Origin of the sequence: Enterobacter cloacae complex sp. OE43NF (assembly GCF_023544405.1) — a bacterium.
GTDB lineage: Bacteria > Pseudomonadota > Gammaproteobacteria > Enterobacterales > Enterobacteriaceae > Enterobacter > Enterobacter cloacae.
Genome location: NZ_JAMJFW010000007.1, coordinates 55,830 through 112,257, shown reverse-complemented (window position 1 = coordinate 112,257; position 56,428 = coordinate 55,830). Strand labels below are relative to the sequence as shown.

General features: G+C 55.7%; 59 protein-coding genes and 5 tRNA genes (2 of these 64 only partly in view). 25 read left to right on the top strand and 39 right to left on the bottom strand.

The genetic code is table 11. The annotated features are described in order from the left end of the window. The 4 genes from M8370_RS05465 to M8370_RS05450 form a co-directional block, all read right to left on the bottom strand. Window positions 1-315: the 5' portion of an Hcp family type VI secretion system effector gene (locus M8370_RS05465; RefSeq protein ID WP_029882108.1), read on the bottom strand. 171 nt of this gene lie to the left of the window's left edge; only the first 315 of its 486 coding nucleotides appear in the window; it begins with the start codon at window positions 313-315; the stop codon falls past the left edge of the window. Between the two features lie 14 nt (window positions 316-329). After that, window positions 330-656: a DUF1493 family protein gene (locus M8370_RS05460; protein WP_040023494.1), complete on the bottom strand. Its 327-nt coding sequence runs from the start codon at window positions 654-656 to the stop codon at window positions 330-332. Beyond that, window positions 650-1,099, bottom strand: a complete 450-nt coding sequence (locus M8370_RS05455; RefSeq protein ID WP_040023496.1) for an STM2901 family protein — start codon at window positions 1,097-1,099, stop codon at window positions 650-652. The genes M8370_RS05460 and M8370_RS05455 overlap by 7 nt, the downstream gene beginning before the upstream one ends. An 859-nt stretch (window positions 1,100-1,958) precedes the next feature. Next, a complete protein-coding gene (locus tag M8370_RS05450; RefSeq protein ID WP_023620861.1) occupies window positions 1,959-2,690 on the bottom strand; it encodes a helix-turn-helix domain-containing protein in 732 nt (243 codons plus the stop codon). Between the two features lie 98 nt (window positions 2,691-2,788). Here M8370_RS05450 and M8370_RS05445 point away from each other — a divergent pair, with 98 nt between their 5' ends. Next, window positions 2,789-3,208, top strand: coding sequence for a nuclear transport factor 2 family protein (locus tag M8370_RS05445; RefSeq protein WP_013098393.1), 420 nt, complete (start codon window positions 2,789-2,791; stop codon window positions 3,206-3,208). A 2-nt stretch (window positions 3,209-3,210) separates the two neighbouring features. On the opposite strand, the gene M8370_RS05440 is transcribed toward M8370_RS05445, so the two are convergent. The 3 genes from M8370_RS05440 to M8370_RS05430 form a co-directional block, all read right to left on the bottom strand. Then, window positions 3,211-3,729 carry a DUF6622 family protein gene (locus M8370_RS05440; RefSeq protein WP_038420950.1) on the bottom strand — a complete coding sequence of 173 codons (519 nt, stop codon included), beginning with the start codon at window positions 3,727-3,729 and terminating at the stop codon, window positions 3,211-3,213. An 85-nt stretch (window positions 3,730-3,814) separates the two neighbouring features. Beyond that, a complete protein-coding gene (locus M8370_RS05435) occupies window positions 3,815-4,996 on the bottom strand; it encodes an aminotransferase-like domain-containing protein (protein ID WP_038420464.1) in 1,182 nt (393 codons plus the stop codon). A 19-nt stretch (window positions 4,997-5,015) separates the two neighbouring features. Beyond that, complete coding sequence (locus M8370_RS05430) at window positions 5,016-5,903, bottom strand: LysR substrate-binding domain-containing protein (RefSeq protein ID WP_020690740.1); 888 nt, start codon at window positions 5,901-5,903, stop codon at window positions 5,016-5,018. A gap of 97 nt (window positions 5,904-6,000) precedes the next feature. Here M8370_RS05430 and M8370_RS05425 point away from each other — a divergent pair, with 97 nt between their 5' ends. Continuing rightward, on the top strand, window positions 6,001-6,603 hold the full coding sequence (locus M8370_RS05425; protein WP_013098397.1) for a short chain dehydrogenase: 603 nt from the start codon (window positions 6,001-6,003) through the stop codon (window positions 6,601-6,603). Window positions 6,604-6,640: 37 nt separating this feature from the next. Here M8370_RS05425 and M8370_RS05420 read toward each other — a convergent pair whose 3' ends face one another. Genes M8370_RS05420 through M8370_RS05405 form a run of 4 tightly spaced genes read right to left on the bottom strand, consistent with a single transcriptional unit; the run spans window position 6,641 to window position 10,613 of the window. Next, window positions 6,641-7,639 carry a transketolase family protein gene (locus tag M8370_RS05420; protein ID WP_013098398.1) on the bottom strand — a complete coding sequence of 333 codons (999 nt, stop codon included), beginning with the start codon at window positions 7,637-7,639 and terminating at the stop codon, window positions 6,641-6,643. After that, a complete protein-coding gene (locus M8370_RS05415) occupies window positions 7,639-8,484 on the bottom strand; it encodes a transketolase (RefSeq protein WP_013098399.1) in 846 nt (281 codons plus the stop codon). Before M8370_RS05415 ends, M8370_RS05420 begins: the two co-directional genes overlap by 1 nt. Before the next feature lie 12 nt (window positions 8,485-8,496). Continuing rightward, complete coding sequence (locus M8370_RS05410; RefSeq protein WP_023620857.1) at window positions 8,497-9,246, bottom strand: SDR family NAD(P)-dependent oxidoreductase; 750 nt, start codon at window positions 9,244-9,246, stop codon at window positions 8,497-8,499. A gap of 35 nt (window positions 9,247-9,281) precedes the next feature. Continuing rightward, the gene (locus tag M8370_RS05405) at window positions 9,282-10,613 is read right to left on the bottom strand and encodes an MFS transporter (RefSeq protein WP_013098401.1); all 1,332 of its coding nucleotides are present in this window, start codon (window positions 10,611-10,613) and stop codon (window positions 9,282-9,284) included. A gap of 215 nt (window positions 10,614-10,828) precedes the next feature. Between M8370_RS05405 and M8370_RS05400 the strand changes: the two genes are divergently transcribed. Next, window positions 10,829-11,749, top strand: coding sequence for a LysR substrate-binding domain-containing protein (locus M8370_RS05400; RefSeq protein ID WP_048970758.1), 921 nt, complete (start codon window positions 10,829-10,831; stop codon window positions 11,747-11,749). A 94-nt stretch (window positions 11,750-11,843) separates the two neighbouring features. Here M8370_RS05400 and M8370_RS05395 read toward each other — a convergent pair whose 3' ends face one another. The 6 genes from M8370_RS05395 to M8370_RS05370 all read right to left on the bottom strand — a co-directional run bounded on the left by M8370_RS05395 (window position 11,844) and on the right by M8370_RS05370 (window position 19,438). Continuing rightward, window positions 11,844-13,223, bottom strand: coding sequence for an amidohydrolase family protein (locus M8370_RS05395; RefSeq protein WP_040023523.1), 1,380 nt, complete (start codon window positions 13,221-13,223; stop codon window positions 11,844-11,846). Window position 13,224: 1 nt separating this feature from the next. Continuing rightward, window positions 13,225-14,181, bottom strand: coding sequence for a carbamate kinase family protein (locus M8370_RS05390; RefSeq protein WP_013098404.1), 957 nt, complete (start codon window positions 14,179-14,181; stop codon window positions 13,225-13,227). Then, window positions 14,178-15,758: a xanthine permease gene (locus M8370_RS05385; protein ID WP_040023525.1), complete on the bottom strand. Its 1,581-nt coding sequence runs from the start codon at window positions 15,756-15,758 to the stop codon at window positions 14,178-14,180. The genes M8370_RS05390 and M8370_RS05385 overlap by 4 nt, the downstream gene beginning before the upstream one ends. A gap of 11 nt (window positions 15,759-15,769) precedes the next feature. Next, entirely contained in the window at window positions 15,770-17,185 is a 1,416-nt protein-coding gene (locus tag M8370_RS05380; RefSeq protein WP_013098406.1) for a YlbE family protein, read from the bottom strand. Further along, window positions 17,185-18,726 (bottom strand): acyl-CoA synthetase FdrA, encoded by a 1,542-nt coding sequence (gene fdrA / locus M8370_RS05375; RefSeq protein ID WP_029883714.1) that lies wholly within the window; start codon window positions 18,724-18,726, stop codon window positions 17,185-17,187. Before fdrA ends, M8370_RS05380 begins: the two co-directional genes overlap by 1 nt. 106 nt (window positions 18,727-18,832) lie before the next feature. Next, entirely contained in the window at window positions 18,833-19,438 is a 606-nt protein-coding gene (locus M8370_RS05370; RefSeq protein WP_014832999.1) for an ankyrin repeat domain-containing protein, read from the bottom strand. A 318-nt stretch (window positions 19,439-19,756) separates the two neighbouring features. On the opposite strand from M8370_RS05370, the gene M8370_RS05365 reads away from it, so the two are divergent. Next, window positions 19,757-20,686 carry a LysR substrate-binding domain-containing protein gene (locus M8370_RS05365; RefSeq protein ID WP_020684930.1) on the top strand — a complete coding sequence of 310 codons (930 nt, stop codon included), beginning with the start codon at window positions 19,757-19,759 and terminating at the stop codon, window positions 20,684-20,686. Here the strand turns inward: M8370_RS05365 and M8370_RS05360 are convergent. Continuing rightward, window positions 20,683-20,841, bottom strand: coding sequence for a YqaE/Pmp3 family membrane protein (locus M8370_RS05360; RefSeq protein ID WP_013098410.1), 159 nt, complete (start codon window positions 20,839-20,841; stop codon window positions 20,683-20,685). The genes M8370_RS05365 and M8370_RS05360 overlap by 4 nt on opposite strands. A gap of 178 nt (window positions 20,842-21,019) precedes the next feature. Between M8370_RS05360 and M8370_RS05355 the strand changes: the two genes are divergently transcribed. After that, on the top strand, window positions 21,020-21,541 hold the full coding sequence (locus M8370_RS05355) for a rhodanese family protein (protein WP_045901503.1): 522 nt from the start codon (window positions 21,020-21,022) through the stop codon (window positions 21,539-21,541). A gap of 79 nt (window positions 21,542-21,620) precedes the next feature. After that, the gene (locus M8370_RS05350) at window positions 21,621-21,800 is read left to right on the top strand and encodes a GDFGVC terminal motif YodC-like protein (protein WP_013098412.1); all 180 of its coding nucleotides are present in this window, start codon (window positions 21,621-21,623) and stop codon (window positions 21,798-21,800) included. 38 nt (window positions 21,801-21,838) lie between these two features. Here the strand turns inward: M8370_RS05350 and stpA are convergent, their stop codons facing one another. Next, window positions 21,839-22,243, bottom strand: coding sequence for a DNA-binding protein StpA (gene stpA, locus M8370_RS05345; RefSeq protein ID WP_013098413.1), 405 nt, complete (start codon window positions 22,241-22,243; stop codon window positions 21,839-21,841). A gap of 479 nt (window positions 22,244-22,722) precedes the next feature. Here stpA and alaE point away from each other — a divergent pair, with 479 nt between their 5' ends. After that, complete coding sequence (gene alaE / locus M8370_RS05340) at window positions 22,723-23,172, top strand: L-alanine exporter AlaE (RefSeq protein ID WP_013098416.1); 450 nt, start codon at window positions 22,723-22,725, stop codon at window positions 23,170-23,172. Window positions 23,173-23,204: 32 nt separating this feature from the next. On the opposite strand, the gene M8370_RS05335 is transcribed toward alaE, so the two are convergent. Next, window positions 23,205-23,549, bottom strand: a complete 345-nt coding sequence (locus M8370_RS05335; RefSeq protein ID WP_013098417.1) for a DUF2002 family protein — start codon at window positions 23,547-23,549, stop codon at window positions 23,205-23,207. A 160-nt stretch (window positions 23,550-23,709) separates the two neighbouring features. Here M8370_RS05335 and M8370_RS05330 point away from each other — a divergent pair, with 160 nt between their 5' ends. The 13 genes from M8370_RS05330 to leuA all read left to right on the top strand — a co-directional run bounded on the left by M8370_RS05330 (window position 23,710) and on the right by leuA (window position 38,949). Continuing rightward, window positions 23,710-24,036, top strand: a complete 327-nt coding sequence (locus M8370_RS05330; protein ID WP_045901506.1) for an ElaB/YgaM/YqjD family protein — start codon at window positions 23,710-23,712, stop codon at window positions 24,034-24,036. Between the two features lie 243 nt (window positions 24,037-24,279). Next, window positions 24,280-24,519, top strand: a complete 240-nt coding sequence (gene nrdH / locus M8370_RS05325) for a glutaredoxin-like protein NrdH (RefSeq protein ID WP_045901508.1) — start codon at window positions 24,280-24,282, stop codon at window positions 24,517-24,519. Beyond that, window positions 24,516-24,926 (top strand): class Ib ribonucleoside-diphosphate reductase assembly flavoprotein NrdI, encoded by a 411-nt coding sequence (gene nrdI, locus M8370_RS05320; RefSeq protein WP_038986138.1) that lies wholly within the window; start codon window positions 24,516-24,518, stop codon window positions 24,924-24,926. The genes nrdH and nrdI overlap by 4 nt, the downstream gene beginning before the upstream one ends. Beyond that, complete coding sequence (gene nrdE / locus M8370_RS05315) at window positions 24,899-27,043, top strand: class 1b ribonucleoside-diphosphate reductase subunit alpha (RefSeq protein ID WP_250020604.1); 2,145 nt, start codon at window positions 24,899-24,901, stop codon at window positions 27,041-27,043. Before nrdI ends, nrdE begins: the two co-directional genes overlap by 28 nt. Window positions 27,044-27,052: 9 nt before the next feature. Continuing rightward, entirely contained in the window at window positions 27,053-28,012 is a 960-nt protein-coding gene (nrdF, locus tag M8370_RS05310; RefSeq protein ID WP_013098422.1) for a class 1b ribonucleoside-diphosphate reductase subunit beta, read from the top strand. A 333-nt stretch (window positions 28,013-28,345) separates the two neighbouring features. Then, entirely contained in the window at window positions 28,346-29,548 is a 1,203-nt protein-coding gene (gene proV, locus M8370_RS05305; protein ID WP_013098423.1) for a glycine betaine/L-proline ABC transporter ATP-binding protein ProV, read from the top strand. Next, a complete protein-coding gene (gene proW / locus M8370_RS05300) occupies window positions 29,541-30,605 on the top strand; it encodes a glycine betaine/L-proline ABC transporter permease ProW (RefSeq protein WP_013098424.1) in 1,065 nt (354 codons plus the stop codon). The genes proV and proW overlap by 8 nt, the downstream gene beginning before the upstream one ends. Before the next feature lie 9 nt (window positions 30,606-30,614). Next, window positions 30,615-31,610 carry a glycine betaine/L-proline ABC transporter substrate-binding protein ProX gene (proX, locus tag M8370_RS05295; protein WP_013098425.1) on the top strand — a complete coding sequence of 332 codons (996 nt, stop codon included), beginning with the start codon at window positions 30,615-30,617 and terminating at the stop codon, window positions 31,608-31,610. 621 nt (window positions 31,611-32,231) lie between these two features. After that, a complete protein-coding gene (locus M8370_RS05290; protein ID WP_102752895.1) occupies window positions 32,232-33,416 on the top strand; it encodes an MFS transporter in 1,185 nt (394 codons plus the stop codon). Window positions 33,417-33,730: 314 nt separating this feature from the next. After that, window positions 33,731-34,261 carry a transcriptional repressor MprA gene (gene mprA, locus M8370_RS05285; RefSeq protein ID WP_013098427.1) on the top strand — a complete coding sequence of 177 codons (531 nt, stop codon included), beginning with the start codon at window positions 33,731-33,733 and terminating at the stop codon, window positions 34,259-34,261. A gap of 129 nt (window positions 34,262-34,390) precedes the next feature. After that, on the top strand, window positions 34,391-35,563 hold the full coding sequence (gene emrA, locus M8370_RS05280; protein ID WP_045901515.1) for a multidrug efflux MFS transporter periplasmic adaptor subunit EmrA: 1,173 nt from the start codon (window positions 34,391-34,393) through the stop codon (window positions 35,561-35,563). 16 nt (window positions 35,564-35,579) lie between these two features. Next, complete coding sequence (emrB, locus tag M8370_RS05275; protein ID WP_013098429.1) at window positions 35,580-37,127, top strand: multidrug efflux MFS transporter permease subunit EmrB; 1,548 nt, start codon at window positions 35,580-35,582, stop codon at window positions 37,125-37,127. Between the two features lie 166 nt (window positions 37,128-37,293). Continuing rightward, window positions 37,294-38,949, top strand: a complete 1,656-nt coding sequence (gene leuA / locus M8370_RS05270; protein ID WP_250020603.1) for a 2-isopropylmalate synthase — start codon at window positions 37,294-37,296, stop codon at window positions 38,947-38,949. Here leuA and M8370_RS05265 read toward each other — a convergent pair. The 19 genes from M8370_RS05265 to mltB form a co-directional block, all read right to left on the bottom strand. Further along, window positions 38,927-39,700: an AraC family transcriptional regulator gene (locus M8370_RS05265; RefSeq protein WP_013098431.1), complete on the bottom strand. Its 774-nt coding sequence runs from the start codon at window positions 39,698-39,700 to the stop codon at window positions 38,927-38,929. The two genes, leuA and M8370_RS05265, sit on opposite strands and share 23 nt — an antisense overlap. Window positions 39,701-39,753: 53 nt before the next feature. After that, window positions 39,754-40,269: an S-ribosylhomocysteine lyase gene (gene luxS / locus M8370_RS05260; RefSeq protein ID WP_013098432.1), complete on the bottom strand. Its 516-nt coding sequence runs from the start codon at window positions 40,267-40,269 to the stop codon at window positions 39,754-39,756. 153 nt (window positions 40,270-40,422) lie between these two features. Next, window positions 40,423-41,967 (bottom strand): glutamate--cysteine ligase, encoded by a 1,545-nt coding sequence (gshA, locus tag M8370_RS05255; protein WP_250020602.1) that lies wholly within the window; start codon window positions 41,965-41,967, stop codon window positions 40,423-40,425. An 83-nt stretch (window positions 41,968-42,050) separates the two neighbouring features. After that, window positions 42,051-42,479: a YqaA family protein gene (locus M8370_RS05250; protein WP_048970502.1), complete on the bottom strand. Its 429-nt coding sequence runs from the start codon at window positions 42,477-42,479 to the stop codon at window positions 42,051-42,053. Further along, complete coding sequence (gene yqaB, locus M8370_RS05245) at window positions 42,476-43,042, bottom strand: fructose-1-phosphate/6-phosphogluconate phosphatase (protein WP_020686219.1); 567 nt, start codon at window positions 43,040-43,042, stop codon at window positions 42,476-42,478. The genes M8370_RS05250 and yqaB overlap by 4 nt, the downstream gene beginning before the upstream one ends. 117 nt (window positions 43,043-43,159) lie before the next feature. After that, window positions 43,160-43,236 (bottom strand) — tRNA-Arg (locus M8370_RS05240). A gap of 65 nt (window positions 43,237-43,301) precedes the next feature. Next, a tRNA-Arg gene (locus tag M8370_RS05235) sits at window positions 43,302-43,378 on the bottom strand. Window positions 43,379-43,407: 29 nt separating this feature from the next. Then, window positions 43,408-43,484, bottom strand: a tRNA-Arg gene (locus tag M8370_RS05230). Between the two features lie 64 nt (window positions 43,485-43,548). After that, a tRNA-Arg gene (locus M8370_RS05225) sits at window positions 43,549-43,625 on the bottom strand. A 4-nt stretch (window positions 43,626-43,629) separates the two neighbouring features. Further along, window positions 43,630-43,722: transfer RNA gene (locus M8370_RS05220), tRNA-Ser, on the bottom strand. 343 nt (window positions 43,723-44,065) lie between these two features. Then, window positions 44,066-44,251 carry a carbon storage regulator CsrA gene (gene csrA / locus M8370_RS05215; protein WP_000906486.1) on the bottom strand — a complete coding sequence of 62 codons (186 nt, stop codon included), beginning with the start codon at window positions 44,249-44,251 and terminating at the stop codon, window positions 44,066-44,068. Window positions 44,252-44,492: 241 nt separating this feature from the next. After that, on the bottom strand, window positions 44,493-47,120 hold the full coding sequence (alaS, locus tag M8370_RS05210) for an alanine--tRNA ligase (protein WP_095428019.1): 2,628 nt from the start codon (window positions 47,118-47,120) through the stop codon (window positions 44,493-44,495). 131 nt (window positions 47,121-47,251) lie between these two features. Beyond that, complete coding sequence (gene recX / locus M8370_RS05205; protein ID WP_045294916.1) at window positions 47,252-47,752, bottom strand: recombination regulator RecX; 501 nt, start codon at window positions 47,750-47,752, stop codon at window positions 47,252-47,254. 68 nt (window positions 47,753-47,820) lie between these two features. Next, on the bottom strand, window positions 47,821-48,879 hold the full coding sequence (gene recA / locus M8370_RS05200) for a recombinase RecA (RefSeq protein ID WP_013098438.1): 1,059 nt from the start codon (window positions 48,877-48,879) through the stop codon (window positions 47,821-47,823). Between the two features lie 89 nt (window positions 48,880-48,968). Further along, entirely contained in the window at window positions 48,969-49,466 is a 498-nt protein-coding gene (gene pncC, locus M8370_RS05195) for a nicotinamide-nucleotide amidase (RefSeq protein WP_013098439.1), read from the bottom strand. A gap of 129 nt (window positions 49,467-49,595) precedes the next feature. After that, on the bottom strand, window positions 49,596-50,474 hold the full coding sequence (locus tag M8370_RS05190; protein ID WP_250020606.1) for a metal ABC transporter substrate-binding protein: 879 nt from the start codon (window positions 50,472-50,474) through the stop codon (window positions 49,596-49,598). 14 nt (window positions 50,475-50,488) lie between these two features. Next, the gene (locus M8370_RS05185; protein ID WP_013098441.1) at window positions 50,489-51,349 is read right to left on the bottom strand and encodes a metal ABC transporter permease; all 861 of its coding nucleotides are present in this window, start codon (window positions 51,347-51,349) and stop codon (window positions 50,489-50,491) included. After that, window positions 51,346-51,999 (bottom strand): metal ABC transporter ATP-binding protein, encoded by a 654-nt coding sequence (locus M8370_RS05180; protein WP_038420474.1) that lies wholly within the window; start codon window positions 51,997-51,999, stop codon window positions 51,346-51,348. Before M8370_RS05180 ends, M8370_RS05185 begins: the two co-directional genes overlap by 4 nt. Before the next feature lie 242 nt (window positions 52,000-52,241). Continuing rightward, window positions 52,242-53,342, bottom strand: coding sequence for a lytic murein transglycosylase B (gene mltB, locus M8370_RS05175; RefSeq protein ID WP_023620633.1), 1,101 nt, complete (start codon window positions 53,340-53,342; stop codon window positions 52,242-52,244). 274 nt (window positions 53,343-53,616) lie between these two features. Here mltB and srlA point away from each other — a divergent pair, with 274 nt between their 5' ends. The 5 genes from srlA to gutM form a co-directional block, all read left to right on the top strand. Continuing rightward, complete coding sequence (gene srlA / locus M8370_RS05170; RefSeq protein WP_013098444.1) at window positions 53,617-54,180, top strand: PTS glucitol/sorbitol transporter subunit IIC; 564 nt, start codon at window positions 53,617-53,619, stop codon at window positions 54,178-54,180. Continuing rightward, window positions 54,177-55,136, top strand: coding sequence for a PTS glucitol/sorbitol transporter subunit IIB (srlE, locus tag M8370_RS05165; RefSeq protein ID WP_013098445.1), 960 nt, complete (start codon window positions 54,177-54,179; stop codon window positions 55,134-55,136). The genes srlA and srlE overlap by 4 nt, the downstream gene beginning before the upstream one ends. A 12-nt stretch (window positions 55,137-55,148) precedes the next feature. After that, entirely contained in the window at window positions 55,149-55,511 is a 363-nt protein-coding gene (gene srlB / locus M8370_RS05160) for a PTS glucitol/sorbitol transporter subunit IIA (protein ID WP_013098446.1), read from the top strand. 14 nt (window positions 55,512-55,525) lie between these two features. Next, complete coding sequence (gene srlD / locus M8370_RS05155; RefSeq protein ID WP_013098447.1) at window positions 55,526-56,305, top strand: sorbitol-6-phosphate dehydrogenase; 780 nt, start codon at window positions 55,526-55,528, stop codon at window positions 56,303-56,305. 61 nt (window positions 56,306-56,366) lie between these two features. Then, a protein-coding gene (gutM, locus tag M8370_RS05150; protein WP_250020601.1) for a transcriptional regulator GutM crosses the window boundary here: on the top strand, window positions 56,367-56,428 show its beginning. Its footprint extends 298 nt past the window's final position; only the first 62 of its 360 coding nucleotides appear in the window; it begins with the start codon at window positions 56,367-56,369; the stop codon falls past the right edge of the window.

Below are 56,428 nucleotides of genomic sequence, written 5' to 3'. Positions count from 1 at the left end.
TAAAATATTGAAGTATTCAACTTCCTGCCCTGCATCATTAATGTGGTACCACTTTACCTCTGCAGATTTGAGAGTTTGCCCTGTTGCAACAGCCCGATAAAGATAGGGGGATGCGCTGTCAATTTCTTTTTCAAACAGGAAAGGAGCGTGCTGACGTGTTCCGGTGAGTCTTCCTGTTGTCCCATCAACCGGGATACTTAAATTATGTGTCAAACCACGTAATTCAATACTCCCTTCTCTATGTTCTACGTCAGATGACCCCTTAATCAGATTCCCTGCATCATCTTTTAGCCATAAATGGACCGGTACAGCCATCATTTTCCTCCTTATTAATCATATAACCATCTTCCCGCTTTCGCAGATTCGGCGAACATCCTCACCGTTAAAGGCTTAGAAATTTGCTTTACGGGTTTATCCGTAAACCATTTTCGAAAAAACCATGTGTGAAACCATGGGTAATAAGCATTGTAATTCATCAGCGTTATATCAATATTGAATCGTTCGCTGAATTTATCCATACAGATGGCTAAATCATCATCCTCTGCATAGTCTTGTAAAATATCATCTAACTGCAAAGGTATGAGCTTGCCGGTAAATGTACCCATAACGGGCAATTCATTCTGAAAAAAAGCCAAAACCTCTTGTTCAGTTACCATATCCGGTCTTTCTTATGAGCAATCGTGTTATACATTTTAAGTGTCTTATAGCATATTTGAGCCAAATCGCTGGCTACCAATGTCCAGCCAATCACTGGTAGGCCTCTCCCGATAAAGGCCCCCAAATTTGTCACATACTTAGGTTTTAAAGTGGCAATGCTCGCTTCAGTTAACGTCGGTAATCTTACAGGTAACTCTACATTGAGATATTGACGTAAATATTTTGATGCTATAGATGTTCCTGCTGTTGTTCCGTAGGGCTTATTTCTGGTCTTTAATATCGGCAATCCTAAAATGATACAACTCATTGTTAGTGCATCCTCTATGCCGCCAAACTGCTCTTCAATTTTATCTAACAAAATCCAGAAAAACAGTTCACCAGCCGATATGTTGCAAATTCCTTTATAGAAGTAGGTTCCATTAAGCGCCTCGACGGTATCCATACACACCTTCATAGCCATTCTTATTAAGAATAAATACCATACGCCACTTTGACCGCAATGTTGATAAAATAGACCTTTATAAATTCCTAATTTTATAAACCGGCAGTATTATGTGCGGCGGAAAATATTTGCTCATCAGGTGAAACATTTTTGGCTTGAACGCATTCCTCATTTTCCATTTTTTCTGAAGCAGCCTCGCAGAATGTAACTTATCCCTTCATCCCCACTTTTTCTAACGGCTTTTCGGGCGTATGTTCCTCCCACGCCAGCAAAATCTGGCGTCGGGATTGGCATCCCGGTTAAACTTAATGGCGGCGTAAGCTCTTGTTGCGCCGTGCGTCTGGCTACATTCCAATGGTGGGCTGGGCGGGGGCGTCGCAAGACGCGCCGGTGTCCATTAAGGCCGGTAATGCCAACTCCGTTCAGTCCTGCCACCCGGGAAATTGGCATTTCTCTGGCAGTGTCTTAATCACTTAATGGAAACTGTCATATGACCACCAGTAACGCACTTTTCACGACCCCTTTCGACTGCAACACCGACTTCATCGATCTTGCCGACAATTGCCAACGCTATTGCGAAGCGCTGGTGGAAGAGACCAATCCCGCGAGAAAAATAGCCCTCTGCGGTCGTCTTGCTTCGACTTTTGCCCTGCTCCGCCCAATGCTGCTGGAGCCTATCCCTGAGCACTTACAGGGACGGAGGCTGGAATCGCGTTGCTGGGTTGAGGTGGTTTTCTCCCTCTCCCTGTGGGAGAGGGCCGGGGTGAGGGCATCATACCGCACCTATTTTATATTTATAAACAGGACGTTAATTATGAGTAACCAGGAAAAATTACGCATCTCAACGACGCCACGCGCATTACCTTCGCCCAAAAGGGGCTTCTTTAAGCGCCCACTGCCCCGGCGTTTTACCGGTCCACGCGCTGAAGACCTCAATGAATGCGCTGACGCTGCTGTAGCCGCAGGACAGCGCAATCCATCCCACCGGCTTCCCCGCGGCCAACCACTCCATTGCCTGCATTACCCGCGCCAGTTGCCGCCAGTTAACGAAGTTCATTCCGGTCTGGGCACGAAAACGACGGTTGAACGTACGCACGCTCATCCCCGCCTGGCGGGCATGGTTCTCAACCGTCTGATTATCATCGACAAACTGCAGCAAATGCCTGACTACGTCCTTCAGACGCGGATCCGTCGGCACGGGCAGAGTAAAGTGCACCTGAGGTGCCACGGCAAGCTCATCCAGCAGCAGGGTGAGCTTTCGCGGATCGTACTCGCTTTCAGCAACGCTTAAGCGGGAAAACAGTGCATGGGTAAGATCGTCGGGCTCGAACAGGGCGGGCACATCGGGAAGCCTTGCGCAGCAGGCGGGGTCAAGATAGATGGCGCTGCCTTCTATCGCGCTTTCAGAAAAGGCGGCGTGCTGATTACCTGGCGGGATCCAGCCGATGTGTTTTGCCGGTACGACCGAGCGCCCCCGCTGCGACTCAATCACCAGCAGACCCGTTGCAATGCGCCACAGCTGCCCAGCGCGATGGCTGTGCCAGGGGGTTCGGTACCCGCCAGGATGAAGGAGCGTCTCAGTACTGACCATATCATTTTGACCGAAAACCGTTATTCATCGGCGTATTACAGAAACTGCGTCTTCGGCTGTCAAGGATAATGGCGACTAAACCACATAAGGAGCCCTTAATGAGCATAATCACATCCCTGATAGCCGACACCGACAATGCCGCACAGCGCGAAAAGATGGCGTGCCTGTTAACCCGCTTATTCAACGGCGATATCGATCCGGCAGAGGTCTTTACGCCCGATTACCAGCAGGTTACGGACGGTCACACGCTTGATTACCGGGGATTTATCCAGCACCTGAGCCACGTCCGCTCGCAGACTCGCACGATCGCCTTTACCGTGGCGGAGATAGCCTGTCATGACGAACTTCTGGCTGACCGGCATATCGTGACGGTCACGTATCCTGGCGGTCGTCAGGCAGAGATCGAGGTTTACCTGTTTGCCGCGCTGCGTGAAGGGAAAATCTGGCGGATCCATGAAGTCACGCGGGCCCTCAGCGGCGATGCTTCAGATCGCACGCTGGCCCATGCGACAGAGTAACGTCACTCCGCCGGGCGCGGTACGCTACGGTTATATACCTCAACATAACGCGCAAATTTTCCGATAAACACGCCCGCAAATACCCCGCCTGAGATAATTGCCAGCGCGCTCATGGCGGGTTGCTGCATTGCATGGGGAGAGATGGCGCTCATCACGCCCAGCACATACTTCACCGCGAACGCCAGCATCATAAACGGCAGCGCGGTGTAGTCTGCCTGACGGTGGAGGCTGCGCGGTGCCTCAGCTCGGGTGATAGCCGCCTGCTTAATCAGGAAGTACCCCAGTGCCGCACCGGCAAGGATCCCCGCCGTCCACAATGCAACAGTCGCAGGAGTCAGCGTGCGATAGACCACCAGATCGTAAATATCCCAGATAAGAAAAATGCCCGGAATGATAGCAAGCCGCTCCAGCGTCACGGTGGCCGGCTTGCGGGCTTTAATGCCGCGGGAGATAAGGAAGATAAACAGCACCCACACCCAGGCGGGTGTGTGCGTAACGACACCGAGCAGAAATTCAAACATGGAGATCACCATGGACGATCGCGGCTCCTGCCGCCCTGAACGCGTATTGCGCATAACGGCAGGAGCGCCATTATGCGCAGGTCTTTTACAGCGATTTTTTCAGGCGACGAACCGCCTCTTTCAGCTCTTCATCCGTTGGCGTGACAAACGACATACGCAGCGTCGAATGGTCTGGCTCATTGCAGTAGAAAAATTCGCCCGGCACAAATACTACGCCGTTACTTAACGTCTTTTCCAGCCAGCGCGTGGTATTACTACCATTTTTCATATTCGCCCACAGGAACATGCCGCCCTTCGGCTTGTGGAACGACATCACATCGCCCAGCTCGGCTTCCAGTTCGTTGGCGAACGTCTGATACTTCTGACGATAGGCTTCGCGGATCATTTTGATCTGTCCGGCCAGACGCCCGGTTTTCAGGTATTCGTAAGTCATCAGCTGCGACAGCGTACTGGTGTGCAGATCGGTGGTTTGCTTCAGGTTCACCACCGCACGCTTCAGCCACTCCGGTACCAGCACCCAGCCCACACGGGTGCCCGGCGCGAGAATTTTAGAGAAGGTTGAGGTATACACCACGTTCTCTTCGTTGCCGATATCTTTGGCATGGGCAATTAACGGGCGGAAAACTTCGTCGGTGTAATTGATTTCACTGTACGGATCGTCTTCGATAATCACAAAGTCATAGCGCTTCGAGAGTTCCACCAGCTGTTTACGGCGCGCCTCAGACAGCGTAACGCCACCCGGGTTACCAAATGTCGGCACAATATAAACCGCTTTGATGGGTTTATTTGCCACCAGGGCTTCGAGTTCATCCACTTTCATGCCGTCGCCATCGGTGCCAACGGATTCGAAATTCGCCTGCGCCAGACCAAAGACCTGCAGCGCGGCAAGATAGGTTGGGCGTTCGACGACGACGGTATCGCCCGGATTAATTAACGCGCGCGCCAGCACGTCGAGGGATTGTTGTGAACCGGAGGTCACGACCACATCATCCGCTTTGCAGCGGATCCCGCGCCCTTCGCAGATGCGCTGAATCTCTTCCCGCAGTCCCGGCACACCCTCGGTCAGACCATACTGGAAGGCTTCACCAAAATGCTGCGACAGTACGGCATCAGCGGCGATTTTCAGGCCTTCGTGATCGAACAAAGCCGGGTTAGGAATACCCCCACCCAGCGAAATGACGCCTGCCATTTTGCTATGTTTTAATAATTCACGGATGGCGGAAGATTGCAGGCCCTGCGCGCTGCTGGCGAGTTTGTTTGCAGACATTCTTTGATTACCTTCTTTTTTATATTGTGCCCAATCTTAGCAGAATATGAGCAATAAATTCCGTTAGCTTCGGGAGGGGACGTAAATCCTGACGCCACAGTAAATGAACCGGCCTTGGCGCGGGTGTAAACGGCTCCAGAACCCGAACCAGCCTGCCGCTTGCCAGCTCTTCGGCCACCAGCACCTCCGGCTGCAGAAGCAGCCCTGCCCCGGCGCGCGCCGCCATGCGTAAGCCGTAGCCGTCGTTGCATCGTAAAATGGCATCGCGCTTCCAGCGCACTTCGCCCTCCACACCCGGCAACCGCCATTCGTTACGCGCGGTCCATACCGTGTGGGAAAGGCAGAGATGGTCCACCAGATCAGCAGGCGTTTGCGGCGTACCGTGGCGCGCCAGATAATCCGGCGACGCGCAGATCACCATGTTGTAAGGGCACAGGTATTTCGCCACCAGATCGTCATTGCGAATATCACCAATGCGAATGGCCAGATCGACCCCCTCTTCCACCAGATCCACCATCCGGTTGGTGAGATCCAGTTCGATACGTACTGCCGGGTAGCGCTGCAAAAAGGTGGCGGTCAGCGGCGCGATAACGCAGCCGCCAAACGACGTAGGTGCCGTCACGCGCAGGGTGCCCGCCGGTGCGGCTCGCAGACGTTCCACCGCGCTTTCGGCAATGGCCACCTGCTCCAGCACCCGCTTCGCCTCGTCATAATAGACCCGCCCGGCGTCGGTCAGGCTTTGACGTCGCGTATTGCGCTCCAGCAGACGGGTGCCAAGCTCGGATTCCAGCAGCGCAATGTACTTCCCCACCATCACCGACGACATATCCAGACGGGAGGCCGCCCCGGTAAAACTGCCGCTTTCCACTACGGCGATAAAGGTTTCCATGCCGCGAAGCTTATCCATATTACAAACCTCTGGTTAGCAATCTTCTAACTTTAGCCCAGTTTATCCGACTTTTAATTTATTAAAGAATGAAGGCTCACAATATGAGGAGTCGGCTATGAAAATCATCATTATTGGTGCCAGCGGTACGGTCGGTCGTGCAGTAACGGAGGCGCTCAGTCGCCGCCACGAAGTGATCCGCGTGGGCCGCACGCAGGGCGATGAGCAGGTGGATATTACGTCACAGGCGAGCGTGCAGGCGCTGTTTGAGAAGGTCGGTCGTGTGGATGCGATTGTCTCCGCCAGCGGCGGGTTGTACTTTGGCCCCCTCGCCACCATGAAAGACAGCGATTTCAATCAGGGGTTACAGGATAAACTGCTCGGACAGGTGCGTCTGGCGCTGACCGGCCAGCACTACCTGAACGATGGCGGCTCCATTACCCTGATTAGCGGGATTGTGGCGCACGAGCCCATCGCGCAGGGCGTCAATGCCACCACGGTGAATGCCGCGCTGGAAGGGTTTGTTCGCGCTGCCGCCTGCGAGCTGCCGCGCGGGATCCGCATCAACCTGATAAGCCCGACGGTCCTCACCGAATCGGTCGAAACGTACGACGGCTTCTTCCCAGGCTTTGAAAGCGTGCCGGCCGCCACCGTGGCGCAAGCCTATCGCCGTAGCGTGGAAGGGGTGCAGACCGGGCGGGTGTATAAGGTGGGTTACTGAAGCAGGAAAGGGGCGAGGAACGCTCGCCCCGTCACGATCAGAGCCTGCGTCGGATTTTCTCCACCATAGCGGTGGTTGAGATCCCGTAGCGGTCGTGCAGGGTTGGCAGCGCCCCCGCATCAAGGAACGCGTCCGGCAGTGCGACGGTATCAAAATCCACGTTCACGCGGTTGCGCATTAACAGCGACGCGACGGCCTCACACAGCCCGCCAACGCTGCTGTGGTTTTCCGCCACAATAACCAGCCGTCCCGGTTTCGCGGCCTGCGCCAGAATGGTCTCCTCATCCAGCGGTTTAATGGTGGGCGAGTGCAGTACCGCCACGCTGACGTTATCCTTACGCAGCTGCTTTGCTGCCTCCAGCGCGCGCATGGTCATTAGCCCTGAGGCGATGATCAGGACGTCGCTCCCCTCTTCCAGCAGCGCGGCTTTGCCCAGCGTAAACTGGTAATTGTACTGGTCCAGCACCACCGGCACCTTGCCGCGCAGCAGTCGCATATACACTGGCCCATTGTGCGCCGCGATCGCCGGTACAGCCTGTTCGGTGTCTATCGCGTCGCAGGGATCGATGATGGTCATCCCCGGAATACCGCGCATAATCGCAATATCTTCCGTCGCCTGGTGGCTCGGACCGTAGCCCGTGGTTAACCCCGGCAGTGCAGCGCATATCTTCACGTTGAGATGCTCTTCGGCGATAACCTGATGAATAAAATCGTAGGCACGACGGGTGGCAAAGACCGCATATGTCGTGGCGAAGGGAATAAACCCCTCTTTTGCCATTCCCCCGGCCGCGCCCATCAAGAGTTGCTCCGCCATTCCCATCTGGAAGAAACGTTCCGGATACGCCTGGGCAAAGATATGCAGATCGGTATATTTCGACAAATCCGCCGTCATACCGACAACTTCCGGGCGCTGTTCCGCCAGCTTCACCAGCGCATGGCCGAACGGTGCAGAGCGCGTCTCCTGGCCGTCTTCCGCAATAGAGGCAATCATGGCCGACGTGGTTAAACGCGGTTTTTTCTCCGTTATCTGGCTCATTACAGCACTCCTTCAGGTTTGTTGGCATCCAGCACGGCGAGTGCCTTTTGCCACTCGTCAGCATCCACGCGAATAAAATGGTTCTTGTCACGTTGTTCGAGGAAAGGCACACCTTTGCCCATCAGCGTGTCGCACAAAATGACGCGTGGCTGGTTTTCCGGATAGCGTCTGGCGTTATCAAACGCCGCCACCAGCGCAGGGACATCGTTGCCATTTACGCGCTGCACATACCAGCCGAACGAGGTCCATTTATCTTCCAGCGGCTCAAAGCCAAGGATCTTGTGCGAATTGCCGTCTGCCTGCTGGCGGTTAATGTCCACCAGCACGATCAGGTTCGACAGGCCATGGTGCGCTGCAGACATAGCCGCTTCCCAGGTTGATCCTTCGTCAAGCTCACCGTCCGACATGGAGTTAACGACCCATGCCGCGCTCTGCTTGTGCTTCAGCCCCAGCGCCATGCCGACCCCAATACTTAACCCCTGTCCCAGCGAACCACCGGAGATCTCCATGCCCGGCGTGTAAGTTGCCATACCGGACATTGGCAGGCGGCTGTCGTCCGAGCCGTAGGTCTCCAGCTCCTCTTCAGGAATGATCCCGGCTTCAATCAGGGCGGCATAACAGGCAATGGCGTAATGACCGTGGGAAAGCAGAAAACGGTCACGGCCTTCCCACTCCGGCTCGTCCGGCTTGAGGTTCATACCGTGGGTAAACGCGGTGGCCAGTACGTCGGCATAGCCCAGCGCCTGCCCGATGTAGCCCTGCCCCTGCACTTCGCCCATGCGCAGCGCATAGCGGCGAATACGCCATGCCGCCGCGGCAACCTGTTGAACTGTGGTATCCGTCATCGTCGAGTCTCCTTAATGGATCAGCATGCCGCCGTTCACGTCGAGCGTGATACCGGTGGAGTAAGACGAAAGGTCGCTGCCAAGGAACAGCGCGGCGCGGGCAATATCCTGCGCGTCACCGAGGCGGTTAAGCGGAATGCCCGCCAGGATGGCGGTTTTCATCTCATCGCTGAGCTTGCCTGCGGTGATGTCCGTCTGGATAAGGCCGGGTGTAATGCAGTTTACGCGTACGTTATCCGGACCCAGCTCGCGGGCCATCGCTTTCGCCAGGCCCAGCACACCTGCTTTAGCTGCGCTGTAGTGGGGGCCGCCAAAAATACCGCCGCCGCGCTGTGCTGATACCGATGAAATGCAGACAATGCTGCCTGACTTCTGCGCGCGCATGGTGGGGATCACCGCCTGGGACATCAGCAGCGTGCCGCGCAGGCTGACGTCCAGCACCGCGTCGTAATTCTCGCGTTTAATATCCATCAGCTTAATCGGCTGAGTAATACCGGCGTTATTCACCAGAATATCGATGCGCCCGTATTTTCCCAGCACCTGCTCAATGGCGGCGTTGACCTGTAATTCATTGCTGACGTTCGCCGCAAGGCCCAGATGCTCTTCACCCAGATTCGCCGCCGCTGCCCGACTGGCCTCAGCATCTAAATCGATAATCACTACCTTCGCACCCTGCCCGGCATATAATTTAGCCGTGGCAAAACCCAAACCGCGTACAGAAGCCGCGCCGGTAATAACGGCAACTTTATCTTTCAGTAGCATATATTTACTCCACTATGGTAAAAGGAATTTATTTTTTATTTCGGTTCATCCAGCAACATAATCACAAACAGGCCAATCGCTGCACAAACACCGAAATAAATAAAGACAGAATTAAAACTTCCTGTTTTATCCAGCAGAAAACCTGCCAGCATCGGGGAAACAAATCCGCCGAGATTTCCGCCGCTATTGATAATTGACGCAGCTATCGGATAGGTTTTACTGTCCGCAACGGCCATACCGTAAGCCGTAAAAGCAGGCCAGCCGATATTCAGACAGAGGCCGACAAAAAACAGCCCCACGCAAACCGCAACGGTGCTTTGCGGAATATTCAGCATGATGACCATCATTAACACGGTGCTGATGGCGGTAAACATCATGGTCGGTTTACGCCGACGGCCGAGCAGTTTGTCGGATACGTAACCGCCAAAAATCGCCCCGATAAATCCGCCGATGCACGGCATACTGGCGACCAGCCCCATGCTCATAAACGTAAAGCCTTTCTCTTTCACCAGATAGAGCGGGATCCACGTCAACAGGCCATACAGCACGCTGACCATCATGAAATAGGCCAGACAGTCGCCGAGGATATTCTTCGAGGTAAACAGCCCTTTTACCGTGCTCACCGGGGCTAAGTCCCGCACGCGAATCAGGCGGTCAAGGCGCGCAAAGCCCGGTGAAATCACGATGTTTTCCCGTCTGGCGTCCGGCGTCTCCTGACCCACAGTAATGGTCTCCAGTTCGGCTTTAGAGACGAATGCGCTCTCTGATGGTCTGGTGCGCACCAGCAGATACCACAGAACGGCAATGACCAGACCGGGGATCGCGAAGGAGAAGAAGACCCAACGCCAGCCCCAGGTCATGGCGATCCACACCGCCAGCGGCGGCACGAGGATCGGCGCGAACATGGTGGCCGCAATGTAGACGCCGGTGGCGGTGGCCTTCTCCTTTGGTGGAAACCAGTTATTGATGGTGGAGGCCAGCCCGACAGGACACGGCCCCTCCGTTAACCCCAGCCCCAGACGAATAAACTTCAGACCCAGAACTGAGGTCGCCGTGCCCATCAGCCAGGTAAACGCCGAGAAGCCGAATATCGACAGCGCCACCATGCCGCGAATACCCTTTTTGGCGATAAAAAAGCCCGCTGGAATTTGGCTCAATGCGTATCCCAAAAAGAACATACTGGCGATGGCACCGGCTTCGAAATTATTAATATGAAACTCATCAATGATAAAGGGCAGTACTGCACCAATATTTGTTCGGTCAGCATAGTTAATGGCATACACAATAAAAATTAATGCCAGCACAACGAAACGGTAATTGGTTTTTTTAGTGTTTATGTAGGGGACAGCATGTTCTATACGAGACATAACTTACCTCATTATTCGAACAACGTGAGTCGTTTTATTTTTACGTTCAAGGTCAATATATCGGCTCATGAATGAAACACCATTCAATAAACCTCATTTATTGCTGAGATAAATTTGATTCGCGATACAGCTCAAAAAAATAACATCGGGATAAAATTGCCCTCATATCGTCTCAATGTTATGTTTTTTATCAATAAACATGACAGGAGTAGGCTATGTCCGCGCAGGATCGCCAGACGTTATCACTGCCCTCGCTCAGAAATTTGCAGGCATTCATCGCCGTCGCTAACGCATTGAGCATCCATCAGGCGGCCGAACAGCTCAACGTCACCCCCTCTGCGGTCAGCCATCAGATCGCGTCGCTGGAGTCGTGGATGGGCAAGAAATTATTCATCCGCAGCGGCAGAGGGGTTCAGCTCACCCCAACGGGCGAAAAATATCTGCGGGAGGTCTCGGCGGCGATGAGCGCCATCGGACGCGCCACCGATCAGATCGTCAAAGAGAAAGATAACGCCGTGCTTCGGGTGCACTCCTCGCCCACCTTCGGGTTGTCATGGCTGTTGCGCCGCCTGGGTAAGTTTCGCGCCGAATATCCCGATATCACCATCAATCTCACCTGCTCCTATGAGAATCTGCAATTCGCCAGAGATAATATTGATATTGATATCCGCCACGGTATCCCGGACTGGGATGCTTACCGGGTGATGACCATAAAAAACGACATGCTGGTGGTGCTGGCCTCGCCGGAGTATGCGCAAAAACACCCCATCAGCACACCCACCGATCTGCTGCAACAGTCACTCATCTCGTCCACCAGCACTCTGGTGAACTGGGAAAAATGGTTCGCCTGGCACAATATCGACAGGCCCTGGCTCAACTTCAGCCTCAGCTTTGACCGCTCCTATATGAGCTTTGAAGCGGCGCGCATGGGGCTGGGATTTATCCTTGAGAGCAAAATGATGGCGACAGACCACCTGAAAGATGGCTCACTAGTGCAGGTACTGCCGGATGAGATGGGGATCGCTATTAACGCACATCATCTGGTAATGCCGCATATGCATGAACGCGCGTGGAAGATCCAGCAGTTCGTTGAGTGGATTGACCGGGAGCTGCGGCTGTCGGGTTATCATCTGTAACGTCGGGTGGCGGCTTCGCCTTACCCGACCTACAAAATCTGCGGCCTGTTGCCCTCACCCCAACCCTCTCCCACCGGGAGAGGGAAAAAGCACATTAACCCACCGTGCCCCAGACAAGGTTCCCCTTATGGAAGGTCGCGGTGCGCGGAGATATGCGCGCCACCGCCTCGGCGGAACAGGAGGCGTCCACCAGCACAAAGCTGGCATCGTCCTGCGCTTTCGGCCAGACGCGTTCACCTTTGTCGTTCAGCGGCAGCACGTCACCGGTCGCAATACCTAAAGCGCGGGACAGCGTCTGCTCATTAGGGCGGATATAGAGCTGGGCGTAGAGATTCGCTTTTTCCAGCATGTCCCCCAGGCCGTACGGTGACCAGTGGTCGATCACGCTGTCGGTGCCGGTCATGACAAACACGCCCTTATCGCGCAGCTGCTTCAGCGGCATATGCAGGGTGCCAATCGGCACGGTGGAGGCGATAGTCACCTGCTGCGCCGCCATGCGGGTGGCAATCTCGTCCACCTGCTGCTCGTTGAGCGTGGCCAGCGCAAAGGCGTGGCTGATGGTCAGTTTGCCCTTCAGTTGCGGGGTTTTCTCCACGGTTTCGACCATGTAGTTCACCGCCGCCACGCCCGCCGGGCTGGTTTCGTGCAGGTGAATATCCACCCCTTTGTCATAATCCAGCGCAATCTGGAACATGGTGTCGAGAGATTTCTCCATCGCCCCGTCAACGTTGGTTGGGTCCAGCCCGCCCACATAGTGCGCCCCGGCCTGCATCGCCTCGCGCATCAGCTTTTCGGAATTCGACAGCAGCAGGCCGTGCTGTGGAAACGCCACGATCTCGCAGTCAAATCCGGGCTTGCGGCGCGCCAGCACCGCCTGCAGGTTCTCGAGATTCTTCAGGCCCGAGACTGGCTCAATATTGCAGTGGCTGCGGGCGAGGGTGGAGCCTTTCGACTGGATCAAATCGATCAGCTTTTCGGCGCGCTCCTGGGTATAAGGCTGGAGTTCGGGGAGCAGCTTCTGCTCAAGGCGGATCATATCCTGAATGGTGGTACCCGCCGGGCGGTTGAGCGAACGCCACGGGCCGCCGTAGAAGGTTTTATCCAGGTGAATGTGCATATCGCGCATCGCCGGGAGCATCAGCTTGCCGCCCGCATCATAGTGCGGCAGGGTGGCGTCCGCGTGACTTTTGTTATCCCGCAGGGCGACAATTTTCCCGTCTTTGATCTCCAGCGTTTTCAGCTCGGTGCGGGTGCTCATCGCCACGCCGCCGTCGACGTTAAATCCGGCCTCCAGCAGCACGTTGTCCAGGTAGTAGTGTTTAGCGGTGATGTTCATCGGTTTGCCCGTCTCGCAGGTTGGTTTTGCGGAATCGGCAGCATACGCGACGGAACCGGTCGCGCCAAACAGCGCACAGGCGGTGACCATTTTGCCGCTCTGGCTGATAAATTCACGGCGGCTTTTATTTTCACTCATCTTATCTTCCTTCATTAACAATATGGGTACCGGTTTCCCCGCGCAGCGCGGCGGGCAGGCAGTCTGGCGAGGTGATGATCACGCGCTTGCCGCCATGGCGTAAAAATTCCAGCGAGGCGACGATTTTGGGCAGCATGCTGCCCGCCGGGAAATGGCCCTCGTCTTTGTAACGCGTCATCTGCGCCACGCTCACCGTGTCCAGCGCCTGCTGGTTCGGCTTGCCAAAGTGGATGCACACTTTTTCGACCCCGGTGGTGATCACCAGCACGTCGGCGCGGATCTCGCGCGCCAGCAGCGCGGTGGAGAGATCTTTATCAATCACCGCGTCAACGCTCTGGTAATCGCCCTGCTCAGTGCGCACCACCGGAATACCGCCGCCGCCCGCGCCAATCACCACAAAGCCTTTTTGCGTCAGGGTCTTGATGGCATCGGCTTCAACAATGCGTAACGGCTGCGGCGACGCCACCACGCGACGATAGCCCCGGCCAGAATCCTCAACAAAGTGCCAGTCCGGATGCGCCTGCTGCAGTTCATCGCGCTGCGCTTCGCTGAAGAACGCGCCGATAGGCTTGGTCGGGTGGCTAAAGCCCGGATCGTTTTTATCCACCTCCACCTGAGTGACAACGGTGACCGCTTTTTGCTCACCGCGCGCAGACAGGCGGTTGTTAAGCGCCTGCTGGATCAGGTAGCCGATACCGCCCTGCGTATCCGCCACGCAGTTGGCCAGCGGCGTGAGCGGCAGTCCCTCCCGCTCGTGGGCAATTTCGGCGCGGCGGAGATCCAGCCCCACCTGGGGGCCGTTGCCGTGGGTAAGCACGATGTCATAGTCCGAGGCCAGCATCTCCAGCACCGACTCTGCCACCGCCTTTACCGCCTGCGCCTGATGTTCAACCGACTGGCTGGCGTTATCTTTGATAATGCTGTTGCCGCCAATGGCGACGACCATAAGCTCTTTCATTTTGTTTCCTTTAGAAGGTGCGTTCTGGTGCCCTCACCCCGGCCCTCTCCCACAGGGAGAGGGGGATTAACAGAGATATCCAGCACATGCTTCACCACAAACATGCCGCCCATCATCAGATACGCCGTCACAAACATCAGCGAACTGCCTTCGGCAAAGCCCACCACCGGGGCGTGGATCACGCCAAACAGCGCCAGCAGCGCGCCACCGGCGGCGGCAATGGCCCCGCGCAGCGGTTTGTTGATAATGGCGAAGATGGCGATGCAGCCCCACAGCATGCTGGCGAGCGGTGCGCCGCTGCCCAGATGCACCAGCCCCTCGTAGTAGATCCCTTTACTGTGCAGCACGTCGGTGCCGATTTTCGCCGCGCTGGTGCCCGCCGCGCCCATCACGCTGTTCATCATGGTCAACGCCCAGTTGGCGATCCACGGGAACAGGCAGATGAAAATCACGGGCACCTCCACTTTGGGCGTTTCCCTCACCACCTGGTTGGCGGTGACAACGCCGATAAACACCAGGATCGGCACGATGGCGGTCATCGGAATGATGGCGAGCATAAACGCCCCCAGCCCGAACAGCGGCACGATAAACATGGTCACGCCGGAGGCCAGCGTGTAGCCGATGCTGGCGCCCATCGCTTTCCAGCCCGCATGACCCACATAGACCGTCACCGGGAACGGATTGCCCATCAGGCAGCCGAGCATGGAGGCCAGGCCGTTCGCCAGCATTACCTTGCGGGTCGGGTACTCGTCTCCCGCCGCGTGGGCGCTTTCAATGTTTTCCAGGTCGAAGATGTAGTTCGCCAGCCCCAGCGGCACGGCAGACGCCAGGTACGGCAGCGCGTGCGGCAAGCCCTGCAGGAAACCTTCTACATGGACTTCGGGCGGGTTAAAGCCGAAAGAGGACATCGAGGCTTTGATTGCCTCCGGGCTTTGCAGGCCGGAGATCCACGCTAACACCGTGCCAGCAATCAACAACAGCAGACCGGTCGGGATCCTGGCGAAGATCGGTTTTTTGCCGAACCAGTTAATGAAGATCAGCAGCAGCACAATGAACGACACGGTGGGCGCTTCAAACGCCTGCAGCATCGGGTTCATCGCCAGCAACAGCAGGCCCAGGCCCGACAGACACGAGAGCAGCACGGTACGCGGGATCATCTTGCGGATGGTCTCCCCCAGGAAAGAGCCGCCCGCCAGAATCATCGCCTCGACAAAGCACCACACCAGACCGATCTGAATGGCAAAATCCGCGTCACCGGTTTGCTGGTAGACCGGCATCAGGACCAGAAAGGTGACGGTAAAAATCGACGGCGCGCTCGGGCCAGACGGCAGCGCGGTGACGTCCGTTCGTCCGGTGGCGCGCGCCATCTGCAGGCCAAACCACGCGTAGCAGACGCTCGCCACCAGCACCGCCAGCCCGAAGGCCGGCGCGATGCGTCCATAAACAATCTCCTTCGGGATGCCGACGACAAAAATGAGCAACCCCATCATGGTTAGCAAATTGGTCAGGTTGTTGGTCATCAACCCGAAATATGCCGCCCAGTCACCTCTTTTCCACTCCAGTTTCATGTTTTTCATGGATGCTTGCCTTATAAAAAGTAGCGATCGCGGAAGGTCAACAGCGCCTTTTCAAAACAGCTAAACGGCGGGTGCACAATGCCCGCGCCAATCATGCCAATACCGGCGTCTTTGTGGGCAATGGCGGTATTGATAACCGGCAGAATGCCGCTGCCTGCGACTCGGGTGATGTCGATGGCGGTTGGAATGCCCATAAACGACAGCAGCGGAATGGTGACGTTCGGGTTTTCACCGAGGGTGATTTCGCGCATCTGGCGGGAGAAGTCGATGGCTTCTTCCACCGTGCCGCCCACCAGAGCGACAATCGCCGGGGCCGTCGCCATCGCAAAGCCGCCGATACCGTAGGTTTCCGTGATGGCGCTGTCGCCGATATCCAGCCCGGAGTCTTCCGGCTTGTAACCCGCGAACATCGGGCCAATCACCTGCTGCGCCGGGCCGGTGAACCACTGCCCTGGCAGGCCAGAGACGCGCAGACCAAACTCGTAACCGTTACGCGCCATGGTGGTGACCACGGTGCTGTACTCAATGCCGTGGGCGGCGTCCAGCGCGGCCTTACACATCGCCATCCACGTCGGGCCGGAGAAGTAGTCGCTGCTGGCGACAAACTCAAATACCTCGCGCTGCTGCGCCACCGGATAGCCCGCCTGGATCAGCCCCGGCGTCAGCGCCTGGATCAGCAGCGTGGTGCCCGCGTTGTTGCGGTTGTGGCATTCGTCACCCATGTGCAGCGCCTGGGCCAGCATCAGGCGCAGATCGATTTCGCCGATAATCTTCATGGCGTCGCGCAGCATCGGGCCAAGCACATCGCGCATCCAGTTCAGACGGTCAATGACGCTCTGGTCGTTGGCGCCCATGCGCAGGATCTTCGCCATCTGCTCGCTGAGGTTGGTGTAGGCGCGGTTGCCGTAGGTTTTGTTCTCAACGATATGCATAAACATCGACGCGGAGGTAACGCCCGCCATCGAGCCCACGCAGTCGTGCTCGTGGCACGGCGAGAAGGTGATGTCGCCTGAAGCCGCCAGCCTTGCTGCCTCCTCCAGATCGTTCGCCAGCCCTTCAAACACCAGCGCGCCGGTGACAGCGCCTTTCATCGCGCCACACATATTTTCCCAGCTCACCGGAGGACCGGCATGCAGAATGGTGGTACGGGTCATCCCCGGCACAACGTTAATCGCCTGGTCGTACCCCACCAGCACCGGGTGGGACTGAATGATGCGCTCCAGCGCAATCTTGTTGGCGGCAGCGATCTTCTCTGCCAGCGGCTCCGCGGCCAGCTGGTCGAGCGCTTCGACGATCTGCATATTGCCCTGCCCCGGCGGTGCCCAGTCGAGTTGGGTGACGGGGACGTGCTGTTTTTTAAGATCGTCACTGAACAGCGCAATACCGACGTTAATGACGTTCAGCGGTTGGTTGAATAAGGTGGTCATCAGGCGTTCTCCCCTTTGCAGACAAATTCGCGTGCCAGTAATCCGGTGTTAGTACTGCTGCTGGCCCAGATCACGCCGGCATCGGTCAAAAGCTGACACTGCTGCGCCAGCGACTGGGGATCCTGGTCGGTGCCCAACACATAGCCGAGGATCTCCAGCGGACGGTTATCGGCTTTCGCAATCGCCTGCGCCTCTTTAATGGCATCGAGCATCACGCCGACCGGATCCTCATGCGCGCCAAAGCCCAGCACGAAGTCCATCACAATTACGCCCACTTCCGGATCGCGCGCCTCCTGCAGCAGGCGGCTGATGCGGTTGGTCGGGTCGATCATCGGGTGCGGTTTGCCGTTGGTGAAATCGTCATCCCCAAAATCGAGGAAGGTGTGAGCCTGGCTGACGTTAATGTCGCGCAGGCGTTTCGCCGGATCGGGCTGAATGTTGCTGTAGACGTCGTCGTACTTCTCAAGCGCGGCGAACATCGCTTCATCACACAGGGTGCCGCCACAGAACAGACCGCGAATGTATTTCTGCTGCGGAGTGAGACGGGCGCGCACCTCTTCAATCAGGGGCCAGTTGAGCGGATGCAGGTCAAGGGACGCTTTGTTGATACCGGTGAGCAGCACGGCCTTCAGGGCCGCCTCTTTGGTGCCGCGGGCGAACTGCAGACCGTCTTCATCGGCGGGCGGTTCGTTGCGACCAAGGAAACAGGCGATGACCGGTTTGCGACAGGCCCGGGCACGCGCCAGCACCTTTTCTGCCACCGCTGGCGCTGGCGGTTTGGAGATCAGCGCGATGACCTGGGTGGCATCGTCGGCCTCCAGCATGTCGATGGCGTCGAGCATCATCAGACCACCGATTTTTTCACTGAGATCGCGCCCGCCGGTGCCAATCAGCTGCGATACCCCGCCGCCAAATTCATGAATGCGCACGCTCAGCTCCTGGCTACCGGTGCCGGACGCCCCGACAATGCCTATCGACCCGCGGCGTACGGCGTTGGCGAAGCACAGTCCTGCGCCGTTGATAATAGCGGTGCCGCAGTCTGGCCCCATCATCAGCAGCCCTTTCTGATGCGCCAGTTGCTTGAGCGCCAGCTCATCGTCGAGGGATACGTTATCGGAAAAGAGCATCACGTTGAGATCGTTTTCAAGCGCCTTGCGCGCTTCGCGTGCCGCAAACATGCCGTTTACTGAAATCACCGCCAGGTTACTGTCGGGACGGTGGGCTTTCGCGCTGGCCAGAGTCGCGTAGCGTGCTTCATGGGTGCCCGCGCTCTCTTTTCGGGTAAATAACGCTTCAATCGCCGCCAGGGTTTCATCATTGGCCGCGTCGCCTTTAATGACGATCATCAGATCGCCGTTTTTCGCATCCTCTAATTCCGGCGTTAACAGCCCGAGATTTTTTAATACGCCTTTGTTCATTTCCGTCGCCATCGCCACAAAGGCCTGCTCAACGCCCGGCAATTTATTGGCTTTGGTGGAAACGGACATTAATGAGACGGAGTCAAAATACGTGTTCTTTTTAATCACGATTTTTGTGGGCATTATTTTCTCCTGAATGCGGATAAAAGGGGGCCGCCGTCGTGCAAAATGCACGTCGGAAAAATACGTTTGAAATGGGGGCCAGCCGGAAACAGGCTGGCCGAATAAATTACGCGCCCGCCGCCAGCAGCAGGTCAGCTATCGCGTGGTAGCCTTTTTCCCGCGCCAGTTCGAGCGGGGTTTTACCGTATTTATCGGTCATGTGCGGATTCGCACCGTGGTCCAGCAGCAGCTTCACGATCGCCTGCTGTTTCGGGCCGCCGTCATTCAGGACAATGGCTTCCAGCAGCGGCGTCCAGCCGACAAAATTGGTGTGATTAACGTTGATATCGGTCTTTTCCAGCAACTCGCGGACAATCTCCACATGTCCTTTCTCACTGGCGGGCGTAATCCCCACTCCGCCGAAGCGTGTCAGGCGGTCCAGATCCGGGTTGGCGGGCAGAACAAGCCGCAGCAGGGTTAAATCATTGGTCAGGCAGCTGATCAGGAAGGGGTTAAAACAGGTCTGGTCCTGTTTATCTATATCCGCACCGGCGTCAATTAATAACGCGACACAGGGGTAATGTTTTTTCAGGCTGGCAATAACAATGGCGGTTCTTTTCTGACGGTTGGTGGCGTTAATATCGACACCTTTCTCAAGGCAGGCTTTTAGCGCGTCGACATTACCCTGCTCTGCCGCCAGTAAAAATTCCGTCACAAGTTCGTTCGCAGACATACAGACTCCCGATGGTGTGTTGCTGATGACCTGAGAATAGCAACAGCCCTTTCAGAAAAGAATCCGCTTAAAAATCATTCATCGACAGTCAATTCATTGTTGAGTTAAATTCAACGGTTCAGCCAAAACGTGCGTCTGTGCAACCTTTTTCTTATGGGTAAGCGTTTTTTCAGGCCATTCACGGCATTTTGCTTATGACCAAAGAAGCCTTGCATAACAAGGCCTGTAGCTAAACATCAGAACTGTGACCGCCGTCAAATGCGTTGTTGCGCCGCTGTTAAAATATGTTCAAAACTGATGGTAACCCGGAGCCGTAATATGAATTCCATCTTTACTGAAGAGAATCTGCTGGCCTTCACCACGGCGGCGCGTTTTGGCAGTTTCAGCAAAGCCGCCGCCGAGCTGGGTGTGACCACGTCGGCCATCAGTTACACCATCAAACGTATGGAGACCGGGCTGGACGTGGTGCTGTTTGTGCGTAACACCCGCAGCATCGAGCTGACCGAGTCCGGCTTTTACTTTTACCGCAAGGCCACCGATCTGCTGAACGATTTCTATGCCATCAGGCGTGGGATAGACACCATCTCTCAGGGCATCGAGGCGCGGGTACGCATCTGCATCAATCAGCTTTTGTATACCCCACGTCATACCGCGCGGCTGCTGCAGGTGCTGAAAAAGCAGTTTCCCACCTGCCAGATCACCGTCACCACGGAGGTCTATAACGGCGTCTGGGACTCAATCATCAATAACCAGGCCAATATCGCGATTGGCGCGCCGGATACGCTTCTTGACGGCGGCGGCATTGATTACACGGAGATTGGCGCTATCCGCTGGGTATTCGCCATCGCGCCGGAACACCCGCTGGCGTTTGTCCCGGAACCGATCGCGGAAAGCCAGCTGCGCCTCTACCCGAACATCATGGTGGAGGACACCGCGCACACCATTAATAAGAAGGTCGGCTGGCTGCTGCACGGGCAGGAGGCGATTCTGGTGCCGGATTTTAACACCAAATGCCAGTGTCAGATTCTGGGGGAAGGGATCGGTTTTTTACCGGAATACATGGCCCGGGAGGCCGTAGCGGACGGGCTGCTGGTGACACGACGCATTAATAACCCGCGTCAGGATTCGCGCATGCTGCTTGCCACGCAGCATGCGGCGACCGGCCAGGTTACGCGCTGGATCAAACAGCAGTTCGGCCCGCAGGGCGTACTGACCGGGATCTACAGCGACTTACTGTGGCGCACCTAGTTTCTCGTCTGAACCCAAAACGCATGGATAAGTCCAGGGAAGTAGCCCAGTATGGTCAGAAGGATATTCAGGATAAACGCCCAGCCCAGTCCCTTGCCAAGCAGTACGCCCAGCGGCGGGAGAATAATCGTAAAAACAACACGCCAAAAACCCATAAAGACTCCGTGCAAGCTAACCAATTGAAAATTATAAAAGAGACATCTCTAAGCGTAGTCAGTTTACGGGTAACTGCCATTCGGCTGGCGCGCTTTTACCTGCCTTTACCCTCTTTACACTGGCTTAAATCCTTCTTTAAATGCTCTACTACATAAAACACGATCGTAAGGAAACACCATGTCTCTTCCTCTGATTACGCCACAGCAGGCAAACGCGCTTATTGATGACGGCGCAAAGCTGATTGATATTCGCGATCCTGACGAATATGCCCGCGAGCATATTCCCGCCGCGCAGTCCGTGCCGCTGGACACCTTACCCGGCGCACTGAACGCCGGGGCGGGTGAAACGGTGATTTTTCACTGCCAGTCCGGGGCCAGAACATCGAACAACGCCGCACGTCTTGCCCAGGCGGCGTCGCCTGCTCAGGCCTTGGTGGTCGAGGGCGGTATTCAGGGCTGGAAACAGGCCGGACTGCCGACCGTAGAAGATAAATCCCAGCCGCTGCCGCTGATGCGTCAGGTGCAAATTGCTGCCGGGCTGCTGATTCTGTGCGGCGTGGTGCTGGGCTATACGCTCTCCAGCGGCTTCTTCCTGCTGAGCGGTTTTGTCGGGGCCGGGCTTCTGTTTGCTGGCCTGACCGGATTTTGCGGCATGGCAAGACTGCTCAGGGTGATGCCGTGGAACAGACATACCTCATAAGCAGTAATCGATGAACCCTGCTGTACCCGGCGTGTGACGTGGGCTACAGTGAAGATCGCTAAAACGATGAGGAGGTTCTATGTTTTCTGTCGGTGATTATGTGCAACCGCGTCAGGGCGGCCCGAAACTGAAAGTGCTCGAAGTGAATGGGGATAGCATTGTGGCCGTTCAGGCCAGCAATGAGCAGGGCGAGAAATATACCCTGAAGGCAGCGGAAGTTGCGCTGTACACCGAAGACGGTGATTTTGGCGTCTGCTAAACAGACAACCGGGCGGAGTCTTCCGCCCGGCTCACGCATTAGATCAGAAAATCATCCAGTGATTTGCCGTTTTCCAGCGCATTGGCAATAGGCTTCGGCGTGCGGCCCTGACCGGTCCATGTTTTCTCTTCACCGTTCTGGTCAATAAAGCGATATTTTGCTTCACGCGGCTTACGTTTTTTCGCCGATTTACCCGCATGCGCCAGCTCTACACCCAGCAGATCGGACGGTGAAATACCATCGGCTTTCATCCGTTCCAGCAGAGCATTAATTTTTTCCTGCTGCTCAGCGCGCTGTTGCTCTAATTCCGCCTGCTCACTACGTTTCTCTTCAGCAACGACCCTGACTTTTTCCAGCATTTCCTCAAGAACGTCCAGGGATAATTCACGCGCCATGGCGCGCAGAGTTCGGATATTATTAAGATTCTGTAACGTCAAAGACATATTATTTGAAAACCTTTTTTGTGGTGAGTCGTAAAATCAAAGCGAAGAATAATTCATTTCAAACATAATATCCACCCATCGACGCTTTTTGTCATTATTGTAAATATTTTTAAAGACACAGCTTATATTATCCGGATATCGCGTTGTCGCGCTGCTTTTAATAAACATTCATAACAACATAAACGGTCGGTTTTAAGGCAAATCACAGGAGGGTACGCTGCGCGCTGCGTGTCGCACGGTCGCCGCCCACGCATCGCAAGCAACTTGTTGATTTTGCGCATCAAAAAACAGGACGAGAAAGAAAATAACGAAGCGAGCAAAAAACCATCATCTTTAGAGGATTTTGTGGAAAAAACGCGAGTAAATAAAAATTTAACACTAGTTGTTAGTTTAAAGCCAGAAGGATACGCTATACACATCAACCAAACCAACCCAAATCACTAAGATCATTACTTTTGTGCGTCTCAAGGAGCTCAGCCATGTTCTCACCGCAATCTCGCCTGCGCCACGCGGTAGCGGATACTTTCGCGATGGTTGTCTACTGTTCCGTCGTGAACATGCTGATTGAAATATTCCTCTCCGGAATGACCTTCGAGCAGTCACTTTCTTCGCGTCTGGTAGCGATCCCGGTGAACATTATTATCGCCTGGCCTTATGGCTTATACCGTGATGCCGTGATGCGCTTCGCCCGCCGCATCAGCCCGTCTGGCTGGATGAAAAACCTGGCGGATGTGCTAGCCTATGTGACGTTTCAGTCGCCGGTGTATGTGGCGATCCTGTTGACGGTGGGGGCAGACTGGCATCAGATTGCCGCAGCGGTGAGCTCAAATATCGTGATTTCGATGTTGATGGGCGCGGTGTATGGCTATTTCCTCGACTACTGTCGCCGCCTGTTCAGGGTCAGCCAGTACAGCCAGGCAAAAGCCTGATATGAAGCGACTGGCGTATGCCAGTCGCAGTATTATTGTGCGTCGCCAAACAGTCCCTTCAGAAACCGCTCCAGCGCCATACGCGAGCTAAAACCATGCGGAATACCATAATGCTCGTGCGTCTCGCCGCCTAAATAGAGCGGAAATTGCTGGTAGTGATCGCAGGTTTTAATATCCGAGGCAGGCTCAGCAAATGACAGACTTCTGTCTTTCAGCGTCGGGTGAATAATAAGAGCGGTACGCCCCATTCTGGCTTCACGATTCACGTAAACATAATTCTCGCCACGGCGATAGCCATACGCTTTTGGCGTCACTTCATCCATGGTGAATCCCGCTTTTTCAAGAACGCGCGCCACCTCATCCGGTCGTAAATACATATCTTTTCCTCGTTATCTTTTCCTGCCCGGCAACCTTACAGTATTCAGCATTAGCAGGGCTTTCAGAATATTCCATAAACGGCCTGATGAGTCGTGACTCGCTTCAGATATTAAATTTCTGAACTAAACTAAACCAGAAGACAAAATTATGGAGGATCGTATGTTTAACAGACCGAACCAAAACGATATTAACGACGACGCTCAGGATATTCGTAATGATGTCAGCAGATTAGCGGACACGCTGGAGGAGGTGCTGAAATCCTGGGGCTCCGATGCGAAGGACGATGCGGAGGCCGCAAAACGTAAGGCTCAGTCTCTGCTGCGTGAGACACGCGCCCGAATGCATGGCCGCTCTCGTGCCACCCAGGCTGCCTGCGACATGGCAAATTGCGCCACCACCTTTGTTCGTGAAAAACCGCTGTGTACCCTGGGTACGGTCGCGGCGGTGGGTATTTTTGTTGGCGCCCTGCTTAGCCTGCGTAAGTAAGCGCGCGTTATCAGCCCCGGTTGCCTCTGGCGCCGGGGCTTTTCTTTGCCTGAAAGCCTGAAAAACCCGTGCAGCCTGCCCTGCCCCGCTGTGCTCATCATTGGGGCGCCATCAATCTGAATTTCCCATATCTTGTATGGTTGAAACTTAGCGCAACTACATCTAGTATTCCCTTTAGCAAGACACACACAACCTGACGCGATGCTTCGCGCCGTTCTCTTATTTTAAATGGAAATACGAATCATGAGCATTATTATTTACACTCGTAACGATTGTGTTCAGTGCCACGCGACCAAACGAGCTATGGAAAGCCGCGGGGTGGACTTTGAGATGGTGAATATCGATCTGGTGCCCGAGGCTGCCGATACTCTGCGTTCCCAGGGATTTCGCCAGCTGCCAGTGGTGGTGGCCGGGGAAACCAGCTGGTCTGGCTTTCGCCCGGACATGATTAACCGCCTCGCCGCGCAGGCCGCAAGGGCATGAGTGGGCTGGTCTACTTCTCCAGCAGCTCGGAAAACACGCTCCGCTTTATGGAGCGCGTCGGGCTGCCTGCGGTGCGCATTCCGCTCAACGAGCGGGAGCGTATTCAGGTAGACGACCCTTACATTCTGGTGGTTCCCAGCTATGGCGGCGGCGGTACGGCAGGTGCGGTACCGCGTCAGGTGATCCGCTTTCTCAACGATCCCCATAACCGCGCGCTTATTCGCGGCGTGATTGCGGCGGGCAATCGTAATTTCGGCGACGCCTTTGGTCGCGCCGGGGATGTCATCTCTCAAAAATGCGGCGTGCCGTATCTCTATCGCTTTGAACTGATGGGGACACAGCAGGACGTAGAGAACGTGCGTAAAGGAGTGAACGAATTTTGGCAACGACAACCGCAGAACGCGTAATGCAGGCGACACCGGACTACCACGCCTTAAACGCGATGCTTAACCTCTACGATCGCGAGGGGCGCATCCAGTTTGGTAAAGATCATGACGCCGTGGACGCCTTTTTTGCCGCCCACGTCCGTCCAAACAGCGTGACGTTCGCCAGCCAGGATGAGCGTCTCGACTACCTGGTCAACGAAGGGTATTACGAAGAACGCGTGCTCTCCCGTTACGACCGCGCCTTTGTGGTCAGGTTATTTGAGCGGGCCCACGCCAGCGGTTTTCGGTTCCAGACGTTTCTGGGCGCCTGGAAGTATTACACCAGCTACACCCTGAAAACCTTTGACGGCAAACGCTACCTTGAAAGCTTTGAGGATCGCGTGGTGATGGTGGCGCTGACCCTGGCCCAGGGCGATGAAGCCCTGGCTGAACAGCTGATGGAAGAGATCCTCTCCGGACGCTTCCAGCCGGCCACTCCGACCTTCCTTAACTGCGGCAAGGCCCAGCGCGGCGAGCTGGTCTCCTGTTTCCTGCTGCGCATAGAAGACAATATGGAGTCGATTGGCCGCGCGGTGAATTCGGCGCTGCAGTTGTCCAAACGCGGCGGCGGCGTGGCGTTTTTACTGTCTAACCTGCGTGAAGCGGGTGCGCCAATTAAGCGCATTGAGAACCAGTCATCCGGCGTGATCCCGGTGATGAAGATGCTGGAAGATGCCTTCTCCTACGCCAACCAGCTTGGCGCGCGTCAGGGGGCCGGGGCGGTCTACCTGCACGCCCACCACCCGGACATTCTGCGTTTTCTGGATACCAAACGCGAAAACGCCGACGAAAAAATCCGTATCAAAACCCTGTCGCTCGGCGTGGTGATCCCGGATATCACCTTTAAGCTCGCCAAAGAGAATGCCGACATGGCGCTGTTCTCGCCGTATGACGTTGAGCGAATTTACGGCAAAGCGTTTGGCGACGTGGCGATAAGCGAGCTTTACGACGAGCTGGTTGCCGACGATCGCATTCGCAAAAAATACATCAACGCCCGCGATTTCTTCCAGCGGCTTGCCGAAATTCAGTTTGAGTCCGGCTACCCGTATATCATGTATGAAGACACGGTAAACCGTGCGAACCCGATTGCCGGGCGCATCAACATGAGCAACCTCTGTTCGGAGATTTTGCAGGTCAACAGCGCGTCCACTTATGACGAGAATCTGGACTACGCCGACATCGGCAAAGATATCTCCTGCAACCTCGGGTCGCTGAATATTGCCCACACCATGGATTCCCCCGATTTTGGCCGTACGGTCGACACAGCGGTTCGCGGCCTGACGGCAGAATCAGACATGAGTCATATCCGCAGCGTGCCGTCCATTGAGGCAGGCAACGCCGCGTCGCACGCCATCGGCCTGGGCCAGATGAACCTGCACGGCTATCTAGCGCGGGAAGGCATCGCCTACGGCAGCCCGGAAGGGCTGGATTTCACCAACCTCTATTTTTACACCATCACCTGGCATGCGCTGCACACCTCTATGATGCTGGCGCGCGAGCGCAACCAGCGCTTCGCGGGCTTTGAGCAGTCGCGCTATGCCAGCGGGGAATATTTCAGTCAGTACCTGGAGGGCGACTGGCAGCCGAAAACGGAGAAAGTGCGCGCGTTGTTTGCCCGCGCCGGGATCGTTCTGCCCACGCGCGAAATGTGGCAGCAGCTGCGTGACGATGTGATGCGCCACGGCATCTATAACCAGAACCTGCAGGCGGTGCCGCCCACCGGCTCTATCTCCTATATCAATCACGCCACGTCGAGCATTCACCCGATTGTGTCGAAGATTGAGATCCGCAAGGAGGGCAAAACCGGGCGCGTCTACTACCCCGCCCCGTTTATGACCAATGAGAACCTGGCGCTGTATCAGGACGCGTATGAAATTGGCCCGGAAAAAATCATCGATACCTACGCCGAAGCAACCCGGCACGTGGATCAGGGCCTGTCGCTGACGCTCTTCTTCCCGGACACGGCCACCACGCGGGATATCAACAAAGCACAGATTTATGCCTGGAAGAAAGGCATTAAAACGCTCTATTACATTCGCCTGCGCCAGCTTGCGCTGGAAGGCACCGAAATCGAAGGCTGCGTGTCCTGCGCGCTGTAAGGAGAAAGGATGAAACTGTCACGCGTGAGTGCGATTAACTGGAACCACATTCAGGATGATAAGGACCTGGAGGTGTGGAACCGCCTGACCAGCAACTTCTGGCTGCCGGAAAAAGTGCCGCTTTCTAACGATATTCCGGCCTGGCAAACCCTGAGTCATGCCGAGCAGCAGCTGACAATCCGCGTCTTTACCGGTCTGACGCTGCTGGACACCATCCAGAATACCGTTGGCGCCCCCGCGCTGATGGCCGATGCGCTGACGCCGCACGAAGAGGCGGTGATGTCGAACATCAGCTTTATGGAAGCGGTGCACGCCCGCTCCTACAGTTCGATCTTCTCGACGCTGTGCCAGACCAAAGATGTGGATGCGGCCTACAGCTGGAGTGAAGAGAGCGAGTCACTGCAGCGCAAGGCCAACCTGGTGCTGGATTATTATCAGGCCGATGAGCCGCTGAAGAAGAAAATCGCCAGCGTGTTTCTGGAATCATTCCTCTTCTACTCCGGCTTCTGGCTGCCGATGTACTGGTCGAGCCGCGGCAAACTCACCAACACCGCCGATCTCATTCGCCTCATTATCCGGGATGAAGCGGTGCACGGGTATTACATCGGCTATAAGTACCAGAAAGGGCTGGAGAAAGTCAGTGATGTCAGACGCGAGGAGCTAAAAGGATTTGCCCTTGATTTGCTGATGGATCTCTATGATAACGAACTGAGCTATACCGAAGAGCTCTACGCCGGAACCGGCTGGGAAGAGGAGGTAAAAGCCTTCCTCTGTTACAACGCCAATAAGGCGCTGATGAACCTCGGCTACGAGGCTTTGTTCCCGCCCGAAATGGCCGACGTGAACCCGGCAATTCTGGCGGCGCTCTCCCCCAACGCTGACGAAAACCACGACTTCTTTTCCGGGTCCGGCTCATCGTATGTGATGGGTAAAGCGGTGGAAACAGAAGATGAGGACTGGGATTTTTAATGATCGCCTTAACGTTCATTAATTAAATATAAATATTCCAATTTCCTTCCGGATATTTCTCCTTCAGCTACACTGTCATCTCCACGACATATTCGCCTGAATCACTCCGATCCAGGCGAATTCTCCCGATGGCGCAGCAAAAAATTCACAAAAATTCAGATCGCGCTCAGCCCTTTACTCATGGGAAATTCAGCCGTTTCGCTTACTGCAAAATTCAACCCATAAGCAAACCCAGGGTTGCCTCAGAATCTGAGTATGTTAGGGTTATGCCCGTTAACAATTTACCATGGTAATCATATCGACATAAACAAATAACAGGACACTCTCTATTGCATGGCAATTAAATTAGAAGTGAAGAATCTTTATAAAATATTTGGCGAGCATCCGCAGCGCGCATTCAAATATATTGAAAAAGGCCTTTCGAAAGAGCAAATTCTGGAAAAAACCGGGCTATCGCTTGGCGTTAAAGACGCCAGTCTGGCCATTGAAGAAGGCGAGATTTTTGTCATCATGGGGTTATCCGGTTCGGGTAAATCCACTATGGTTCGCCTTCTCAATCGCCTGATTGAACCCACCCGTGGGCAGGTCCTGATTGATGGTGTAGACATTGCCCAAATATCAGATGCCGAACTCCGCGAGGTGCGCAGAAAAAAGATTGCGATGGTCTTCCAGTCGTTCGCCCTGATGCCGCATATGACGGTACTGGATAATACCGCCTTTGGTATGGAATTAGCGGGCGTTGCCGCCAGCGAACGTCAGGAAAAAGCGCTTGATGCATTGCGCCAGGTGGGGCTGGAAAATTATGCCCATGCGTATCCGGATGAGCTTTCCGGCGGCATGCGTCAGCGTGTAGGTTTAGCCCGCGCATTAGCCATTAATCCCGATATTTTATTAATGGATGAAGCCTTCTCGGCGCTTGATCCCTTAATTCGCACCGAGATGCAGGATGAGCTGGTAAAATTACAGGCCAGACACCAGCGCACCATTGTCTTTATTTCTCACGATCTCGATGAAGCCATGCGTATTGGCGACCGCATTGCCATTATGCAAAATGGCGAAGTGGTGCAGGTCGGTACACCGGATGAAATTCTGAATAATCCGGCAAATGATTATGTGCGGACCTTCTTCCGCGGCGTGGATATTAGCCAGGTGTTTAGCGCCAAAGATATTGCCCGTCGTACCCCGAACGGCATTATTCGTAAAACGCCAGGTTTCGGTCCGCGCTCTGCCCTTAAGCTTCTGCAGGACGAAGACCGTGAATACGGTTATCTGGTTGAACGCGGCAATAAATTTGTCGGCGTTGTCTCCATCGATTCTCTCAAAACCGCGCTCAGCGAAAACCAGGGAATTGATGCGGCGTTAATTGACGCTCCGCTTGCCGTGGATGCCGAAACGCCGCTCAGCGAGTTGCTCTCTCACGTCGGCCAGGCACCCTGTGCCGTGCCGGTTATTGGTGAAGAACAACAGTACGTCGGCATCATCTCAAAACGGATGTTGCTGCAGGCTTTAGATCGCGAGGGGGCAAACCATGGCTGATCAATCTAACCCGTGGGGCACCACAGAGGCAGCAGACAGCGCTGCGCAATCTGCCGATGCGTGGGGTTCCACGCCAGCACCGGCCGATGGCGGTGGCGCGGCAGACTGGCTCAATAATGCGCCAGCACCGGCACCAGAACATTTCAATATTATGGATCCGTTCCACAAAACGCTGATCCCCCTGGACAGCTGGGTAACGGAGGGGATCGACTGGGTGGTTACCCATTTCCGTCCCGTCTTCCAGGGGATCCGCGTTCCGGTGGATTACATCCTCAACGGCTTCCAGCAGCTGATGCTGGGCATGCCCGCGCCGGTGGCGATTGTGCTGTTCTCGCTGATCGCCTGGCAGTTTGGTAGTGCAGGTATGGGGATCGCCACGCTGATCTCGTTGATTGCGATTGGTGCCATTGGCGCGTGGTCGCAGGCGATGATCACCCTGGCGCTGGTGCTGACCGCCCTGCTCTTCTGCATTGTCATTGGTTTGCCTACGGGGATCTGGCTGGCGCGCAGTCCACGGGCGGCGAAGATCGTTCGTCCGCTGCTGGATGCGATGCAAACCACGCCAGCGTTCGTTTATCTGGTGCCCATCGTGATGCTGTTCGGTATCGGCAACGTGCCGGGCGTGGTGGTGACCATTATCTTCGCCCTGCCGCCGATTATTCGTCTGACAATACTCGGGATTAACCAGGTGCCTGCGGATCTGATTGAGGCCTCCCGTTCGTTCGGTGCCAGCCCACGGCAGATGCTGTTTAAAGTTCAGCTCCCGCTGGCAATGCCTACCATCATGGCGGGGGTTAACCAGACGCTGATGCTGGCGCTCTCGATGGTGGTGATCGCCTCGATGATTGCCGTTGGCGGGCTGGGTCAGATGGTACTGCGCGGTATTGGCCGCCTCGATATGGGGCTGGCGACCGTCGGCGGCGTGGGCATTGTGATCCTCGCCATTATTCTTGACCGCCTGACCCAGGCTGTCGGTCGTGATTCACGCAGTCGCGGCAACCGTCGCTGGTATACCACCGGCCCTGTCGGGTTACTCACCCGCCCATTCAGAAAATAAGGAACAACGATGCGACATAAGGTACTTTTTGCCACAGCGTTTGCCACCCTTGTCTCCACCAGCGCATTCGCCGCGGACCTGCCGGGTAAAGGCATTACCGTGCAGCCGGTGCAGAGCACCATTTCGGAAGAGAGCTTCCAGACGCTTATCGTCAGCCGCGCGCTGGAGAAGCTGGGTTATACGGTCAATACGCCGAGCGAAGTGGATTACAACGTCGGCTACACCTCGATTGCCTCCGGTGATGCGACCTTCACTGCCGTCAACTGGCAGCCGCTGCACGACGATATGTACGCCGCGGCTGGCGGTGATAAGAAGTTCTACCGTGAAGGCACCTTCGTGACCGGTGCGGCGCAGGGTTATCTGATCGACAAGAAAACCGCCGACCAGTACCACATCACCAATATTGAGCAGCTGAAAGATCCGAAGATCGCCAAACTGTTCGACACTAACGGCGACGGCAAAGCCGATATGATGGGCTGCTCGCCGGGCTGGGGTTGTGAAGCGGTGATTAACCACCAGAACAAAGCGTACGGTCTGGCGAAAACCGTCGACGTGAGCCACGGCAACTACTCGGCGATGATGGCCGACACCATCGCCCGCTTTAAAGAGGGTAAACCGGTGATTTATTACACCTGGACCCCGTACTGGGTGAGCGACGTGCTGAAGCCGGGTAAAGATGTGGTGTGGCTGCAGGTGCCGTTCTCCTCCCTGCCGGGCGAGCAGAAAGATATCGACACCAAACTGCCGAACGGCATGAACTATGGCTTCCCGGTGAATACGATGCATATCGTCGCCAACAAAGCCTGGGCGGAGAAAAACCCGGCCGCCGCCAAACTGTTCTCGGTAATGAAGCTGCCGCTGGCGGACATCAACGCCCAGAATGCGATGATGCACGCGGGCAAATCGTCTGAGGCGGATGTGAAGGGCCACGTTGACGGCTGGATTAAAGCCCACCAGCAGCAGTTTGATGGCTGGGTGAAGGAAGCGCTTGAGGCGCAGAAGTAAGTTTTTCCCCTCACCCCGGTTCTCTTAATCATTCCCTCTCCCTGTGGGCTGAGGGATCCCCAGTAATTTTTTACCGAAAGCGACGAAAGTTGTTTCAGGAAAATGAATGACTTACAGCGACGCCCTGGTCCGGCTGTAAATCGCTGAGGCGTTTCCTGCAGGCCGGGGCGAGGCGCAGGGATGCGCCGAGAGGGCGGCTTTACAGGGACGTTACATCCGCCCGTCCCCGATAAGCCGGAAGGAATAAGCCGAAGGCACCGCGAAGCGGCGATTTACCGCCGGGAGCCCGGGTCGCCAGGGCGGTGGCGATTGAGCCGCCCTGGCACGTTCACAAGTCATGCCGTTACAGAGTAGCAAGGAACATAAAGTGAACGGAATGACCTCTACAGCCATATGTTCCCCCTCACCCCAGCCCTCTCCCTCAAGGGAGAGGGGGTCCTCCGTGCAGGCATTATTTTATGGGGAACCCTCAGCCCTGTGGGAGAGGGTTAGGGTGAGAGATCCAACCGCACCATCCCCTAAACCGCACAATCCATCACCCAACAATCCCCCATCCTTCACAATCATTGGTTATTATTGTTTCCGGAAAAATAATCACTTAACTAATGATTTCTGAAACCCATGACAAAAACATCTCAGGGGCTTAGCCCCGCGCTTATTCTTTTAATGTCCGTGGCAACGGGTCTGGCGGTCGCCAGTAACTACTACGCTCAACCTCTGCTCGATACCATCGCCCGGGCGTTTAACCTTTCTGCCAGCTCGGCAGGCTTTATTGTCACCGCCGCCCAGCTCGGCTATGCCGCCGGGCTGCTGTTCCTGGTGCCGCTCGGCGATATGTTTGAGCGCCGGATGCTGATTGTCTCCATGACCCTGCTGGCCGCAGGTGGCATGCTGATCACCGCCAGCAGCCACTCTTTAACAATGATGATTATCGGCACCGCGCTGACGGGTCTGTTCTCCGTGGTGGCGCAAATTCTGGTTCCACTGGCCGCCACCCTCGCCGCACCGGAAAAGCGCGGCAAAGTGGTGGGCACTATCATGAGCGGCCTGCTGCTGGGGATACTGCTGGCACGTACCGTAGCAGGTCTGCTGGCCAGCCTTGGCGGCTGGCGTACCGTCTACTGGGTGGCAAGCGTGCTGATGGTGGTGATGGCGCTCGCGCTCTGGCGCGGCTTGCCGAAGGTGAAGCAGGAAAATCACCTGAACTATCCTCAGCTTCTGGCCTCCGTGTTCAGCCTCTTTACCCGGGATAAACTCCTGCGCACCCGCGCGCTGCTGGGATGTTTCACCTTCGCCAACTTCAGCATCCTATGGACGTCGATGGCCTTTCTGCTGGCCGCACCGCCATTTAACTATTCCGAAGGGGTGATTGGTCTGTTTGGTCTGGCCGGTGCGGCGGGGGCGCTCGGCGCGCGTCCGGCAGGCGGGCTGGCCGATAAGGGCAAATCCCACATGACCACCAGCGCGGGGCTGATACTGCTTCTGCTCTCCTGGGCAGCCATCTGGTACGGTCATACCTCCGTGCTGGCGCTGATCGTCGGCATTCTGGTGCTCGACCTCACCGTACAGGGCGTGCATATCACTAACCAGACCGTGATTTACCGCGTGAAGCCAGACGCGCGAAACCGTCTTACTGCCGGATACATGACCAGCTACTTCATTGGTGGTGCTGCGGGCTCGTTAATTTCCGCCTCGGCGTGGCAGCATGGCGGGTGGACAGGCGTGTGCGCGACAGGAGCCGTTGTCGCCGCGCTAAACCTGGTAGTATGGTGGCGCGGATACCATCGTCAGGAAGCCATTCACTAAGTTTTACATAGCTTTGGGCCTCTTAGGGTGTAAAGGGGCCCCTCACTCTGTTAATGTAAACGTAATCATTTATCCCAGAAATTTTAATGTGGGTGACATATTTTCAAACGGCATGAATAGTTCAGACCCCTGTCCTCACATCCTCTCTTCCGCGGGTTCATCCCTCTCTCTTTCTGTGCTCACCGGGTCACGGACTTACCCGGCGCTTTCTGATAGTGACATTAGTTTGGCGGATTTAACCGCACAAATAATTCATTTACATTATTTGTCACTGTCGTTACTATATCGGCTGTAATTAATGAGGTTATGCCCAAATGGATAGTTCGTTTACGCCCATTGAACAAATGCTTAAATTCCGCGCCAGTCGTCATGAGGACTTCCCGTATCAGGAAATCCTGCTGACCCGCCTGTGCATGCACATGCAGGGGAAACTGCTGGATAATCGTAATAAGATGCTGAAAGCTCAGGGGATTAACGAGACGTTATTTATGGCGTTGATTACGCTGGAGTCTCAGGAAAACCACAGTATTCAGCCGTCTGAGCTGAGCTGCGCGCTGGGTTCGTCCCGTACGAACGCCACCCGTATCGCTGATGAGCTGGAAAAGCGCGGCTGGATTGAACGCCGTGAAAGCGATAACGACCGCCGTTGCCTGCATCTGCAACTGACCGACAAAGGTCACCAATTCCTGCGTGAGGTGCTGCCACCTCAGCACAACTGCCTGCACAAACTCTGGTCTGTCCTCAGCACAAGCGAGCGCGACCAGCTTGAGCACATCACTCGCAAGCTGCTCACCCGTCTGGATCAGATGGATGAAGATGGCGCCATCCTTGAGGCGCTGCGCTAACGCGACGACACGCTCGAACATCCAGATTTAATAAAAGAAAACTGACAGGCCAGCACGTTACACTGCTGGCCTTTCTGACAACAGGTCGGCTCAGCCGATGTGAAAATAAGAAGATCGTGGAGAACAACAATGAGCGCAAATGCGGAGAACACAACCCCGCAGCAACCGGCCAACAAGAAAGGCAAACGTAAGAGCGCCCTTCTTCTGTTGACCTTGCTCTTTATCATTATTGCCTTGGCATATGGGATCTATTGGTTTTTAGTATTGCGTCATGCAGAAGAGACAGACGACGCATACGTGGCAGGGAATCAGGTACAAATTATGGCGCAGGTGTCGGGCAGCGTGACGAAAGTCTGGGCTGACAATACCGACTTTGTGCAAAAAGGGGATGTGCTGGTCACGCTGGATCCGACCGACGCTCAACAGGCGTTTGAAAAAGCACAGACCGCGCTGGCCTCCAGCGTGCGTCAGACCCGTCAGTTGATGATCAACAGTAAGCAGCTGCAGGCCAACATCGACGTGCAGAAAACCGCACTCGCCCAGGCACAGAGCGACCTGAACCGTCGCGTGCCGCTCGGTACCGCCAATCTGATTGGCCGTGAAGAGCTGCAGCACGCCCGCGATGCCGTTGCCAGCGCCCAGGCGCAGCTGGATGTGGCTATTCAGCAGTACAACGCTAACCAGGCGATGATTCTCGGTACCAGCCTTGAAAACCAGCCTGCGGTACAACAGGCGGCGACCGAAGTGCGTAACGCGTGGCTTGCCCTGCAGCGTACCAAAATCGTCAGCCCAATGACCGGCTACGTCTCCCGTCGTTCCGTACAGCCAGGCGCGCAGATCAGCCCAACCACGCCGCTGATGGCGGTCGTGCCGGCGGACAATCTGTGGGTTGATGCGAACTTTAAAGAGACGCAGCTTGCCCATATGCGTATCGGCCAGACCGCAACTGTTATCAGCGACATTTACGGCGACGACGTGAAGTACACCGGTAAAGTGGTGGGTCTGGATATGGGTACCGGCAGCGCCTTCTCGCTGCTGCCTGCGCAAAACGCCACCGGTAACTGGATCAAAGTGGTGCAGCGTCTGCCCGTGCGTATCGAGCTTGATCCTAAACAGCTGGCAGACCATCCGCTGCGTATTGGCCTCTCCACGCTGGTAACGGTGGATACCGCTAACCGCGACGGCCAGATTCTGGCAAGCCAGGTACGTAGCACCCCGGCTTATGAAAGTAACGCCCGTGAAATTAGCCTCGATCCGGTCAACAAGCTGATCGATGACATCGTGAAGGCAAACGCCGGTTAATCCGAAGGTGAGCGTTATGCAACAGCAAAAGCCGCAAAAACCGCTGGAAGGCGCGCAGCTGGTCATTATGACCATTGCGCTGTCGCTGGCGACATTCATGCAGGTGCTGGACTCCACCATCGCAAACGTGGCAATCCCGACGATCGCCGGGAACCTTGGCTCGTCATTGAGCCAGGGAACCTGGGTCATTACCTCGTTCGGGGTGGCAAACGCCATTTCCATTCCGATTACCGGCTGGCTGGCGAAGCGCGTCGGTGAGGTGAAGTTGTTCCTGTGGTCAACGGTGGCGTTTGTGCTGGCCTCCTGGGCGTGCGGGATGTCCAGCAGCCTGACGATGCTGATTTTCTTCCGCGTCATCCAGGGGATTGTCGCCGGGCCGCTGATCCCCCTTTCGCAAAGTTTGCTGCTGAGTAACTACCCGCCTGCAAAACGCTCCGTCGCGCTGGCGCTGTGGTCAATGACCGTGATCGTCGCGCCTATCTGCGGACCGATTCTCGGCGGGTACATCAGCGATAACTACCACTGGGGCTGGATCTTCTTCATCAACGTTCCGATTGGAGCGGTTGTGGTTCTGATGACGTTGCAATCCCTGCGCGGTCGTGAGACCCGTACCGAACAGCGGCGAATCGACAGCATTGGTCTGGCGCTGCTGATCCTCGGTATCGGTAGTCTGCAGATCATGCTCGACCGGGGTAAGGAGCTGGACTGGTTCAACTCGCAGGAGATCATCATCCTGACCATTGTCGCGGTGGTGTCGCTGAGCTTCCTGATTGTCTGGGAGCTGACGGACGACAACCCGATAGTCGATCTCTCGCTGTTTAAGTCGCGAAATTTCACCATCGGCTGTCTGTGTATCAGCCTCGCCTATATGCTCTACTTCGGCGCGATTGTTCTGCTGCCGCAGCTGCTGCAGGAGGTGTATGGCTATACAGCGACCTGGGCGGGTCTGGCCTCTGCGCCTGTTGGGGTGATCCCGGTGCTGCTGTCGCCGATCATTGGCCGCTTTGCCCATAAGCTCGACATGCGCAGGCTGGTGACTTTCAGCTTCATTATGTATGCGGTGTGCTTCTACTGGCGCGCGTATACCTTTGAACCGGGGATGGACTTTGGCGCCTCTGCGTGGCCGCAGTTTATTCAGGGCTTCGCGGTAGCGTGCTTCTTTATGCCGCTGACCACCATCACGCTGTCTGGCTTACCGCCTGAGCGTCTGGCGGCCGCATCGAGCCTGTCGAACTTTACCCGTACATTGGCGGGCTCCATCGGGACATCGATCACCACCACGCTGTGGACAAACCGGGAATCGATGCACCATGCGCAGCTGACCGAAGCGGTAAATCCGTACAACCCGAATGCGCAGCAGATGTATAGCCAGCTTCAGGGGATGGGCATGACGGAACAGCAGGCGTCCGGCTGGATTGCCCAGCAGATCACCAACCAGGGGCTGATTATCTCGGCTAACGAGATTTTCTGGATATCCGCGGGGATCTTCATCGTCCTGCTGGGGCTGGTGTGGTTTGCCAGACCGCCGTTTGGTGCCGGCGGCGGAGGGGGTGGCGCGCACTAGTCCTCTGCGTGAAATGCCCGGTGGCGCTACGCTTACCAGGTCTAGGATATGTGCACATCCGGCAAAACCCGCGCTGTTGTCCAAAACGCGACAGCAATTGTCACATCCGATAAAGCAGCGCTCCTGAAATCGATTCACGATAGTGAAAAGACAACAGGAGCGCATCATGCTGAACACACCCGCCGACAAGTACCAGCCTTATCCCGTTATTTCTCTTCCCGACCGTCGCTGGCCTGGGCAACGCATCACCCATGCCCCGCGCTGGCTCTCAACCGATTTACGCGATGGCAACCAGGCCCTGGCCGAACCCATGGACAGCACGCGCAAGCTGCAGTTCTGGGATCTGCTGTTAAGCTGCGGGTTTAAAGAGATTGAAGTTGCCTTTCCTTCTGCCTCGCAGACGGATTTCAACTTTGTTCGCCAGTTGATTGAAGAGAATCGCATCCCGGATGACGTCACAATTCAGGTGTTAACCCAGGCACGAGAAGACCTGATCGTCCGGACCTTTGAATCGTTACGTGGCGCGAAACAGGCCACCGTCCATCTGTATAACGCCACCGCCCCGCTGTTTCGCCGCCTGGTATTCGGCCTGGAGAAAGCGCAAATCGTTGAGCTGGCAACACGCTCCACGCGGCTTATCCGCACGCTGTGCGAAGAGAACCCGGAGACGCGCTGGCAGTACGAATACTCCCCGGAGACCTTCTGCTTTACCGAGCCGGAGTTTGCGCTGGAGATTTGTGAAGCGGTGGCGGAGATCTGGCAGCCCTGCGCCGAACGGCCCATGGTGATCAACTTACCGGCCACCGTTGAGGTCAGCACGCCAAACGTGTATGCCGATCAGATCGAGTATTTCTGCCGCCACTTTAGCCGTCGCACCGATGTTTGCATCAGCGTTCACCCGCATAATGACCGCGGCACCGGCGTGGCCAGCGCAGAGCTGGCGGTGATGGCGGGTGCGGACCGGGTGGAAGGCTGTCTGTTTGGCAACGGCGAACGCACGGGCAACGTCTGCCTGGTAACGCTGGCGATGAATCTCTACAGCCAGGGGATCAGCCCGAATCTCAACTTTAGCGATATGAACCGGGTGGTAGAAGTGGTGGAAGCCTGCAACCAGCTTCCGGTACACCCGCGCCATCCGTGGGCGGGACGGCTGGCCTATACCGCCTTCTCGGGCTCGCATCAGGACGCCATCAAAAAAGGCTTTGATGCCCGCAAACCGGGCGAGCGCTGGGAGATGCCGTACCTGCCCGTCGATCCGCAGGATATCGGCTGCACGTATGAAGCGGTGATCAGGGTTAACAGCCAGTCCGGGAAAAGCGGCAGCGCCTGGCTCATCGAGCAGAATCATGGTCTGAAGTTGCCCCGCGCGTTGCAGCAGGATTTTAGCCAGCATGTGCAGCAGGAGACCGATCGCCATGGTAAAGAGATGACGCACCACGCCCTGTGGCAACTGTTTCGCAGCCGCTACGGGCTGGTCGCAGACCCACACTTTGCCCTGCAATCTTATCGCAGCGACAGTCAGCAGGACGGTCAGTTACGTTTGACGGCAAGCGTCGTGACGCAGGGCGCAACGCGCCAGCTTGAAGGCCATGGCAACGGGCTGTTATCCGCGGCAGCCAGTGGGTTAAGCCGCTGGCTCAACACCCCGTTTGTGATTAAAGACTACCACGAACATACGCTGGGGGAGCGCAGCGACAGCCGCTCGGTGGCTTACATCCGCTGCCTGTTCCAGGACGGCAGCAGCCGTTGGGGAGTGGGCATTGACAGTGACGTGGCGCGCGCCTCGCTCCAGGCGCTGTTTAATGCGGTGAGCTGTCTTTGAAGTAATCGCTGGGTGATGTCCCCATCACCCGGCGAAACATCGCGGTAAAGGCGCTGTGGCTACCGTAGCCCAGATCCAGCGCCACGCGTAACACGGGCTGCCCCTGAGCCAGCCGTTGCAACGCCTCCAGCAGGCGCGCCCTTCTCAACCACTCTGCGTAGCGTAAACCGGTCTGCTGTTGAAAATGACGGTTCAGTGTGCGCTCGCTCATGCCTGCGCAGCTCGCCGCCTCAGTACTGCTCCAGCTTTCACCGGGTGCCTGGCGGATCCGCTGGCAAAGCTGGCGTAACGGCTCGCTTTCCGGTTCCGGCAGATGAAACGGCAGCACTGGCATCAAACGGATCTCATCCAGAATCAGCTCATACACCCGCTCGTCGCGGCTCCCCGGCGAGTAAGACTCATCAAGCAGCAGGGAAGCGAGGATCAGTTCGCGTAACAGCGACGAGATCTGCACGATCTGGCAGGTTGCAGGGAGATCGGCCCGCGCCAGCGGATCGATAAACAGCGTACGCGCCGCCACGTTGCCGGTGATGCGAAGCGAGTGTTGCGTTCCTGCTGGCAGCCAGACGCCACGGCCCGGCGGAACAACCCAACAGCCCGATGCGGTATCCACTCTTACCACCCCGCTCAGGGTGTGTAGCAGCTGGGCACAGTCGTGCTGGTGCCACGGCTCGCTGTCACCATGAACGTAATCATGGGCAAACGGAACGAGGGGACGATGGGTAAAGGAGAAGGTAGACGTTGTGGTCATGGGTTAAACAACCCTCACCCTACCCTCTCCCGGTGGGAGAGGGAAAAGGTGCACTAGATGTGCAGTTCCTGCAGTTTTTCTTTTGGCAGGGCCAGCTCTTCGTTGCTGTTGACGCGAACATCACGCTCGATGATGTGACGCGCGATCTCCTGGGCTTCTTCCAGAGAGTGCATCTGGTATGTGCCGCACTGGTAGACGTTCAGCTCGGGGATCTGGTTCTGCTCTTTTACCTTCAGCACGTCCTGCATGGCCGCTTTCCAGGCATCAGCAACACGCTTCTCTTCAGGCTGGCCGATCAGGCTCATGTAAAAACCGGTACGGCAGCCCATCGGAGAGATATCGATAATCTCCACGCCGTTACCGTTCAGGTGGTCACGCATAAAACCAGCAAACAGGTGTTCCAGGGTATGAATGCCTTTCTCTGGCATCACTTCTTTATTCGGCACGCAGAAGCGCAGATCGAAAACGGTGATCGTGTCGCCGTGCGGAGTGTTCATGGTCTTCGCCACGCGGACTGCAGGTGCTTCCATACGGGTATGGTCGACAGTAAAGCTATCTAATAACGGCATACGTCACCTCCGATAGTGATTTTTTTTAAAATAAACTGAACTCTTCTACAGAATGCACGTCTGAGTATATGAAAGACGCGCATTTGTTATCATCATCCCTGAATTCAGAGATGTATATTTTGGCCACAGCGATGTGGCCTTTTTCTTTTCTGCTTAAGCCTGCTTCGCCAGGAACGCCTCAAACGACTCCGTATCCGCCGCTTCGACCTCTTTCTGACGTACGACAGACGCATCGCGCTCCGCCGCAAAATCCGCTTCGCTCAGGATCTCTAATGGCTCCTGCATCAGCATTTCACGGTACTCCGCGGAGAGTGCACGCCCTGTTCCGCCGATGCCCTGTTCAATCATAGAACGCAGAATACGCGCCGAGAATGTCAGCTCCGGGTTATCAAAGCATTCCACTAACTGGTCGCAGACCTGTTGATACGCTTCGCCACCGTAAAGGCTGTCCATTGTCTGGGCAACGCGCTTCAGGTCGCGGAACAGATCTTTACCCACTTTCTGCAGCGGGAACTGCGCCGTTTCACAGCCGATACCCAGCGTCAGGCCCGGTTTGCGCCCTTCCAGGATCACGCGGTTCCAGTTAGTGCGGGTACAGAGCAGTTCGTCTGAACTCATTTCCGGCGCATCGGCCAGCACACACCAGACCATAAACAGATCCAGGAAGCGAACCTGCTGCTCATCAACACCGACCGGTGAGAACGGGTTGATATCCAGTGAGCGCACTTCAATGTATTCGATCCCGCCGCGCTGCAGCGCATCCGACGGGGTTTCACCGCTGCGCGACACGCGCTTCGGACGAATCGGTGCGTACAGTTCGTTTTCAATCTGCAGCACATTGCTGTTGATTTGCAGACGTTTGCCGTCTTTTTCGAGGCCGATTTTCTCGTACTCTTCCGACGGGGTTTTGATCGCCCGCTTCAATCCTGCCACATATTCGTGCAATTCGTTAAACGTAATACCGAGATTGCTTTGCGATTTATTGGTATAGCCAAGGTCGCTCAGACGCAGCGAGGTGGCATACGGCAGGTAGTACATTCCGCACGCGGTCTTCTCGAACGGCAGCGTCGTCGGTTTCCCCTGCAGGAACGAGGAGCATATAGCCGGAGACGCACCAAACAGGTAAGGAATAACCCAGCCAAAACGGTAATAGTTGCGGATCAGGCGGAAATAACCCGCGGAGATCGCGTCCTTATCCGTTTCACCGCATTTCGCCTGCCAGAAAGCCATCGGCAAAGAGAAGTTGTAATGTACGCCTGAGATCGTCTGCATCAACGCGCCGTAGCGGTTTTTCAGACCCTCGCGATACAGCGTTTTCAGTCGACCGATATTCGACGTGCCGTATTGCGCCAGCTCAATCTCCTGCCCCTGCTCGATATAGCAGGGCATGCTGAGCGGCCACATACGCTCATCGCCCATATTTCGGGCGGTGTAGCGATGGATGTCGCGCAATATCGTCAGCATATGATCAATATCACCGTCCACCGGAGTGATAAATTCCAGCAGTGCTTCAGCGAAATCGGTAGTGATCCATTTATGTGTCAGCGCCGAGCCTAACGTCTTCGGGTGACCCGTCGTCGCTAAGCTGCCATCCGCGTTTACGCGCAGCGTTTCACGCTCAAGGCCACGCTGAATACCCTTCAGTGCCTGAGGGTGGTTTTCCAGCCAGGCCAGCGCCTGTGATACGTCCGGGATCAAATTGACCTCCCGCCTGTCAAAGTAATGTTACTCAGCATAATTGTAATGGTTGACGATTGAAGGTCGCGTATTCATTCCACCAATTAGTGCCACCACGTCATACCCTGTAGTGTTGCCCACGCCATAAGAACATAGCGCAACGCCTTGCCAAGGCACAAAAAAAAGAGCACCGGCCCCCAGGAGATGCGCATCCATCCCGCCAGCAGACACAGTAAATCGCCTATTACAGGCATCCAGCTTAATAACAGCGTGGCAGCGCCATAGCGTTTTAGCCAGCCGACTGCCTTTTCCTGCCAGCGCGATTTTTCACGCAGCGGAAAGAAACGCCCAAGAATAACGTTAGTCAGCCCTCCAAGGCTATTACCCATTGTTGCTATTAACACAAGCAACCAGGGCTGACTCACGCCAGACAACAGCATCGCCACCAGCACCACTTCCGAATTACCCGGTAAGAGCGTAGCACTTAAAAAACTGCTGGCGAATAATGATAAAAGTGACAGCGCGTCACTCACAGTAAGCGAACATCCACCGCATCCATTCCGGCAGCACGCGCGGCCTGAATGCCAAAGTCGGCATCTTCAAAGACAACGCATTTTGCCGCCGGCACACCCATTCGTTCTGCACAAAGCAGGAAGGTGTCCGGTGCGGGTTTGTGATTTTTAACATGGTCGGCGGCAACCACAGCAGAAAAATAGTGGCGCAGGCCAAGATGATTGAGCAGCGCTTCGGCGATGGCGCTTTCGCTGCCCGTGCCGACCGACATCGGGCGACGTCCGTGCCACTCTTTTACCACGTCAATAAGCGGCAGAGGACGCACGGTATCCAGCAGGATAGCTTTGACTGCATCGGTTTTTTCACGCGCGAGCTGGTGCGGATCGAGATCGGCCTGATTAAGTTCAATCACGGCCTGTGCGATACGCCAGGTAGGAGATCCGTTGAGGGCAATCATCGCCTGGAGATCGAAGCGCATACCGTAACGTCCAAGAACGTCCGTCCAGGCCTGGCGATGCGTGGGTTCGGTATCTAGAAGCGTGCCATCCATATCGAAGATCAAACCGTCATACTGTGCGTACATCGTGCTCTCGCTAACCGATTAACAAAGGGTTACTTTATCGTAAACGGGCGTTTTTGTCGCTGACAGAGAGTGTGATTGCTGACGGAACGTCGAAGGAATAAACAAACCAGGAGAAGATGGTGCATCCGGGAGGATTCGAACCTCCGACCGCTCGGTTCGTAGCCGAGTACTCTATCCAGCTGAGCTACGGATGCATCGGGATTTACTGCTATTGCTGCTGATACTTGGTGTCACTTCAAAAGCAACACAAAGTAATAGATGGTGCATCCGGGAGGATTCGAACCTCCGACCGCTCGGTTCGTAGCCGAGTACTCTATCCAGCTGAGCTACGGATGCATCAGGGTACTGCTTTCAGAAATAGTAAATGGTGCATCCGGGAGGATTCGAACCTCCGACCGCTCGGTTCGTAGCCGAGTACTCTATCCAGCTGAGCTACGGATGCATCGGGATTTACTACTGTACTGCTCGATGTTCATATCACTTCTAAAGCAATATGAAGTAATAGATGGTGCATCCGGGAGGATTCGAACCTCCGACCGCTCGGTTCGTAGCCGAGTACTCTATCCAGCTGAGCTACGGATGCAAAATGGCGGTGAGGCGGGGATTCGAACCCCGGATGCAGCTTTTGACCGCATACTCCCTTAGCAGGGGAGCGCCTTCAGCCTCTCGGCCACCTCACCACACAACGCCTCTTTCGAGTGCTTCGAGCCACTCGTTAAGAGCTTCTCGTCGCTGCGTGGCGCATATATTACTTTCTGGGACTTATAAGTCAAACAATTTTCCAAAAGCTTTTATCGTTTGCACAAATCACACGCAATTCGCATGTAAAAGCCGCAAAGAGAGTGTTTTATAAGCGGATTTTGCAGGTATCCTCACAGAAATCTATGAAGAGAAGCGTGTGGTTTGGACGAGATAAGCTGGCGAGAGTGGTTAAAAACAGAGCGATTGAAATCGAACGGTAACTTTAAGCAGGAAAAATAACAGGAGGGGTTGCGTCTCGCCCGACAGCGAGACGCGACAATATCAGTAACTGGACTGCTGGGATTTTTCAGCCTGGATACGCTGGTAGATCTCTTCACGGTGGACAGATACTTCTTTAGGAGCGTTAACACCAATACGTACCTGGTTACCCTTTACCCCTAAAACTGTCACGGTGACCTCATCCCCAATCATGAGGGTCTCACCAACTCGACGAGTCAGAATCAGCATTCTTTGCTCCTTGAAAGATTAAAAGAGTCGGGTCTCTTGTATCCCGGCATTATCCATCATATAACGCCAAAAAGTAAGCGATGACAAACACGTAAAGTGTAAGCAGTCACGGCATCACATTCTGTTAAACGTAAGTTTAGCCGATATACACAAACTCAACCTGACTTTATCGTTATCGATAGTGCAGTGAACAAGACGCCATAACGTTACCGCTATGGCGTCTGTTTGTGCTTTGTAGTTATTACAGTTTCGCGCTTACCCAGCTTTCAACGCTGGCCAATGCCGCAGGAAGTGCCGCCGCATCCGTACCACCGGCTTGCGCCATGTCCGGACGACCGCCACCTTTGCCACCCACCTGCTGGGCAACCATGCCAATCAGTTCCCCTGCTTTAACGCGGTCTGTCACATCCTTAGAGACGCCCGCAATCAGAGAAACCTTACCTTCTGCTACCGTCGCCAGTACGATAACCGTCGAACCAAGCTGGTTCTTGAGATCGTCGACCATGGTACGCAGCATCTTAGGCTCTACACCTGCCAGATCGCTGACAAGCAGTTTGACGCCCTTAATGTCTACAGCCTTGCTGGAGAGGTTTGCACTCTCCTGCGCCGCAGCCTGCTCTTTCAGCTGCTGCAGCTCTTTTTCCAGCTGGCGAGTACGATCCAGCGCAACACGCACTTTCTCGCCCAGATTCTGGGTATCGCCTTTCAACAGCTGCGCGATATCGTGCAGTTGGTCGCTCTGCGCATGCAGGCTGGCAATCGCGCCTTCACCGGTCACCGCTTCAATACGACGCACACCTGCCGCCGTACCGGATTCAGAAATGATGCGGAACAGACCGATATCACCGGTACGCGATGCGTGTGTACCACCGCACAGCTCGGTAGAGAAGTCGCCCATGCTCAATACGCGAACACGGTCGTCATATTTCTCACCAAACAGGGCCATCGCACCTTTTTTCTTCGCCGCGTCGAGATCCATAATGTGGGTTTCGATTGGCAGGTTACGACGGATTTGCGCGTTCACCAGATCTTCCACCGCACGGATCTCAGACGGTTTCATCGCTTCAAAATGCGAGAAGTCGAAACGCAGCACTTTGTCGTTAACCAGAGAACCTTTCTGTGCAACATGCGTTCCCAGAACCTCACGCAGTGCAGCGTGCATCAGGTGCGTTGCCGAGTGGTTAAGACGGATGCGTGCGCGGCGCGCTTCATCAACATTAGCCTGAACGCCCTCGCCCACTTTCAGGGAGCCTGAAACCAGTTTACCCAGATGACCAATCGCCTGGCCGTATTTCTGAGTGTCGTTCACGCTGAAGCTGAAACCGTTGCCTTTCAGTTCGCCTTTATCGCCAACCTGACCACCGGATTCCGCATAGAACGGGGTTTTATCCAGAATGACAACTGCATCCTGACCTGCGCTGATGCTGTCTACGGCTTTGCCGTCAACAAACAGGGCGGTCACTTTGCCAGTCAGTTCCAGCGCTTCATAACCTTTAAATTCAGACGCGCTATCCACGCGGATCATCGCGTTGTAGTCTGCGCCAAAACCGCTGGACTCACGCGCACGACGACGCTGCTCCTCCATCGCCGCTTCGAAGCCCGCTTCGTCCACTTTGATGTTGCGCTCACGGCAAACGTCCGCCGTCAAGTCAACCGGGAAGCCGTAAGTGTCGTACAAGCGGAAGGCGGTTTCGCCATCCAGCGTGTCGCCCTTAAGCTTAGCGAGTTCTTCATCCAGCAGCGCCAGACCACGCTCCAGCGTACGGGCAAACTGCTCTTCTTCAGTCTTCAGTACTTGCTCAACCTGCGCCTGCTGGCGTTTCAGCTCGTCACCTGCAGAACCCATTACGCCAATCAGTGGCCCAACGAGCTTATAGAAGAAGGTGTCCTTCGCGCCCAGCATGTTGCCGTGACGGATAGCACGACGAATGATACGACGCAGCACATAGCCACGGTTTTCATTCGACGGAATAACACCGTCAGCAATCAGGAACGCACAGGAACGGATATGGTCTGCGATTACGCGCAGTGATTTGTTGTTCAGATCGGTCGCGCCAGTCACTTCTGCAACGGCTTTGATCAGGGTGCTGAACAGATCAATTTCGTAGTTGGAGTTAACGTGCTGCAGAACAGCCGCAATACGCTCCAGGCCCATACCGGTATCAACGGACGGTTTTGGCAGCGGCTCCATGGTGCCGTCGGCCTGACGGTTGAACTGCATGAAGACGATGTTCCAGATCTCAATGTAGCGATCGCCGTCTTCTTCAGGGCTGCCTGGAGGGCCACCCCAGATGTGGTCGCCGTGATCGTAGAAGATCTCGGTGCACGGACCGCAAGGGCCGGTGTCACCCATCTGCCAGAAGTTGTCAGACGCGTACGGTGCGCCTTTGTTGTCACCGATGCGAATAATACGTTCGCGCGGGATACCGACTTCTTTTTCCCAGATTTCGTAGGCTTCGTCATCGGTTTCATAGACGGTAACCCACAGACGCTCTTTCGGCAGGTTGAACCAGTTTTCACCGGTCAGCAGTTCCCACGCGTATTGAATAGCATCATGTTTGAAATAGTCGCCGAAGCTGAAGTTACCCAGCATTTCGAAGAAGGTATGGTGGCGCGCGGTGTAACCGACGTTTTCCAGGTCGTTGTGTTTACCGCCCGCACGCACGCAACGCTGTGAGGTTGTGGCGCGGGAATAATTACGCTTGTCGAGACCAAGGAACACATCCTTGAACTGGTTCATCCCGGCGTTGGTAAACAGCAGAGTTGGGTCGTTGTTCGGCACCAGGGAGCTGCTGGCAACAACCTGGTGTCCCTTACTATGGAAAAAATCGAGAAACGCCTGACGGATCTCAGCGGTGCTCTTGCTCATAATTATCCTGAAATCAAGCTAACGAAATGTCGTAGCAAGCCGGTATCGGTAAACCCCTGGACAGACCTGCTACTGGAAAAAGTGGGAATAAGATAAGTTTTCTTTGGTGGGAAGTAAAATCCCGCATGCGTTCAATCGGCAAAATTACGCCAGATATCCTGAATATCTTCCATCAGAAAGCCGCGGTAGAGCAAAAAGCGCTGGATTTTGACTTTTTCTGAAAATTCACGCGGCAGCGGTTCACCGTATTTACGAATCGCCTGCTCTTTTGCCAGCGCACACCAGTCGGTGTCACAGTCGCGCATCGCTTTTTCGATGGACTCACGGGCAACGCCCTTCTGGTTCAGCTCCTGACGGATACGCGCCGGACCGTATCCCTTACGGCCACGGCTGGCCAGGAACCGGGAAGCAAAACGGTCGTCATCCAGATAGTGATGCTCGTAGCACCAGGCAATCACCCGGTCATAATCTTCCGCGATGGCATCAATCTCTTCCGGCCCATTTTTACTCATCACCGGGGCCGACAGTTTACGCCGCAGCTCTTGTTCACTGTGGTCACGCACGGCAAGGATCCGCACCGCGCGGTCCAGTAATCGCGCATAAGCGGGTCGACGCGTTGTGGATTCGCTCATAAAAAACCTGCTGGTTCTGAAATGCAAAAAGGGCCGCATCAGCAGCCCTTCATTTTTAAACGAAAGCCTTAAAAGTCTTCGTTAGTTTCTTCAGCATCCGCACCATCAACCACAAAATCAGGTTTAGAGTCCTGGTTGTTCAGCAGAAGCTCACGCACTTTCTTCTCGATCTCTTTCGCTGCAGCCGGGTTCTCTTTCAGCCAGGAGATCGCATTCGCTTTACCCTGACCAATTTTATCGCCGTTGTAGCTGTACCATGCGCCCGCTTTTTCGATCAGCTTCTCTTTCACGCCCAGGTCAACCAGTTCGCCGAAGAAGTTGATACCTTCACCGTAGAGAATCTGGAATTCAGCCTGTTTGAACGGCGCGGCGATCTTGTTCTTCACGACCTTCACGCGGGTTTCACTCCCCACCACGTTCTCACCTTCTTTCACCGCGCCGATACGGCGGATATCCAGACGGACAGAAGCATAGAATTTCAGCGCGTTACCACCAGTAGTGGTTTCCGGGTTACCGAACATCACGCCAATTTTCATACGGATCTGGTTGATGAAGATCAGCAGCGTATTGGACTGCTTCAGGTTACCGGCCAGCTTACGCATTGCCTGGCTCATCATACGTGCCGCGAGGCCCATGTGAGAGTCGCCGATTTCGCCTTCGATTTCCGCTTTTGGCGTCAGCGCAGCAACGGAGTCGACCACGATAACGTCAACCGCACCGGAACGCGCCAGCGCGTCACAAATCTCCAGCGCCTGTTCACCTGTATCTGGCTGAGAACACAGCAGGTTATCGATATCCACGCCCAGCTTACGAGCATAAACAGGGTCCAGCGCGTGCTCGGCATCGATAAAGGCACAGGTTTTACCTTCACGCTGCGCCGCGGCAATCACCTGCAGCGTCAGGGTGGTTTTACCGGAGGATTCTGGCCCGTAGATCTCTACGATACGGCCCATTGGCAGACCGCCCGCGCCGAGCGCGATATCCAGAGAAAGCGAACCGGTGGAGATCGTTTCCACATCCATGGTACGGTCTTCACCCAGGCGCATGATGGAGCCTTTACCGAATTGCTTTTCGATCTGGCCCAGTGCTGCCGCCAACGCTTTCTGTTTGTTTTCGTCGATAGCCATTATTACTCCTGTCATGCCGGGAGAAGCGACTGTGCTTCACCGTGGATTTCTGTTCTGTTGGTGCAATTATACTGTATGGTCATACAGTATCAAGTGTTTTGTAGAAATTGTTGCCAGAGCGTTTTTAACGCATAAACGGTGGCCTGACGACGCACGCTTTCACGATCACCGCTAAAGCACTCGCGACGCGTGATCCCTTCACCTTTAGAGGTGGCAAAACCAAACCAGACGGTGCCGACAGGCTTCACGTCACTGCCGCCGTCCGGGCCGGCGATACCGCTAATAGAGATGGCATAATCTGCACGCGCCGCTTTTAGCGCACCAATCGCCATCTCAATCACTACCGGTTCGCTGACCGCGCCATGCTGTTCAAGCGTGGATTCATGCACGCCAATCATTTGCGCTTTAGCTTCGTTACTGTAGGTCACAAAGCCGCGTTCAAACCAGGCGGAACTGCCTGCAATATCGGTAATGGCTTTAGCAACCCAGCCGCCGGTACAGGATTCGGCAGTCGTAATAGTCGCGCCACGTTGCTTAAGCGCCAGTCCTACGACTTCGCTAAGCTGCATCAATTCATGGTCAGTCATTCTCGCTCCGGGCATCAGAAAAACGTGCAGCACAAGATAGCACTTTCTCGTCAGATATGGAGATGAGGATCATGTTTTACGAGGGGGGTTCAGAAAAAAGCCGATGCGAATGCACCGGCTAAGAAAAGGTTACTTCATGCTCCTGGCGAGGGTATTTACGTTATGGCGAAACGCCTTAACGTAGGTATCCGCCACGCCGCCTTTGGCCGACAGCGCCTCCGGGTAAAGTTCGCCCCCCGGCTGCGCACCGGTGGCCGTGGCAATTTGTTTAACCAGGCGCGGGTCGAGCTGGTTTTCCATAAACCAGGTTTTCACCCCGTCCGCTTTAATCTGATTGATAATCTCAGCCACCTGCGCTGCGCTGGCTTCGCTCTCTGACGACAAGCCCTGCGGCGCAATAAAGGTTACGCCATAGGCGCGGCTGAAGTAGCCGAAGGCGTCATGGCTGGTGAGGACTTTACGTTTTACCTGCGGGATCTGGCTGAACTGCGTTTTGGCCCAGCTGTCCAGTTGCATAAGCTGCGCGATATAGGGTTGACCGGTGGCCTCCAGCGCCGCCTTATCTTCAGGATCGGCTTTTACCAGACCGGCAAGGATATTTTGCGCATACAGTGCCCCGTTCGCCGCGCTGTTCCAGGCATGCGGATCTGTCACGGTTTTCCCGTCCTCTTCAAGCGTGTGGGTTTTCACCCCGGTCGAAGCCACCACCAGTTGGCCCTTAAATCCGGAGGCCTTCACCAGCCGGTCGAGCCAGCCCTCCAGCCCCAGACCGTTCACCACCACCACATCGGCCTTGCTGAGCGCCGCACTGTATTTCGGCGACGGTTCAAAGGTATGCGGATCGCCGTCCGGCCCCACCAGCGTGGTCACATTGACCCGGTCGCCCCCTACCTCACGCGTGATATCTCCCAGAATGGAAAAACTGGTGACCACATTGAGCGTTTTCGCCATTACGCCCTGTGACAACATCCCGAGCGCGAGCGCCATTATTAACCCTGTACGTTTCATCATTTCCCCTTGCGTTAAAAAAGCGCACGCAGGCTGCCAGCCAGGTGGCTTCGTGTGCCAAATAAAACAGAAATAAAGAACAGCGCGCTGGCGGTCAGCACGATGGACGGCCCGGCGGGTAAACTCACCGCCCAGGAGAGGCTTAACCCCAGCCATGCGCAAAAAACGCCGCTGATGCCCGCCAGGCAGAGCAACCCTGGCAGGGTGCGCACCCAGCAGCGTGCCGCCACCGCCGGCAACATCATCAGCCCGACGGCCATCAGCGTGCCGAGAACCTGAAATCCGGCCACCAGGTTAAGCACCAGTAGCGCCAGAAACAGCCCGTGCAACAGGCCGGGCAGCCAGCGGGCGTTAACCTGTAGCCAGGCGGTATCGAACGCCTCAGTCACCAGCCCACGATAGAAAACTGCCAGCGTCACCAGCGTGAAGATGCACACGCCAGCCACAAACAGCGCGGCGTCGTTATCCACCGCCAGAATGGAGCCAAACAGCAGGTGCAGCAGATCGACGTTCGAACCACGCAGTGACACCAGCGTCACGCCCAGCGCCAGCGAGCCGAGATAGAACCCGGCAAAACTGGCGTCCTCTTTGAGCGGCGTACGTCGACTGACCAGCCCGGCCACCAGTGCCACGGCGATCCCGGCGATAAACCCGCCGATGCTCATCGCCAGCAGTGACATACCGCTCAGCAGATAGCCCACCGCAACGCCGGGTAAAATGGCGTGTGAAAGGGCATCGCCCATCAGGCTCATCCGGCGCAGTTGAAGGAAAACGCCCAGTGCCGTGGTGCTGACGGACAGCGCCAGGCAAACCACCAGCGCGCGACGCATAAAGCCGTATTCGATAAATGGCTGAAAGAAGAGATGCCAGATCATGCCACCCTCACCCGCTCGGTTTTCCAGTGCGGAATAGCCGTATCCAGCCGTAGTGTTTGCGGAAAATGACGCGATACGCGCTCGCTGTCATGCAATACCGCAAGCAGGGTCTGGCCCTGCATGTACATCTCAAGCATCAGGTCCATCAGCACATTACAGGTAGCTTCATCGACGCCGGTAAAAGGTTCATCCAGCATCACCAGCGGCGCCTGTTGCACCAGGATCCGCGCAAATAGCATGCGCTGAAACTGGCCGCCGGAGAGTGCATCGATGGTAGATAACGCCATGGCGTCCAGCCCGACACGCTCCAGCGCGCTGGCAATGCGCGAGCGTGTTTCCCGACGAAAGCCGGAAAAGAGCGACACACGCGGCCAGCAGCCCATACTCACCACATCCTGCACCGTCAGCGGAAACTGCGCCTCCAGCGCGTGACGCTGTGCCAGCCAGCCAATCACCGGGCGTTTCTCCTGCCAGCGAAAACGGCCGCTCACCGGCGGAATAAACCCGGCGAGCGTTTTGAGCAGCGTGGATTTTCCACATCCGTTGGCCCCGATAATGGCGGTCATACTTCCGCGTTCAATTACGCCCGACAAGGCACGCGTAACGGGCATGCGGTCGTAACCCGCAACCAGTTCATTCATGACAATCATGGCAATGCCACCGCCCAGCGCACGGCCAGCCCGATAAACACGATAATCACCAGCGCCAGCAGAAACCTAACTGCCGCAGACAAAGAGAAAAGGGACGTTGACATGTTGACACCACATTAAATGTTATAACGTAACAATAATGAAAGGCGATTGAGATGTAAATGGCGCGTTTGCAAAGGGAGTGTGGCGAAATGTTTCTGCAAAATTCCCCTCTCCCGTGGGAGAGGGAGGAATAAAGCGACTTACTGACTAAACGGCGATGCCGCAGGGACACGCGCCTGCGATACCGCCAGGCCCAGCTGCCACACGGCCATCGCATAGTGCGTGCTGTGGTTATAGCGGGTGATGGTGTAGAAGTTTGGCATACCGTACCAGTACTGATACCCGGTTCCTACATCCAGACGCAGCAGGCTCACCTGATCGACATTACCCAGCGGCTGCGTTGGCGTTAAACCTGCCGCCGTCAGCTGCGCAACGCTGTATTTGGTTTTGAAGCCGTTTTCCAGACCAAACGCTTCGCCGTTAGCCTGCACGGCAACCTGCCCACCCGGCGTCCAGCCGTGTGCCTTGAAGTAGTTCGCCACGCTGCCGATGGCATCCACCGGATCCCACAGGTTGATGTGACCATCTCCGTTAAAGTCGACGGCATACTGCTTGTAGGAAGAGGGCATAAACTGGCCGTAGCCCATCGCTCCGGCAAACGACCCTTTCAGATCGAGCGGGTCATCCTGTTCGTTACGCGCCATCAGCAGGAAGGTTTCCAGCTCGGAAGAGAAGTACTCGGCACGACGCGGATAGTTAAACGAGAGCGTGGCCAGCGCATCAAGAATGCGTGTTTTGCCCATCACGCGGCCCCAGCGCGTTTCCACGCCAATAATGCCGACGATGATTTCAGGCGGCACGCCGTAGACCTGCCACGCGCGATTGAGGGCATCTTCATACTGATTCCAGAACACCACGCCATTTTGCACGTTGTCCGGGGTAATAAACTGTTTGCGATAGCGCAACCACGCACCGTTTGGCCCGGTTGGCACCTGCGCTGACGGTGCCTGCCTGTCCATCAGACGCAGCACGTAGTCCAGACGTTTCGCCTGCGACAAGATTTCATGCAGTTGCTGTCTGTCAAAGCCGTGTTTGCTCACCATTTTATCGATGAACTGTTCGGCCGCCGGGTTATTCGCGAAGTCGCCCCCCATCTGCATCATATTGTGCTGCGGCTCCAGCAGGAATCCTCCTGAAGGCGCGCCAGCCGTCTGCACAGCGGCTTCAGTCTTGGGTTTACTACTACAGGCGGACAGCAGAATAAGCGCAGGTAACAACGCTGCATAACGACGCTTGAACATGGGACATCCATTTAACGGGTTCGATAAGAACCCAGTATGGTAAAGCATCCGCAACACCTCAAGGAAGCGGTACGCGCCTTACCCACCAAATCTTTACGCTCCTCAACGCAAATCTGCGCTTTTTTCAACCAAAATGCGTCTCCCCCGCCCATTAACTTTCAAAATAATCCATTTTTCTTTCATTGTGAGATCTGATTAACACTTTAAAACCTTTCAAAGTGATTATTATTAGTCCCAGTAATACAAAACAAGAAAAGCCTCACAGGAGAGAAGAATGATAGAAACCATCACCCACGGCGCCGAGTGGTTCATCGGGCTATTTCAGAAAGGCGGAGAAGTCTTCACCGGCATGGTGACCGGGATCCTGCCCCTGCTGATCAGCCTGCTGGTGATCATGAACGCGCTGATTAATTTTATCGGCCAGCAACGCATTGAACGCTTCGCCCAACGCTGTGCCGGGAACCCGTTATCCCGTTACCTGCTGTTGCCCTGCATTGGAACCTTCGTTTTCTGCAACCCCATGACCTTAAGCCTCGGCCGCTTTATGCCAGAAAAATACAAGCCGAGTTATTACGCCGCCGCCTCATATAGCTGTCACTCCATGAACGGCCTGTTCCCGCATATCAACCCGGGGGAATTGTTTGTTTATCTCGGCATTGCCAGCGGCCTGACCACGCTTGGCCTGCCGCTCGGCCCACTGGCGGTGAGCTATCTGCTGGTCGGCCTGGTCACCAACTTCTTCCGTGGCTGGGTGACCGATCTCACCACCACCATTTTTGAGAAAAAAATGGGCATCCAGCTTGAGCAACGCGTTCATTTGTCAGGAGCCACAGCATGAGCCGGATCCGCATTGAGAAAGGCACGGGTGGCTGGGGCGGCCCGCTGGAGTTCGACGCCACCGAAGGCAAAAAAATCGTCTATATCACCGCAGGCACACGCCCGGCGATTGTCGACAAACTACGCGAGCTGACCGGCTGGGAAGCGGTCGACGGTTTCAAAGAAGGCGAACCACCGGAGGCGGAAATCGGCGTGGCAGTTATCGACTGCGGTGGCACCCTGCGCTGCGGCCTCTATCCGAAGCGTCGCATTCCGACGGTGAATATTCACTCCACCGGAAAATCAGGACCGCTGGCGCAGTACATCCTCGAAGACATTTATGTCTCAGGCGTGAAGGAGGACAACATCACGCTGGTGAATGGTACGCCCGCGCCGCAAAAAGCCGCACCGCGTGATTACGACACCAGTAAGAAGATCACCGAGCAGAGCGACGGCCTGCTGGCGAAGGTCGGCATGGGAATGGGATCCGCCGTGGCGGTACTGTTCCAGTCCGGGCGCGACACCATCGACACGGTGCTAAAAACCATTCTGCCGTTTATGGCCTTCGTCTCCGCGTTAATCGGCATCATCATGGCCTCCGGTCTGGGAGACTGGATCGCCCACGGCCTCGCCCCGCTTGCCAGCCACCCGCTCGGTCTGGTGACGCTGGCGCTGATCTGCTCCTTCCCGCTGCTGTCGCCGTTCCTCGGCCCGGGGGCGGTGATTGCTCAGGTCATCGGCGTCCTGATTGGCGTGCAGATTGGTTTGGGCAACATTCCTCCGCACCTGGCTCTGCCTGCGCTGTTTGCCATTAACGCTCAGGCGGCCTGCGACTTCATTCCCGTTGGCCTGTCGCTGGCCGAAGCGCGCCAGGACACCGTACGCGTGGGCGTGCCGTCTGTGCTGGTCAGTCGTTTCCTGACGGGCGCACCGACGGTGCTGATTGCCTGGTTCGTTTCCGGCTTTATTTATCAATAAGAGGTTCCTGCGATGACCGTGATTTATCAGACCACCATCACCCGCATCGGCCAGAGCGCGGCCGATGCGCTCAGCGACCAGATGCTGATCACTTTCCGTGAAGGTGCACCGGCAGATATCGAAGAGTTTTGTTTTATCCACTGCCACGGCGAGCTGCACGGAGCGTTAAAGGCAGGAAGCCAGCTGGAGCTGGGCGACACCCGCTATGCCGTCACCGCCGTGGGCGACGTGGCCGAGCAAAACCTGCGCGAGCTGGGCCACATCACCCTGCGGTTCGATGGCCAGCCGCAGGCAGAGTATCCCGGCACGGTTCACGTGGAGGGGCCGGTTCCGCAGGCTGTTACCCCAGGCTGCACATTAAAATTTGTTGCGTAATTAAGGAGAGCGTTATGAGTCAGGTTGCCGTTGTCATTGGTGGAGGACAAACCTTAGGAGAGTTTCTCTGCCGTGGGCTTGCCGCAGAAGGTTACCGCGTGGCGGTAGTGGATATTCAGAGTGAGAAAGCCGCCCGCGTGGCGGATACCATCAACACCGAGTTTGGTGAGGGGATGGCGTACGGGTTTGGTGCCGATGCCACCAGCGAGCAGAGCGTCATGGCGCTGGCTCGCGGGGTAGACGAGATTTTTGGCCGTACCGACCTGCTGGTCTACAGCGCAGGGATCGCGAAAGCGGCGTTTATCAGCGATTTCGAACTGGGGGACTTTGACCGCTCGCTGCAGGTGAATCTGGTGGGTTACTTCCTCTGCGCCCGCGAATTTTCCCGTCTGATGATCCGCGACGGCATTCAGGGGCGCATCATTCAGATCAACTCCAAATCGGGCAAAGTGGGCAGCAAGCATAACTCCGGCTACAGCGCGGCGAAATTTGGCGGCGTAGGGCTGACCCAATCTCTGGCGCTGGATCTGGCCGAATACGGGATTACCGTTCACTCGCTGATGCTGGGCAACCTGCTGAAGTCGCCAATGTTCCAGTCGCTGCTACCTCAATATGCCACCAAGCTTGGCATCAAAGAAGACGAAGTGGAGCAGTATTACATCGACAAAGTGCCGCTGAAGCGCGGGTGCGACTATCAGGACGTGCTGAACATGCTGCTGTTTTACGCAAGCCCGAAAGCCTCGTACTGCACCGGCCAGTCGATTAACGTCACCGGTGGGCAGGTGATGTTCTGATCGAGCAGTCTGATGCCCTCACCCTCTCCCACCGGGAGAGGGAATATAACAAGGAGCCGATATGGTAACCGCACTCATCACCGTCGCCGCCCTCGCCTGGATCTGCCAGATGGCATTCGGCGG

Coding starts and splice junctions, on each gene's coding strand:
- M8370_RS05460 (WP_040023494.1), bottom strand. CDS start 656: ATGGTAACTGAACAAGAGGTTTTGGCTTTTTTTCAGAATGAATTGCCC.
- M8370_RS05455 (WP_040023496.1), bottom strand. CDS start 1,099: ATGGATACCGTCGAGGCGCTTAATGGAACCTACTTCTATAAAGGAATT.
- M8370_RS05450 (WP_023620861.1), bottom strand. CDS start 2,690: ATGGTCAGTACTGAGACGCTCCTTCATCCTGGCGGGTACCGAACCCCC.
- M8370_RS05445 (WP_013098393.1), top strand. CDS start 2,789: ATGAGCATAATCACATCCCTGATAGCCGACACCGACAATGCCGCACAG.
- M8370_RS05440 (WP_038420950.1), bottom strand. CDS start 3,729: ATGTTTGAATTTCTGCTCGGTGTCGTTACGCACACACCCGCCTGGGTG.
- M8370_RS05435 (WP_038420464.1), bottom strand. CDS start 4,996: ATGTCTGCAAACAAACTCGCCAGCAGCGCGCAGGGCCTGCAATCTTCC.
- M8370_RS05430 (WP_020690740.1), bottom strand. CDS start 5,903: ATGGATAAGCTTCGCGGCATGGAAACCTTTATCGCCGTAGTGGAAAGC.
- M8370_RS05425 (WP_013098397.1), top strand. CDS start 6,001: ATGAAAATCATCATTATTGGTGCCAGCGGTACGGTCGGTCGTGCAGTA.
- M8370_RS05420 (WP_013098398.1), bottom strand. CDS start 7,639: ATGAGCCAGATAACGGAGAAAAAACCGCGTTTAACCACGTCGGCCATG.
- M8370_RS05415 (WP_013098399.1), bottom strand. CDS start 8,484: ATGACGGATACCACAGTTCAACAGGTTGCCGCGGCGGCATGGCGTATT.
- M8370_RS05410 (WP_023620857.1), bottom strand. CDS start 9,246: ATGCTACTGAAAGATAAAGTTGCCGTTATTACCGGCGCGGCTTCTGTA.
- M8370_RS05405 (WP_013098401.1), bottom strand. CDS start 10,613: ATGTCTCGTATAGAACATGCTGTCCCCTACATAAACACTAAAAAAACC.
- M8370_RS05400 (WP_048970758.1), top strand. CDS start 10,829: ATGTCCGCGCAGGATCGCCAGACGTTATCACTGCCCTCGCTCAGAAAT.
- M8370_RS05395 (WP_040023523.1), bottom strand. CDS start 13,223: ATGAGTGAAAATAAAAGCCGCCGTGAATTTATCAGCCAGAGCGGCAAA.
- M8370_RS05390 (WP_013098404.1), bottom strand. CDS start 14,181: ATGAAAGAGCTTATGGTCGTCGCCATTGGCGGCAACAGCATTATCAAA.
- M8370_RS05385 (WP_040023525.1), bottom strand. CDS start 15,758: ATGAAAAACATGAAACTGGAGTGGAAAAGAGGTGACTGGGCGGCATAT.
- M8370_RS05380 (WP_013098406.1), bottom strand. CDS start 17,185: ATGACCACCTTATTCAACCAACCGCTGAACGTCATTAACGTCGGTATT.
- fdrA (WP_029883714.1), bottom strand. CDS start 18,726: ATGCCCACAAAAATCGTGATTAAAAAGAACACGTATTTTGACTCCGTC.
- M8370_RS05370 (WP_014832999.1), bottom strand. CDS start 19,438: ATGTCTGCGAACGAACTTGTGACGGAATTTTTACTGGCGGCAGAGCAG.
- M8370_RS05365 (WP_020684930.1), top strand. CDS start 19,757: ATGAATTCCATCTTTACTGAAGAGAATCTGCTGGCCTTCACCACGGCG.
- M8370_RS05360 (WP_013098410.1), bottom strand. CDS start 20,841: ATGGGTTTTTGGCGTGTTGTTTTTACGATTATTCTCCCGCCGCTGGGC.
- M8370_RS05355 (WP_045901503.1), top strand. CDS start 21,020: ATGTCTCTTCCTCTGATTACGCCACAGCAGGCAAACGCGCTTATTGAT.
- M8370_RS05350 (WP_013098412.1), top strand. CDS start 21,621: ATGTTTTCTGTCGGTGATTATGTGCAACCGCGTCAGGGCGGCCCGAAA.
- stpA (WP_013098413.1), bottom strand. CDS start 22,243: ATGTCTTTGACGTTACAGAATCTTAATAATATCCGAACTCTGCGCGCC.
- alaE (WP_013098416.1), top strand. CDS start 22,723: ATGTTCTCACCGCAATCTCGCCTGCGCCACGCGGTAGCGGATACTTTC.
- M8370_RS05335 (WP_013098417.1), bottom strand. CDS start 23,549: ATGTATTTACGACCGGATGAGGTGGCGCGCGTTCTTGAAAAAGCGGGA.
- M8370_RS05330 (WP_045901506.1), top strand. CDS start 23,710: ATGTTTAACAGACCGAACCAAAACGATATTAACGACGACGCTCAGGAT.
- nrdH (WP_045901508.1), top strand. CDS start 24,280: ATGAGCATTATTATTTACACTCGTAACGATTGTGTTCAGTGCCACGCG.
- nrdI (WP_038986138.1), top strand. CDS start 24,516: ATGAGTGGGCTGGTCTACTTCTCCAGCAGCTCGGAAAACACGCTCCGC.
- nrdF (WP_013098422.1), top strand. CDS start 27,053: ATGAAACTGTCACGCGTGAGTGCGATTAACTGGAACCACATTCAGGAT.
- proV (WP_013098423.1), top strand. CDS start 28,346: ATGGCAATTAAATTAGAAGTGAAGAATCTTTATAAAATATTTGGCGAG.
- proW (WP_013098424.1), top strand. CDS start 29,541: ATGGCTGATCAATCTAACCCGTGGGGCACCACAGAGGCAGCAGACAGC.
- proX (WP_013098425.1), top strand. CDS start 30,615: ATGCGACATAAGGTACTTTTTGCCACAGCGTTTGCCACCCTTGTCTCC.
- M8370_RS05290 (WP_102752895.1), top strand. CDS start 32,232: ATGACAAAAACATCTCAGGGGCTTAGCCCCGCGCTTATTCTTTTAATG.
- mprA (WP_013098427.1), top strand. CDS start 33,731: ATGGATAGTTCGTTTACGCCCATTGAACAAATGCTTAAATTCCGCGCC.
- emrA (WP_045901515.1), top strand. CDS start 34,391: ATGAGCGCAAATGCGGAGAACACAACCCCGCAGCAACCGGCCAACAAG.
- emrB (WP_013098429.1), top strand. CDS start 35,580: ATGCAACAGCAAAAGCCGCAAAAACCGCTGGAAGGCGCGCAGCTGGTC.
- leuA (WP_250020603.1), top strand. CDS start 37,294: ATGCTGAACACACCCGCCGACAAGTACCAGCCTTATCCCGTTATTTCT.
- M8370_RS05265 (WP_013098431.1), bottom strand. CDS start 39,700: ATGACCACAACGTCTACCTTCTCCTTTACCCATCGTCCCCTCGTTCCG.
- luxS (WP_013098432.1), bottom strand. CDS start 40,269: ATGCCGTTATTAGATAGCTTTACTGTCGACCATACCCGTATGGAAGCA.
- yqaB (WP_020686219.1), bottom strand. CDS start 43,042: ATGTACGCACAGTATGACGGTTTGATCTTCGATATGGATGGCACGCTT.
- csrA (WP_000906486.1), bottom strand. CDS start 44,251: ATGCTGATTCTGACTCGTCGAGTTGGTGAGACCCTCATGATTGGGGAT.
- alaS (WP_095428019.1), bottom strand. CDS start 47,120: ATGAGCAAGAGCACCGCTGAGATCCGTCAGGCGTTTCTCGATTTTTTC.
- recX (WP_045294916.1), bottom strand. CDS start 47,752: ATGAGCGAATCCACAACGCGTCGACCCGCTTATGCGCGATTACTGGAC.
- recA (WP_013098438.1), bottom strand. CDS start 48,879: ATGGCTATCGACGAAAACAAACAGAAAGCGTTGGCGGCAGCACTGGGC.
- pncC (WP_013098439.1), bottom strand. CDS start 49,466: ATGACTGACCATGAATTGATGCAGCTTAGCGAAGTCGTAGGACTGGCG.
- M8370_RS05190 (WP_250020606.1), bottom strand. CDS start 50,474: ATGAAACGTACAGGGTTAATAATGGCGCTCGCGCTCGGGATGTTGTCA.
- M8370_RS05185 (WP_013098441.1), bottom strand. CDS start 51,349: ATGATCTGGCATCTCTTCTTTCAGCCATTTATCGAATACGGCTTTATG.
- M8370_RS05180 (WP_038420474.1), bottom strand. CDS start 51,999: ATGATTGTCATGAATGAACTGGTTGCGGGTTACGACCGCATGCCCGTT.
- mltB (WP_023620633.1), bottom strand. CDS start 53,342: ATGTTCAAGCGTCGTTATGCAGCGTTGTTACCTGCGCTTATTCTGCTG.
- srlA (WP_013098444.1), top strand. CDS start 53,617: ATGATAGAAACCATCACCCACGGCGCCGAGTGGTTCATCGGGCTATTT.
- srlE (WP_013098445.1), top strand. CDS start 54,177: ATGAGCCGGATCCGCATTGAGAAAGGCACGGGTGGCTGGGGCGGCCCG.
- srlB (WP_013098446.1), top strand. CDS start 55,149: ATGACCGTGATTTATCAGACCACCATCACCCGCATCGGCCAGAGCGCG.
- srlD (WP_013098447.1), top strand. CDS start 55,526: ATGAGTCAGGTTGCCGTTGTCATTGGTGGAGGACAAACCTTAGGAGAG.